We start from the raw sequence: 47,005 nt of genomic DNA, 5'->3' as shown, positions 1-47,005 counted from the left end.
CCCCCCCCCCCCCCCCGCGAAGCGGGGAGGATTGTTGGGGGCTAGCTTCGGGCGTATCCTTCGCTATAGCCTTGGCCCATGCCATCGATCGATCGCTACATGGCCCGGCTGATCGCGGTGCCGCTATTCTCTACGCTGTTGATTTCGGCGATGTTGCTCGTCCTCGACCGGATGCTGCGACTGTTCGATTTCGTCGCGGCCGAAGGCGGTCCGGTCAGCGTCGTGTGGCGGATGCTCGCCAATCTCCTGCCCGAATATCTGGGGCTCGGCATTCCGATCGGGCTGATGCTCGGCATCCTGCTCGCCTTCCGCAAGCTCGCCACCTCGTCGGAGCTGGACGTGATGCTGGGCGTCGGCATGAGCTATTGGCGGCTGCTGCGGGTGCCGTTCCTCTATGCCACGGTGCTGGCCGCGGCGAACCTCGCGATCGTCGGCTTCGTGCAGCCGCTAGCACGCTATAATTACGAAGCGCTGCGCTTCGAGCTGCGCACCGGTGCGCTGGGCGCGTCGATCAAGGTCGGCGAGTTCACCAAGCTGGGCGAGCGGATGACGCTGCGGATCGAAGAGAGCCGCGATTCCGGTGCCGACCTGCGCGGCATCTTCGTGCAGGCGAGCCGCCCGAACGGCCAATGGCTGGGCGTCACCGCCGAGCGCGGCCAGTTCCTGCGCTCGCCCGATCCCGATACGATCATCTTCCGCCTGACCAACGGCACGCTGATCCACAACGCGCCCGATTTCCGCGTTCCCCGCACGCTGACCTTTACCGCCCACGACCTGCCGATCGACCTGCCCAAGTTCGGCAGCTTCCGCCCGCGCGGCGGACGCGACCTCGAACAGACGCTGCCGCAGCTGGCGATCACCGGGCGCAACCCGAATGTCAGCGAAGAGGATCGCGACGGGGCGCGGGCCAACTTCCACTTCCGCCTGGCGGAGGTGGCGACGATGTTCCTGCTGCCGATGCTGGCGCTGGCGCTGGGCGTGCCGCCCAAGCGGTCGTCCTCGGCGCTCGGCGTGTTCCTGTCGATCGTGATCATCGTGACCTATCACAAGGTCAACGAATATGGCGAAGCGGTCGGCGGCCTGGGCCGGATCGACCCGATCATCGCGCTGTGGGGGCCGTTCCTGCTGTTCGCGGCCCTGGTCTTCCGCCTCTATTGGGTGATCGCGCGCGTCCCCGGCGGCGAGCCGATCGGCGGGCTGGAACGCGGCGCGGCGAAGGTGGGCAAGTTCATCGGCCGTTACCTTCCCGGCAAGCGCAAGGCGGCGGCGTGATGCGCGGTTTCTTTCCCTCCTCGACGGTCGCGATCTATATGGCGCGGCTGTTCCTCGTCCGCACCTTCGCCATCCTGTTCGCGCTGGTGCTGGTGTTGCAGGCACTCGACCTGCTGAGCGAGAGCGGCAAGATCCTGGCGGTGCCGGGCAACGGGCAGGCGGAGATCCTGCGGTATGTTTCGCTCCGCACGCCGCAGATCATCGCGCGCTTCCTGCCCTTCTCGGTCCTGCTGGGCACGATCCTGACGCTGACCCAGCTCAACCAGAACAGCGAGATCATCAGCCTGAAGGCCGCCGGCCTGTCGGCGCATCAGGTGCTGGCGCCGCTGATCCTCGCCAGCTTCGGTGTGGCGGCGCTGTCCTTCGCGTTCAACGAGCGGGTCGTCGCCCGGGCGACCGCCACCCTGTCCAGCTGGGACGATGTCGATTACGGGCCGATGCCGGTCGACCGCGGCGAACGGACCAATGTGTGGGTGCGTGACGGCGACAATCTGGTCCAGGTGGCCCGCGTCGCCGGTCGGGGCGAAGCGACCCGGCTGCGCGGGATCACCGTCTACAATCGCGATGGCAGTTCGCTGCGGGAACTGGTCACCGCCAGTCGCGGCTGGCGCGAAGGCGGCGCGTGGCGGATCGACAATGCCGAACGCTTTACCGTCGCGACGGGGGTGCGTGAGCGGCTGGGATCGCTGAAGATCGCCGGCGGGGTGCGGCCCGATCAGTTCACGCTGCAGAATGTCGATCCCGACGGCCTGTCGTTCGCGCAATTGTCGACCGCGATCGATGACCTGACCGAGGCCGGCCGCCCGACCAAGGCACTGGAAGGCGCGCTGTGGCACAAGCTGTCCGGGCCGCTGTCGGCGGTGCTGATGCCGCTGCTGGCCGCGGTCGCGGCGTTCGGCGTTGCCCGTTCGGGCAAGTTGTTTGTCCGCGCGGTCATTGGCATGGCGCTGGGGTTCACCTATTTCGTGGCGGACAATTTCGCTCTCGCGATGGGCAACCTTGGGGCTTATCCGCCGTTCCTTGCGGCATGGGCGCCGTTCCTGCTGTTCTTTCTGATCGGCGAGGCGGTGCTGATCCGGACCGAGGAATAGCCCCAGGATCGTCGCACTTTGGCCGCAAAGCGCGGGCAGAGCGGCAACGATGGGCGAATCGTCCGGTAAAGGAATGGATTGAGGAAGTTAGGCCGATGAACGCGATCACCGAGAAGCAGGGCTTCTGGAAAAAGTCGCACCATCTCGACAAGATGACCTTCAAGGAACTTGTCGTTGCGTATTTTCAGTATCCGGCGATCATCGCCTATATCGCGCTGTCGTTCGTCGCGATCGGCCTGTTCGCGTGGCGTCCCGCGCCGCTGTGGCCGACGCTGGCGTCGGTCGGCATCTCGGTCGTCGCCTATCCGTTCGTATGGTATCTGCTGCACCGCTGGGTGTTGCATTCCAACTGGATGTTCAAGTTCGCGCCGCTCGCCGCGACGTGGAAGCGCATTCATTATGACCATCACCAGGACCCGAACCACCTTGAGGTGCTGTTCGGCGCGCTCCACACCACCCTGCCCGCCATCGCGGTCGCGACGGCACCCATCGGCTATCTGATCGGCGGTTTCGGCGGGGCAATGGCGGCGCTGGCGACCGGTCTGATCACTACCTGCTTCTACGAATTCTGCCATTGCATCCAGCATCTGGCGTACAAGCCGAAGAACAAGCTGCTGGTCGAATGGAAGCGCAAGCACATGGCGCATCACTTCCATGACGAGCATGGCAATTTCGGCATCACCAACTTCTTCTGGGACAAGATTTTCGGCACCCATTACGAGCGTTCGGAACGCCCGGAAAAGAGCCCGACGGTCTTCAACCTCGGCTATACCGAGGAAGTCGCGAAGAAATATCCCAAGGTCGCCGAACTGTCGGGCGGCGTCGCGAAGGGGCATCCGCGCTATCGCGGCTGATCGACCTGCGCGAACGCGGTCTTGATGACCGATTTGTCATTTGAAGTTTGGAACGGGGCGGCGCATTGCCGCCCCGTCGCGTTTTGGGGGAAACCATGTCGATCACTGTCCGTCCGGTCGTTACCGCTGCCGATCGCAAGGCGTTCATCGCCCTGCCCTATCGCCTCTATGCCAACGACCCGCACTGGGTGCCGCCGCTCAAGAGCGAAGTCGCCGGACAGATCGATCCTAGGAAGAATGGCTGGTTCAGCCACGCCGAGGCGCAACTCTATATCGCGGAGCGCGGCGGCAAGGTCGTCGGCCGGGTATCGGCGCATCTCGACACACTGGCGCTGACCATGCCGACCGACAAGGGGTTCGGCCCCGGTGTCGGCTTCTGGGGCATGTTCGAAGCGGAGGATGAAGCCACCGCAAAGGCGCTGATCGCGCAGGCCGAGCAGTGGCTTCGCGACAAGGGTATGACCCGCGCGATCGGCCCGTGCAGCCTGTCGGTCTGGGAAGAGCCGGGCCTGCTGATCCAGGGTTACGACCATAGCCCGACGGTGCTGATGGGCCATCACCTGCCGGCCTATCGCGGCTGGATCGAGGCGGCGGGCTATGCCCCGGTCAAGCAGATGATCACCTACGAGCTCGACATCACCAAGGATTTTCCGCCGATCGTCCAGCGGATCGTCGCGGCGGGGGAAAAGAACGAGCGCATCCGCATCCGGCGCGTGAACAAGGCGAAGTTCGCCGACGAAGCGGCGATCATCCTGAACATCCTGAACGATGCCTGGTCCGATAACTGGGGCTTCGTGCCGCTGACCCAACCCGAGGTCGACGATGTCGGCAAGAAGCTGAAGCCGCTGGTGTTCGAGGATCTGATCCGCATCGCCGAGCTGGACGGCGAGCCGGTTGCATTCATGATTACCCTTCCGGACATGAACGAGCCGCTGAAACCGATGGGCGGGTCGTTGTTGCCGTTCAACTGGCTGAAGCTGCTGTGGTGGCTGCGCGCGCCCAAGGCGCGGACGATGCGCGTGCCGTTGATGGGGGTGGTGAAGCGGTTGCAGGCGTCGCGCATGGCGAGCCAGCTGGCCTTCATGATGATCGAATATATCCGCCGCGACGCGGTCGCGAAGTTCGGCGCGTCGCGCGGCGAGATCGGCTGGGTGCTCGACGACAATCAGGGCATGAACGCGATCGCGACGACCATCGATAGCAAGGTCAATCGCGTCTATCAGATGTACGAACGCACGTTGTAATGACTGCCGCCGGGCGCCCCGCCCGGCGGCACCGGCCAGCGATTAGATCCGCCCCAGCGCGACGAGCGGATCGAACCCGCGTGCCTGCCAATCCTCGCGGGTCCGGCAGATTTTCGGGCGGCGCGGCGCGCCCTCGCGGCGATCGGAGATGCAGTAACGCTTGACCCGGACGGTCGGCGCGGCCGCCGTCTGATCGCCAGCGTTCACGGCCATGGCGGGAACAACGGGCGCATTCTCCGGCTGGGCGGCATGGGCCGCGGTCGCTGCGGCGAGGGTCAGAAGGGTCGAAGCGGCGAAACGAAGAACGGTCATGGATGGCTCCCTGTGCTGTCCGCACCGATCGCGGACTTGGCGGAAGCTTTGCAGCGAGCGTGCCAAATCGGCCGTCTTCGTCTTTTCAGTATGTTAGCGCAGGCCAACCGCAACGGTAGTGGTATGCAACACCAACACACCGAAAATTGTCCGACACGATGGCGTCATCCGCCACATGTCGTTCGACCGATCAGAACCGTCGCGACAGGCCGCTATACAGGCGCAACGCCGGCGTATTGTCGTCCAGCCCGGCAACGCCCCCGGTATCGACGAAGAAGTCGTCCGACACCTGCCACGCCACCGCGAGCGCGAGGCGATGCTCGGTAACACCCTCGGCACGTTGCCATTGCAGTTCGGTCGTGAACTGACAGGCGTCACTCACCAGGACGCCAAGCCCGAGCGTTGCGGTCGCGGCAACCGCGTTTCCGCGCCCTTCGTCGCGCGGCATCCAGGCGAGTTCGGGTGAGAATTGCAGGTTGATCCGCTTGCTCAGGTCATAGGAGACTGGCGCGACCATCGCCACGCCCCAGCCACCACTGCCAATGGGGGAGCGGCCGACCGGCACGGTGACCGACGGCTGCAGACCATAGGACAGGCCCTTACCGTCCGGATTGCGCAGCGCGATCCGCGATCCGATCTCCAGATCGCCGGTTCGCACGACGTTGCGGCCGTTCGGTCGATCGCGGGCGATCCCGAGCGGTGTCCAGTCGATCTGCAATTCGCTGCGATCGGTCAGACCGAGCCGGAACAGCGTATCGCCGAACAGCACCATGTCGCTGTCGCTTGACCGTTCCCAGTCCGACAGCGCGGTTTCTATCGCGTAATGGCCTGCTTCGATGGTGCAGGCCGATTGCCCCAGGCTGGGCCGGGTCGGGCAATAGTCACGCGCCGCAGCAATCGAGGGGGTCGACAGCACCGCGACGAGCGCGGCGAATGCGATCCGCTTCAACGCAGGCGAACCCAGGTCGGCGCATGATCGCTGGCCTTTTCCCGCCCGCGATGGCTTTTGTCGACACCGGCATCGGCGAAGCGATCGGCGGCGATGGGGCTCAGCAACAGGTGATCGATGCGAAAGCCGGCATCGCGCTGCCACGCGCCGGCCTGATAGTCCCAGAAGGTCCAGACCCCGCCCTTGGGAAAGCGCGTGCGGAGCGAATCCGTCCAGCCCTGCGCCAGCAGCGCGCGGTAACCGGCGCGCGATTCAGGCTGCATCAGCGCATCGGACTGCATCGCCCGGACCGAATAGACATCGTCGTCATTGGGGATGACATTGTAATCGCCCGCCAGCACGACCGCGCGCTCCTCCGCCAGCAGTTCGGCGGCGTGCCCGCGCAACCGGTCGATCCAGCGCAGCTTATAGTCGAATTTGGGTCCCGGCAGCGGATTGCCGTTGGGGAGATAGATCGACGCGATCACGACGCCATCGACCTCCGCCTCCAGATACCGGCTGTGTTCGTCCTCCGGCTCGCCGGCCAGACCGCGTTGCCGCTCGATCGGGTCGCTCCCACGTGCCAGCACCGCGACGCCGTTGAACCCCTTTTGCCCATGCCAGATCGCGCCATAGCCGGCGGCGCGAATATCCGCTTCGGGAAAGGTGTCGTCGCTGGCCTTCAGCTCCTGAAGGCAGACGACATCGGGCTGTTCCTCGGTCAGATATTCGATCAACCGGGGAAGGCGTGCCTTGATGCCGTTGACGTTGTAGGAGACGATCCGCACGTCAGATCGCGAAGCTGGTGCCGCAGCCACAGCCCGATGCCGCCTGCGGATTGGTCACGCGAAACGCCGCGCCGCCCAGCGACTCGACGAAATCCACTTCGCTGCCCCGCACCAGATCGAGGCTGACCGAATCGACCACCAGCCTCACGCCGTCCGTTTCGGCGATACTGTCATCCGCCTCGGCCCCGTCGGCCAAGCCGAAACGGTACTGGAAACCCGAGCAACCGCCCCCTTCGACCGACAAGCGCAGGATGGCGGGCTTGCCCTGTTTTTCGGCGATGGCAGCCACCCGCGCGGCGGCGGCGGCGGACAGGGTGACATCGGTCATGGTCGTATCCATCCCGCCCAGATAGGCGCACTGCCGCCTTACGGCAACGGCGCCCACATCACCTTACTCGGCGACGGCGGGGCCACCCATCGCCAGCCGCTGACGCTGTGCCCGGTCGGCGGCCATGGCGAGCTGGCCTGCCTGCAGATAGGGTGCGGGATTGACGGCCGATCCGTCGATGCGGACTTCGTAATGAAGGTGGCTGCCGGTCGAGCGACCGGTCGAGCCCATCAGGCCGATCATCTGGCCGCGCTTCACCCGTTCATGGTCGCGCACGAGAATTTTCGAGAGGTGGCCATAGCGGGTCGCGATACCCTTGCCATGGTTGACCTCGATCAGGTTGCCATAGCCGCCGACGCGCTCGGCCCGCGAAATAATGCCGTCGGCGGTCGCGTAGATCGGCGTGCCGATCGGGCCGGGAATGTCGACCCCGGCATGCATCGCGGCGGTGCCACGGAACGGATCGGAGCGGACGCCGAAGTTGCTGGTGAAGGACAGGCTCTGCACCGGCTGATAGGACGGGATCGAGATCGCCGCCTGTTCGATCGTGTCGAGTTTCTTCCAGCTCATGAACAGAGCGCGGAACTGGGCATCGGCCTGCGCATCGGCGGTGGCCGCTCCGGCGGCAGCGGCCGCGGCGGTGGCCGCATCGACCGGCTCATAGGGTCCGCCCATCGCCGGCATCACGCGGCGCGGGTTCAGCCCCAGCTTGCGCAGCGAACCGGCGGTCTGGGCATAGCGGGCATCGGCGACTGCCTTTGCCTGTGCCGCCATCGCCGCCTGCTGCCGCGCGACGCGGTCGAACGGGCGGGTGACGCTGTTCGACGCGCCGGCCGGCGCCTGATCGAGCGCGGCGAGTGCGAGCGTGTCGGCATTTTCCGAACCGGTCAGCACCGCGGCCAGCGCAGCCTGCCGCTTGTCGAGGCGGGCGGCATGGGCACGGGCATCGGCGTGGAGGCGGGCGACATCGGCGCGCATCGCATCGACCTGCTGCTGCATCGCTGCGACCTTGTCGTCGCCGGCAACCGCACCGGCCATCGCCGTGCCGATCGTCGCCTGTCCCATGCCATAGGCCGAGAAGGCGATGGTAACGGCCGCGAGACCGGCGGCAGCGGCCTGGTTACGGCCGGAAATCGTGTGGCGGCGCAATTGCTTGCCATCGTGCAGGATAAAATGACGGGTCCGAAAGATCGAACGGAACCCCGTGATCGGAGCGACGTTGTTTTTCCATACGGAGGTAATCGACATTATGTCCCGCTTATCCGAGCGTTATGCGCGCCGGGCGAGCCGACACGAACGATGAACCCCAATGTCTTGACGGTATGCCCCACCGCGTTGACCTGAGGCAGCACTTGCCGGAAATTCGCTATGGCACGCAAGCGAACGACCGTCGCTGCGCGTTAAAGTGCCGTACAGGTACGGCGAGCCGTTTAACCATAGGATGCCGGTGGGTAATCCCGTCGTTCTGCGCGACCCTTCGCGGGCGGGTGCAATCGATTCGTTCGGGTCAGGCCGGAACGGCGGCAAGGACCTCCGCCGCGTGGCCGGCGACCTTGACCTTGCGCCACTGACGCAGCAATTTCCCCTGCGCATCGAACAGGAAGGTCGCCCGTTCGATGCCCATATAGCTCCGACCGTACATCTGTTTTTCGACCCATACGCCGAACGCCTCGCACACCGATCCGTCCTCGTCGCTGGCGAGTTCGACGGTGAGGGCGTGCTTTTCGGCGAAGCGCTTGAGCTTCGCGAGCGTATCGCGCGACACGCCGATGACGAGCGCGTTCCGGGCGCGGAATTCGTCGGCCAGCGCGGAGAAATCCTGCGCTTCCCGGGTGCAGCCGGTCGTGTCCGCCTTGGGGTAGAAATACAGCACGATCGGTCGACCGATCCGATCGGACAGTGCAAAGCGCATGCCGTCTGCCGAGGTCAGATGGCCTGTTGGCAGGCTGTCACCGATTTCCATCCTGTTCTCCCGTCGCGATCGCCGCCCATGCCGTCGTGACGCTCTGCCGCACCTCGTCCAGCCGGGCAAGCGCCGCCGGCCAATCGGCACAGCCCAGCGCTGCGGCAAGGATCGGCTGCGTCGCGGCGGAGGGCACCTGCCCATCGGGAGCGACGAGGCGCATCGCGACCAGCAGCCGCGTCAGGAAATCATGCGCCGGCCGAAGATCGGCGGGCAGCAGCCCTTCCCCTGCAAGGGCGCCGATCGCCTCGCCCAGTTGCGGCACCAGACCACGACCGGTCGACAATTGCGTGACATGCACGGCGAACTCGAGGTCGACGAGGCCGCCGGGCGTCAGCTTCGCGTCGAGCGGCCCCGCCGGCGGCTTGTGCCGCGCCATCTCCGCCCGCATCGTCGTCGCCTCGGCCGCGACGTCGCGCTTGGGCCGGTCGCCGCCCAGCACCCGGGCGATGATCGCCGCGGCCTGCGTCTGCCCTTCCGGCGAACCGACGATCGGCCGGGCGCGGGCCAGTGCCATATGCTCCCAGGTCCACGCATCCTCCTTCTGATACCGCTCGAACCCGGCGAGCGAGACGACCAGCGGCCCCTGCGCGCCCGAAGGCCGCAGCCGGGTATCGACCTCATAGAGCGGACCAGAGGCGGTCTGCACCGACAGCGCCGCCGTCAATCGCTGGGCTAGGCGGTTATAATAGAGCACCGCCCCCAGCGGCTTGGCACCGTCCGATTCCGCCGCGAAGTCGCCGGTGAAGCAGTAGATCAGATCGAGGTCCGAGGCATGGGTCAGCGCGCCGCCGCCCAGTCGCCCGAGCGCCAGGACGATCAGTTCACTGCCCGGAACACGCCCGTGGCGCTGGGCGAATTCCTCGACCGTCGCGGCCGCCAACACCCGGACCGCCGCTTCGGCGACCCTGGCATAGCCCGCCGCCACGTCGAGCGGATCGCCGGTCCCGGCCACGACCTGCACGCCCAGCATGAACCGCTTTTCGTTCACGACATCGCGGACATGGTCGAGCAGCCGTTCATAGCCATCGCCGCTGCGCGCCAGCATCTCCGCCGCCAATGCATCGACGGTGCCGACCGGCTCGAGCGCGCGCGCGTCGATCAGCGCGTCCAGCAGCACCGCACGCCGCGCCAATGCCTCGGCCAGCGTCGGCGCGTGGCACAGGATCGTACTGAGCAGCCGGGCGAGCGCGGGTTGCGCCTCCAGCAGGCGGAACAGGTTGATCGCGCTAGGTAATCGCGCAAGCATCGCGTCGAGCCGCAGCAGCGCAGCCTGCGGATCGGACGCGGTGGCCAGCCCGGCGACCAGCCCCGGCAGGCTGTCCTCCAGCGCCGCACGCGCCGCGGGGCTGCGCAGCGCCGGATAGGCGCCGCCGCGCCAGTCGGCGATGCGGCGTGCGCCCTGTTCACCCGATGCGAAGCCCAGCGCCTCCAACCGTTCCGCCAGCGACTGCGGATCGGCCGGCAGGCGCGTGGCCGCCGCGCCGTCGAGCCGGTCGTAGATCGAGCCGACCGCCGCGACATGCGGGGCGAGCAGGTCGAGCAACGCCCGCCCGTCGTCCAGCCCATGCAACCGCGCCACGCGATACAGCGCGTCCTGCTGATCGGGAAGGCTGTGCGTCTGCCGGTCGTCGACCATCTGCAACCGGTGCTCGATCGTCCGGAACAGCGTGTAGGCGGCGTCCATCGTCGCGGCCTCGTCAGTCGAAATGCGACCGCTGGTCGCCAGCGCCGCCAACGCATCGCGGGTCGCTGGCACACGCAACGCCGGATCGCGGCCGCCATGGACCAGTTGATGCACCTGCGCGAAGAACTCGACCTCGCGAATGCCGCCCCGGCCGCGCTTCAAATCATAGCCTGGCCCGAATGCTTGGCCCTGCGCATAATGCTCGCGGATGCGCCTGGTGATCTCGCGAATTTCGCCGATCGCGCCGTAATCCAGCGCGCGGCGCCATACGAACGGTCGGATCGCTTCGAGAAAGCGATTGCCGAGCGCCACGTCGCCGGCGACCGCCCGCGCGCGGATGAACGCCGCCCGCTCCCATGGCAGCGCGGCCGATTCGTAATAGGAAACCGCCGCATCGATCGGCAGCGCGATCGGCGTGGCTTCGGGCGAAGGACGCAGGCGCAGATCGACCCGCAGGACATAGCCGTCGCCATCGCGGGCCTGCAGCAGCTCAACCGCGCGCTTGGCGATCCGCACCGCCGCCTCGGCGGGCGAGTCCTTCTCCCGTCGCGGCAGGATTCCCGGATCGTACAGCAGGATCGGGTCGATATCCGACGAATAGTTGAGCTCATGGCTGCCCTGCTTCCCCAGCGCGATCGCCGCAAACCCGGCCGGCTCCGCCCCCGGCGTCCGGTCTTCGATCGCCTGGACGATCGCGCGGTGCAGCGCATGGTCGGCAAAGTCGCTGAGCGTGCGTGTCACGCGGGTCAGGTCATAGACGCCGGCCAGATCGCCGAGCGCGACCAGCAGCGCGACGCGCCGCCGCTCGATCCGCAGTTGCTGTGCCAGCGGCATATCGCCGCCAGCGGCGACGGCGGCCTGCACGTCGACGTCGAAACCCGCGATACGGTCGAGAAAATCCGCTTCCCGATCGATCAGGGTCGACAGGAACGGCGAACCGGCACGAACGCGCGCCAGCAGATCGGCTGAAAACTGCATCCCTTCCCTCGGCGATCGACGCGACGGACTGCGATACCTATCGGCTAAAAGGATGAAACGAAACGTCTATGCGGTCGTTGGAAACACATGGCACCGCATATCCCCTTGTCCGGCAAACGGCCCTTTGCGGGGCAGGTCGTGCGTCCGCCCAGCCCAACCGATGGTGTCGGCCGCGCGCTGCGCCATGTCTATGGGCAAGACAAACGGATGCCGCGCGCTTGGGAGGATTATCTGCGTTCGCTGGACGACCTGTCCGAACAATAAGCGCGAGTCAGCGTTCGCGGCTGAGATCGTCCACTTCGCCCATGATCGTATCGAGCACCGTCTGGCCGTTATTGTCCGGCTGATCGGCACGCGACGGCAGTTTGCCTTCCGACATCAACGCCTCCAGCGCGACCCGACCGCGCGCGACCCGACTCTTGATCGTGCCGACCGCCACGTTGCAGATTTCGGCGGCTTCCTCATAGGCGAAGCCCCCTGCCCCGACGAGGATCAAGGCTTCACGCTGCGGCTGCGGTAAATGCAGCAACGCACGCTGCATATCCGCCAGTTCGACGTGGCGGTCCTGGCTGGCCGGCGCAGCGAGGATGCGGTCGGCGACGAGATCGTCCCATTCGCCCTTGAACCGCGCCCGGCGCATTTGCGACAGGTACAGGTTGCGCAAAATGATGAAGGTCCAGGCACGCATGTTGGTGCCCGCCTGAAAACGCTGCCGCGCGGCCCACGCCTTCAACAGCGTTTCCTGCACGAGGTCGTCGGCCAGATCGCGACTGCCCGACAGCGACCTGCCAAAGGCGCGCAGATGCGGGATAACCTGCGCCAACTGCTTCTTGAACTCGGGATCGGGCAAGGCGACGTGCTCCCGCACCTCGCCTTCCACGTTCTCGCTGATGTCGGATTCAGTCATTCTTATCCGTTCGATACGCAGTCGGCCCGATAGGGGGCGGACCCGAACATAGGGTTGCGGATGTTCAATTGCCAGTGACGGCGCGGCCGTGGACCGTCACGCGCCGGCCCCGGGTCAGGTCAGCAGGATATAGGCCATGACCGCGATCGCCGCGACCAGGGACACCATGAGCACATAGCGGGTGACCCCGGGCGTTGCGCCGGCACGCGCCTCGGTGGCGGTGACATGGATGCGTTCGTTATCGTCTGCCATCAGTCATCAACCCCCGAAATTCGTTTTGGGTCCGTACCGTTATGCCGCCGCTTCCGGAACGGTCGCTTCGTCGAAGAACAACGCCTGGCTGATCGCCGCCTTCACCGTCGAGCGCTGGAACGGCTTGGTGATCAGGAAGGTCGGCTCGGGCCGCTCGCCGGTCAGCAGGCGTTCCGGGAAGGCGGTGATGAAGATCACCGGTACGTTGAATTCGGACAGGATATCCTTGACCGCATCGATGCCCGAGCTGTCGTCGGCCAGCTGGATATCGGCCAGCACCAGCCCCGGACGATCCTGCATCGCCAGCGCCACCGCCTCGTCGCGCGTAACCGCGACGCCGGTGACGTCGTGGCCCAGATCACGAACGATCTGTTCGAGGTCCATCGCGATCAGCGGCTCGTCCTCGATGATCATCACGCGTGACCGGGTCTGCTGCTCGATCTCGCGCAGCGCTTCGGCGACCAGTTCCTCGACCTCGTCCGGGCTCGCCTCGATCAGATAGGCGGCATCCTCGGTCGTGAAGCCTTCCATCGCGGTCAGCAGCAGCGCCTGGCGCGACAGCGGCGCGATCCGGGCGAGCCGCGCCTGCGCGATCGCTTCGTTTTCGGTGCCCGATGCACTCGCGGCGCCGAACGCCTCGGGCTGCGACGAGGCCCAGATCGCCTGGAACGTGCGGTACAGGCCCAGCCGGGGATCGACCTCACGCGGGAATTCCTCCGGCGCGGCCACGATCGCTTCCAGCGTCGCGCGGACATACTGATCGCCCTCGGTCTGGCTGCCGGTAAGCGCCCGGGCATAACGCCGGAGGAAGGGAAGGTGCGGCGCAAGCTGCTGTCCGAGCGACATGGTCAGGTAATTCTCCTTCGGCGCGACCCCGGAAAGCCGGAGCCGCAAATCTTCAATTCGACGAAACGGCAAGGAGAAGACGCCTCCCCCGAGTTCGCGTCAGGTCATGGAACCAACGAGCGCGTCTTTAGTTTCATGTGCGCTCGCCGCGCTGTCGCAGGGTCGCCTTGCAGCCATCGGCATGTGGTTTTTAGTTTCGTACCGGCGGCTATGGTCCGGGTTTCGGGGGAAGGCATTGCTTCGTGAAGGATGGTGAACAGGCGGCACGGCAGTCGAGCGCGAAAAAAGCGGTGACGCCTTCACCGGACAAGAAGGATACGTCCAACCTCGGCAATGCCCTGCGTGCCGTTTATCAGGACGCCGCGGGTGAGGCGGTTCCCGACGAGATGCTCGACTTGCTCAGCAAGTTGAAATAGTTCGCAGGATGTGACGACACCCTCCACCGGTCGGCGGAAGCCACCAAGCCCCGCCGCCGCGTTGCGCCGCGCCCCCACTGGCGCCAAGTTGATGCTGATCCTCAGCGCGGCGTTGCTTCCGCTCGCGCTGATCGCCTTGTTCGCTACGCTGCAGACATCCCGCGTCGCCGATGTCGACCTGCGCGCCCGCTTGCGCGTCGCAGCGACCGAGGCTTCGCGGGCCGTCGCGATCGAACTGGTCGGCGACATGACCGCGCTGCGCGTCGCGATGACCGCGATGGCGGAGGACCCGGCCGATTCCCCCAGCTGTGCGCGCGTCGAAGGCGTATTTGCGCAGCAGGCATCGGTCGGCGCGCGCTTCGGCATCTATTCCGCCGACGGACGGCTGGTATGCGGTACCGCGATCCCGGTACGCATGGAGGGCGCCCCCGATGCCGGCGGCGTCCGGGCGCAGGTGGTCGCGGATAGCGGGCTGGTACTCGACATTCGCGGCATCAGCTCGGCACGGGTCGTCGCGTTCTTCCCGGTCACCATGCTGCGCGAACTGGCCCAGCCCAGCGGCTTCGCATCGCCGTTCGAAAGCGGCCTGCTGCATGGGAAGGAAGCCGAACTGATCCTGTCGCAATTGCCCGAACAGGGTGGCATCGACCGGATGGAACGCGTCAACATTCCCCTGGGGATCGACGACCTGACCTTCGTCATGGCGGTGCGTCGTGCGCCGTTCACATCGTCGGCGATCATCGCGATGCTGCTGCCGCTGGTCATGTGGGTGGCCGCGACGGGTATCGGTTGGTTCGTGGTCGACCGGCTGCTGATCCGTCCGCTGCGCCGCCTGCGCGACGATATCGAACGCTATCGCCCCGGTCATCCGATGGCCGACGTCAATCTGGGCGCGGTCCCGGCCCAGGAGATCGCCGATCTGGGCGAGACGTTCCAGGAGCTGACCCATACCGTCGAGCGGCACGAGCAATCGATGGCGGACGGGCTGGTGCGACAGACCAAGCTGACCCGCGAAGTGCATCACCGGGTGAAGAACAACCTGCAGGTCATCTCCAGCCTGATCAATTTCCACGCGCGCAGCGCCCATGGCGCCGCCGCTGCCGACGCCTATGCCACCATCCAACGGCGGGTCGACGCGCTGGCGGTCGTCCACCGGCACCATTATGCCGAGATGGAGGAAAATCGCGGGCTGGAGCTGAAATCGGTCATCGGCGAACTGGCGTCGAACATCCGGGCGACCGCGTCCGGTTCGACCAGCAAGCTCGGCATCACGCTGAACGTCGAACCGGTGCTGGTGACGCAGGACGTGGCGGTCGCGGTATCGTTCCTGCTGACCGAGCTGATCGAGCTTGCCGTATCGGTCAATCCCGATGCCCAGATCGGCGTTTCGCTGCGCCATAACGCCGGTACGGATACCGCCGTCCTGCGCGCGACATCGCCGTCGCTGGTTGAGAGCGAGGAACTGGAAGCGCTCGTCGCCAGCCGCTATGGCCGGATCATCCTCGGCCTGTCACGCCAGCTGCGCGCGCCGTTGCACCATGATCCGCTGACCGGTGCCTACGAAATCGTGATCGCCGCCCGCGCGGCCTAACGCAGTCCCAGCAGCTTGTGCGTCTGGAGCGACAGGCGCCATTTGGGCCGGGCCATCGCAAAGTCGACCGCCGCTTCGCGGTGAGCGACTTCCATGCCGATCGCGTCCATCGGCTGCACCAGATGATGCGCGAAGTCCCATTGCTCGACCGCATCGACATCGATGCCATGTTGCGGCCAGACCAGCTTCAGTTCGTCGCCGTGCCGCTGCACGACCTCGCTGCCTGCCTTCGGGCTGATACAGATCCAGTCGATGCCGGGATGCGCCGCGATCGTGCCATTGCTTTCGATCGCGATCATGAAGCCGGCATCGTGCAACGCCGCGACCAGCGCGTCGTCGATCTGCAGCATCGGCTCGCCACCGGTCAGCACGACGAAGCGCCGCATGCGGTCGCTGCCCCACTGATCCTCGACCGCGGCGACCAACGCCGCGGCATCGGCGAACTTGCCGCCGCCGATCCCGTCGGTCCCGACGAAATCGGTGTCGCAGAACCGGCAGACGGCCGTCGCGCGATCCGCCTCGCGCCCGGTCCACAGGTTGCAGCCGGCGAAGCGCACGAACACCGCGCGACGGCCGGCATGGACCCCCTCCCCCTGCAGGGTCAGGAACATTTCCTTGACGGAATAGGTCATCGGCCGGTGTCGGGCTGTTCCGCATAGCGGGTCGGATCGGGCAGCCCCGCCTCGACAAAGCCGCGCGCGCGCAGCCGGCAGCTGTCGCACTTTCCACAATGCAGCTCGCCGACCGGATCGTAGCAGGACCAGCTCATGCCGGCATCGATCCCCAGCCGATGCGCCTCGCGGGCGATGTCAGCCTTGGTCATGTGCTGCAACGGTGCGTGGATGCGGAAGCGCGACCCTTCGACACCGGCGCGGGTCGCCAGTTCGGCCAGCCCTTCGAAACCGGCGATGAATTCCGGGCGGCAATCGGGATAGCCCGAATAGTCGAGCGCGTTGACGCCGATCCACAGGTCGCGCGCGCCCGCCGCCTCCGCCCACCCGAGCGCGAGGCTGAGGAAGATCGTGTTGCGTGCCGGGACATAGGTGACCGGGATCACATCCTCCTCGACCCCGTCCTTCGGCACCGCGATCGACGCATCGGTCAGCGCAGACCCGCCAAAGGCCGACAGGTCGAGCGGCAGCACGACATGGCGTTCGGCGCCCAGCGCCTGGGCGATGCGCCGCGCCGCGGCCAGTTCGACCACATGCCGCTGATTATAGTCGATCGACAGCGCCAGCAGCCGATGTCCCGCCTCGCGCGCCAGCGCAGCCGACACCATCGAGTCCAGTCCACCCGACACCAGCACCACGCTGAGGGGAGTATTCGTCATGCTGCGCCTGCTAAGACTTTCATCGGGTCAGGGCAACCGCCCGACACGAAACGGGCCGCACGATGGCGGCCCGCAGGAGGTTCATGCTTAGGGAGCGCATGCATGCCCGTAAGGACATTCGCGATCCCTACACCCTCCCGGCTAAACATGCGCTTAACGGCCGCGCGCGGCGCAGGTCCCGACGCGCCGAGCCTCGAACGCGTCGGCAAAGGGCATGCCGTCGACGATCCCCTCGCTCTCGATGCGCAACGCGCGCGGCGTGTCGACATGGATCGTGGTGCGGACATGGCCCGACCCCGGACAGGTATAATGCACCGTCGCAATGCGCGGCGTATCCTCGATCACGAAGCGGCTGCACTGTGCCGCGCGCAACCGCAGCCGGAACAGGACGGCGGTATCGGCGACGCAGCTTTCGCGCGCCGCCTCGGGCGATCCGGGACTGCGCAGCGACCAGTTGCCCGGTGCCACCGCGCGCATCGCCTGCAAGGTCGGAGCCGCCGCCGGCTGGGCGACGGCCGCCGAGCCGAAGCCGAGCGCCATCGCCAGCCCCAGACGCATCGCCAATCCCCCCATGCCCAATCCCCCCTTCGATCGCCTCAGGCGGCGATATCGGCCAGCGCGAGCGGAAATTTCGTCGCGCAAAAGGCGCAATCGACGGTGATGACGCCCTGCTCGTCGGCCATCGCGACGCGCTCCTCGGCCGGGAAGCGCGAGATCACGCCTGCAATATACTCCCGGTCGCAACGACAGCCGCGCGACAACGTGGTGCTGGCCAGCACGCGCACTTCGCGCTCCTCGTTGAATAGGCGCCATACGAGCGTTTCGAGCGGCAGCATCGGGTCGGCCAGTTCGTCCGCGCCCATCGTCGCCCCCAGCGCCTCGACATGATGCCATTCGGGATGGTCGAGCCGGGTGTGGAGCCGCTCGCGCCCCTCCTCGCCCTCCGGCAGATGCTGGAGGAAGATGCCGCCCGCGATCCGCTGCCCATTATCGTCGACGCCGATGCCCAGGCGGACCAGCGACGGAATCTGTTCGGACTGGAGGAAATAGCTTTCCGCCGCCTGCGCGATCGATTCCCCGTCCAGCGCCACGATGCCCTGATAGCGCTCGCCCGACGTCACCTGGTCGAAGGTGATCGCCAGATAGCCCTGCCCGAACAGCGCGAACAGCGACGGGTCCTCGCCCAGCTCGGCCAGCCGGTCGGCATCGAAATCGACATAGCCCCGCAGCTCGCCATTCTTGTAGTCGCAGACCATCAGGCGGATGATGCCGCCCTGCGTCTGCGCCTGCAGCGTCAGCTGGCCTTCCGCTTCCTTGAGCGTCGAACCGAGCAATGCGGTCAGCGCCAGCGACTCGGCCAGCAGCTTTTCGATCGGCACGGGATAGGCATGAGCGGCAAGGATCGACTGGGCGACCGGCCCCAGCCGCACGACACGACCGCGCGCGTGATGGTCGGGAAGCGTGAACCCGATCGCACGGTCGAGGTCGGGAAGGCGGACGGTATCGGACAAGCGAAAGCTCCTCTTGCCCGAACGTGCCGGGCAAACTGTGATCGATCACTCACATGGTAGCCCGCGCGCCATTTCGCAAGCGGTTTGACGTCGCCGCCCTTCGCATCTGCAAAAAGCCGGGCGGTCCGCGTCCCGTCATGGAACGCGGACCGCCCGGCCTATACACCGTGCGTCAGCCGCGGGTCAGCCGACCAGGCCGAAGCACCAGCGCAGGATCGCCTTCTGCGCATGCAGGCGGTTCTCCGCCTCCGGCCAGATCAGCGACTGCGGTCCGTCGATGACCTCGGGCGTCACTTCCTCGCCGCGATGGGCGGGCAGGCAGTGGAGGAACACCGCGTCGGGCTTGGCATGGGCCATCAGCGCATCGTCGACCTGATAGGGAGCCATGGCGGCGAGCTTCTGCTCGGCATGGGCCTGCCCCATCGAAATCCACGTATCGGTCACGATCACATCGGCATCGCGCACCGCCGCCACCGGATCGCGCGTGATCGTGGCGCGGCCGCCCGCCGCCTCGATCACTGCCGGCGCCGGATCATAACCTTCGGGACAGGCGGCGACGACGTCGAAGCCCATCAGCGCACCGGCCTCGACGATCGAATGCAGCACATTGTTGCCATCACCCAGCCATGCCCATTTCAGGCCCGGCAACGCCTTGCCCGCTTCGATCACGGTCAGCAGGTCGGCGACGATCTGGCAGGGGTGCGAATGATCGGTCAGGCCGTTGATGACCGGGACCGAGGCATAGCGAGTCATTTCGTCCAGCTTGGCCGGATCGTCGGTGCGCACCATGATGGCGTCGCAATAGCCCGACAGGACGCGCGCGGTGTCGGCGACCGTCTCGCCGCGCCCGAGCTGGGTGGTGCCGGCGTCGAGCACCAGCGCCGATCCGCCGAGCTGGCGCATCGCCATGTCGAACGACACGCGGGTGCGGGTGGACGATTTCTCGAACACGCAGGCGAGCGTGTGGCCGGCGAGCGACGCGTCGGCATCGGCGCGGCCCTTCGGCCAGCCCTTGCGCGCGGCCTTGGCGTCGAGCGCGTCGTTGAGGATGGCGGCGATGCCGTCGGCACCGGCCGAGGCGAGATCGAGGAAATGGCGCATTCTCTTAAAATCCTCCCCATCGCAGATGGGCAGGGGGGACCATGCGAAGCATGGTGGAGGGGTCTCCACCGCCGTGTCGCATGGGGCGTTTTCCCCCTCCACCAGCCTGCGGCTGGTCCCCCTCCCCATCTCCGATGGGGAGGATTTGCTACATCAATCGTCGGCGACCGGCACATAGACCCGTGCCGCCGCCGACAGCTTTTCCACCGCCTCGGCGATATGGCTCTCGTCGATCACCAGCGGCGGCAGGACGCGGACGACATTGTCGCCGGCCGCCACCGTCAGCAGATTGTGATGATCGCGCAGGTGCGCCACGAAGCGGCGGCTGTCCGACTTGAGCTTCAGGCCGAGCATCAGCCCCATGCCCCGCACCTCCTGAAACAGATGGTCGTAGTTCGGGATCATCTGTTCGAGGCTGGAGCGCAGCCGGTCGCCCATCGTCTTCACATGGTCGAAGAAGCCGGGTTCGAGCATCACGTCGAGCACCGCCTGCCCCGCGGCCATCGCCAGCGGGTTGCCGCCATAGGTCGACCCATGGGTGCCGAACACCATGCCCTTGGCCGCTTCGGCCGTGGCGAGGCACGCGCCGAACGGGAAGCCGCCGCCAATGCCCTTGGCCGCCGACACGATGTCGGGCGTCACGCCATATTGTTCGTGCGCGAACAGCGTGCCGGTCCGGCCATAGCCGCACTGGACCTCGTCGAGGACCAGCAACAGCCCGCGCTCGTCGCATGCCTTGCGCAGGCCGGTCAGGAATTCGGGCGTCGCGGTGCGCAGGCCACCCTCGCCCTGTACCGGCTCGACGAGGAAGCCGGCGGTATGGTCGTCGATCAGTGCCAGCGCACCGTCGAGGTCGTTGAACTCGGCATATTTGAAACCGGGTAGCAACGGCTCGAACCCGTCGCGCATCTTGGCCTGATTGGTGGCCGAGATGGTGCCGAGCGTGCGGCCATGGAACGCCTGATTGAAGGTAATCAGCGTGTGGCGTTCGGGATTGCCGTTGGCGAAGTGAAACCGGCGCGCGGTCTTGATCGCGCACTCGACCGCTTCGGCGCCCGAATTGGTGAAGAACACCGTATCGGCAAAGCTGTTGTCGACGATCCGCTGCGCCAACGCCTCGCCTTGGGGGCTGCCATAGAGGTTGCTGACATGGATCAGCGTCGCGGCCTGTTCCTGGATCGCCTTGGTCAGATGCGGATGGCCATGGCCCAGCGCGTTGACGGCGATACCGGCGGCGAAGTCGAGATATTGGGTGCCGTCCTCACCATAAAGATAGCAGCCCTCGCCTCGGACCGGACGCACGCCGCACCGTGGATAGACGGGCATGAGCGCGGGGGTCGTCATCGAACTGCTCCTTCATGAGAAATATCGGCGTTCAAAACGCAAAAGGGCGGCCAACCGGGCCGCCCGGAGCGGCGCTGTACCGCCCCTTGGGGCGTTACGTCAATTCTTGAGCTTCCACCCCGACCGCAGCAACGCGTAGCAGCCGATCGCCATCGCGATATCGACCAGCAGAATGACCGCACCGCCCAGCAGCACCGGCGAATCGGCGCGTTCGAGGAAGCCGTAACGGAAGCCCGAGATGATGTAGAAGAACGGGTTCAGGTGGCTGATCGATCGGAACAGCGGCGTCAGCGCTTCGACCGAATAGAAAGTGCCCGACAGCAGCGTCAGCGGCCCGATGACGAAATTGGTGATAGCGGCGGCATGGTCGAACTTCTCCGCCCAGATCGACGTCATCACCCCGGCCAGCGCCAGGAAGGTCGAACCGAACAGCCCGAACCACAGCACCGCGCCCGGATGGCGCGGCATCACATGGACGCCGGGATAGAGCAGCATCGCCCCCCACAGCACGAACCCGACGAGGAACGCGCGGGTCACCGCACCCCCGACCAGCGCGGCCAGCAATTCGCCGGTCGACAGCGGCGGCATCAGGTAATCGACCACCGTCCCCTGGATCTTGCCGACCAGCAGCGCGAAGCTGGAATTGGCGAACGCGTTGTTCAGCATCGCCATCGCGATCAGCCCAGGCGCCACGAAATCGGGGAACGGCACGCCCAGCACGGTGCGCCCCGCCCCGCCCATCGCGACCGAAAAGATCACGAGGAACAACAACGTCGTGACCGCCGGTGCCCAGATGGTCTGAAGCTGCACCTTGAAGAAACGGCGCACCTCCTTGATATAGAGCGTGCGCAGCCCACCCCAGTTCACGTTCCGGATGACCGGCACGCCGGGGTCGGCGATGATGATTTTCGTGCGCGACGGGGATTGTTCCTGCATGGCTGTGTCGCCTAATCGCTGGCGCGCGCGGCGGCAAGGATCATGGTCGTCTGCGCGATGACGAGTTGAAGGACGAAGACGGGCATGAGCTGGACCGAAGAACGCATCGCGACACTGGCCAAGATGTGGGAATCGGGGATGACCGCAAGCCAGATCGCCGAGGAACTGGGCGGGATCAGCCGCAATGCGGTGATCGGCAAGGCGCATCGCCTGGGCTTGCAGTCGCGCCCCTCGCCGGTGAAGTCGAACGATGCGGCGAAGGCTGCGGCCCCCGCGCCCAAGCCAGCGGCGGCGCCCGAACCCGCTCCGGCCGTCGCGGCCCCGCCGCCCCCTCCGCCCGCGCCGAAGCCGGCGCCTGCGCCCGAACCGAAGCCCGAACCGGTCGCCGCCGCGCCGGTGGAGAACGATCCGTTCACGCCGCTGCCCGAGGACGATCAGGCCGACGAGGTCGAGGACGTGGAGGAAGACGAAGCCCCCGCCGTCGCGCCGCGCCGTGCCGAACCGGTGATGCGCTCGGTCGGTCCGGGCGGCTTCCTGCGTCAGAACCCGGGCGAACAGAGCGCCCCGCTGACCCCCGCCCCGCCCCGCCGCCTGGTGCCGGCGCGGCCGAGCGACGCGATCGCCGGCAAGACGACGCTGCTCGACCTGAACGACCGCATCTGCAAATGGCCGATCGGCCATCCGGGCGAACCGGACTTCCACTTCTGCGGCGAGAAGGTGAATCCGGGCTTCCCCTATTGCGTGGACCATTGCGGCCATGCGTATCAGGCGCAGCTCCCCCGCCGCGACCGCCGTCCGCCGCCGCCGCTACCCTATGGTGGCCCGCGGGTTCGTTAATCGCGCAAGGCCGAGCGAAAGCTCGGCCACGCTCTCAGGCGATCAACCCGGCCGGCGCGGCCCAAAGCCGCGACCGACGGCATGGGCTTTGCCCATGCCGGCCAACCCTCTCAAAACCGAAAATTCGCCCGGACGCGCGCGCTATGCCAGTCGAACCGGCGATCCGCGTTGCCTGTGAACGGCAACCGCTCCACCTGCCCGCGCGACCGTTCGGTAACGCTGGCGAAGGTGTAGAGCACACCGATCGAGAAGCGCTCGGACACCAGCTGATCCACCCCGCCCCCGGCAGTCCATCCCAGGCCATTGCTGCGGTTGCGGTCTGCGGCGAACCCGTCGACCGCGTTTGCGGCCGGTCCGCGATCGATCCGCGCCAGCACCGCGCCGCCCGTCACATAGGGCAGCGTACTGCCGAGCGCATAGCCGGCGCGCAGCCGCCCCTGCGTGTTCCAATCCATGACCTGGCGATACGCTGCTGCATCGTCGCATCGCCGGCGGCACGCCTGCCGATATTGCTCCGCCCCAGTTCCGCGACCGCTCCGACGACGACATCGCCGAATTGTACGTCATAGCCGACATGGCCGCCATAGCCCGACCGCTCGCCATCGCGGTGGCATCCGGTCTGGTCGGACGCGGCACGGTGACTGCACGCGATCGCACCGAACGTCGTGCGGTGCGTATCGGCGAACAGCTTGTCGAGATCATTGTCGCGTAGCGCCGAAACCTCGCGGTCGTCGCGCGGGAAATCCAGCCCCGCGCCGATCCCGGCATAGCCGCCGGTCCAGGGCCGCGGTTCCTGCGCAAGCGCCGGCATCGCCATGGCCGCCGTCGCCAGACCTGTCGTCATCAACCCTGCAAACCGCATCCGAACCCCGTTTTCCGCAGTGCCGATGCGTCGTCGAACGGCTCACACTGCGTCCCGCTCCCGCAGCGCAGCGTAACTTTTCATTGCCAAAAGTTGCCCGACGCGGTGCTTTGCGGATGGCCCCGTTTCGTTCTATACCCCGACCATGGCCGACAATCTGTTCGAAGCGAACATCCCCACCCCGCCCGCCTATGACGCGTCCTCGATCGAGGTGCTGGAAGGGCTGGAGCCGGTACGGCGGCGGCCAGGCATGTATATCGGCGGCACCGACGAACGGGCGCTGCACCATCTGGCCGCCGAGGTGCTCGACAATGCGATGGACGAGGCCGTCGCAGGCCATGCCACCCGGATCGAGGTGCAGCTGGACATCGGCAACCGGCTGACCATCATCGACAATGGCCGCGGCATCCCGGTCGATCCGCACCCGAAATTCCCCGACAAGTCGGCGCTGGAGGTCATTCTCTCCACGCTGCATTCGGGCGGCAAGTTCGCGGGCAAAGCCTATGCGACGTCAGGCGGCCTGCACGGCGTCGGCATCTCGGTCGTCAACGCCCTGTCGGTCGACACGGTGGTCGAGGTCGCGCGCGACCGGCAGCTGTATCGGCAGCGCTTCTCGCAGGGGCAGACGCTCGGCCCGCTCGAACATGTCGGCGCCGCCCCCAACCGGCGCGGTACGCTGGTCGCCTTCACGCCCGATGCCGAGATTTTCGCCGATTTACAGTTCAAGCCCGCGCGGCTGCACAAGCTGGTGCGGTCCAAGGCCTATCTGTTCGCGGGCGTCGAAATCCGCTGGAAATGCGCACCCGAACTGGTCGCCGGGACCGACGTACCGGCCGAAGCGGTGTTCCAGTTCCCCGGCGGTCTTGCCGATCACCTGCGCGAACAGATTGGCGGGCGCGAATGTGCAACCGCCGATTTCTTCACCGGGCGACAGGATTTCCCGGGTGAAGCCGGCCGCGTCGAATGGGCGGTGGCGTGGCCGCTGTGGAGCGACGGCAGCTACAGCTATTATTGCAACACCATCCCGACGCCCGATGGCGGTACCCACGAACAAGGGTTGCGGCAGGCGCTGGTGCGGGGACTGCGCGGCTTTGCCGATCTGGTCGGCAGCAAGCGAGCCAAGGACATGACCGCCGACGACGTGACGGTCGGGTCCGAATTGATGCTGTCGGTGTTCATACGCGACCCGCAGTTTCAGAGCCAGACCAAGGATCGCCTGACCAGCGTCGAGGCCGCCAGCCTCGTCGAAAAGGCGGTGCGCGACCATTTCGACCATTTCCTCAGTCACAACATGGACCGGGGCAAGGCGCTGCTCGGCCTCGTGCTCGACCGGATGGACGAACGCCTGCGCCGCAAGGCGGAGCGCGAGGTCAAGCGCAAGACGGCGACGTCGTCGCGCAAGCTGCGCCTGCCGGGCAAGCTGACCGACTGCGCGTCGGACGATCCCGCCGGCACCGAATTGTTCATCGTCGAGGGCGATTCGGCGGGCGGTTCGGCCAAGCAGGCGCGCGACCGCAAGACGCAGGCGATCCTGCCGATCCGCGGCAAGATCCTGAACGTCGCCTCGGCAACCAGCGCGAAGATCCTCGCCAATCAGGAAATCGCCGACCTGATCCTCGCCATGGGCTGCGGCACGCGCAAGGACTGCCAGCCTGATGCGCTGCGCTACGAACGCATCGTCATCATGACCGACGCCGATGTCGACGGCGCGCATATCGCGACGCTTCTGATGACCTTCTTCTTTCAGGAGATGCCCGATATCGTCCGGCGCGGGCACCTCTATCTGGCGCAGCCGCCGCTGTACCGCCTGACGGTCGGCGCCAAGTCGCTCTATGCCCGCGACGATGCGCATCGCGCCGAACTGGAACGCACCGCATTCAAGGGCAAGAAGGTCGAGGTCGCGCGGTTCAAGGGGCTGGGCGAGATGAACCCGGGCCAGCTGCGCGAGACGACGATGGACCCGGCCAGCCGCAGCCTGATCCGCATTACCCTGCCGCAGGAATATGAGGAACGCGCGGCGGTAAAGGACCTGGTCGACCGGCTGATGGGAACTAACCCGGCGCACCGCTTCGCCTTCATCCAGGAAAATGCCGCGCGGCTGGACGACGAGGTCATCGACGCCTGAACGCATCGATTGACGCCTCTTCCTCGATGCCGCAACCTCCTGACGAACAGGGGTTTTGGGGGAAGATGCGATGGTGCCCATGATGATGCTGGCCGCGATCATGTCGCCGTCGGCGCAGGCGCAGCCGGCCGCCGCGACGATCGAGAGCCGCGCTCGCGAGGTCGTCGCGCTGCTGGGGGGCACCGGCGACTATGATGCGACCTTTGCGCCGTCGTTCCGCACCGCCGTACCCCGCGCGCGGTTCGACGCGATCGCCGCACAGTTGCAGCAGGCGCTCGGCAAGCCGACCGGTGTGGCGGCGATCGAGGCGACCGGCCCATGGGCGGCACAGATCCGCATCGCCTATGACGGCGGTACCCTGAACGCGGACCTGACGCTCGATCCAGGTGGCAGTCATCAGATCATCGGCCTGCTGGCGAAGGGCGCCGAACCGCGCGGTCCGGCGGCGCAGACGCTGGACGCGGTGGTGGAACAGCTGGCCGCCCAGAATGGCACGAGCGTGTTCGCACTCGCCCGGCTGGGCGACGGGTCGCCGCGTCTGGAAAAGGCCCGCAACGCTACTACCCCCATCGCGATCGGATCGGCGTTCAAGCTGGTGATCCTCGCCGAACTGGTCCGCTCGATCGAGGCAGGCGAGCGCAAATGGAGCGACGTCGTCACGCTCGACGGGTCGGCGCTGCCCGGCGGCGGCTATGCGCAGCAGCCAAAGGGCACGCAGATCGCGCTGCGGGAACTCGCGGAACGGATGATTTCGGTCAGCGACAACAGCGCGACCGACATCCTGCTGTTCCACCTTGGCCGGGCAAAGGTGGAGGCGATGTTGCCGGTCGTCGGCTTTACCGATGGCGGCGTGCGCAATGTGCCCTTTCTTGGCGCACTGGAGGTCTTCAAGCTGAAAGGCGTGGACGGTGGCGCGCTGGGCACGCGCTATCTGGCGATGGATGCGAAGGCGCGGCGGGCGTTTCTCGATGGGCCGGTGCGCGACACGCCGATTGCCGCCATTCCGCGCGACCTGTTCCAGAACGGAAAGCCGCTGCGCATCGTCGAACTGGAATGGTTCGCCAGCCCCAACGACCTGATCCGCGCGATGGACTGGCTGCGGCGGCATATGGACGGAACGGCCGGAGCGGAGCTTCGCGCCATATTGTCGAAAAATCCCGGCTTGCCCGATGCGACGAAGCATTGGCGCTATGTCGGGTACAAGGGCGGTTCGGAACCTGGCGTGCTGACCATGACCTTCCTGCTGCAGGCCGGTAATGGTGCATGGTATGCGCTGACGGCCGGGATCAACGATCCCGCGCGCGATGTCGATACGTTGAAATTCACCGGGCTGATGAACCGCGCGCTGGACCTTGCCGCGCCGCGATAAAGGTGGGAGCCGGACGACCCGCTGCGAAATCGTTGCGGCTGCTTCCTTCCGGACCTGACCGGGTTGGCGACGGCATCGTCCGCCCGACTCCCGCGCGCCATATGGGCGAAGCGGAAGCCGGACGCAAGGGGATCAGCTGCGTTTCGGCAATCGCGAATAGGGGACGAAATCACCGAGCGAGATCGAACCGCTCATCATCCGCGAATTGCGGTCGACCAGGTTGACGATATCGATCCGACACAGCTGCGTCCCGATCGTCCGCGTGACGAGGATGTCGTCGCGGTCGAGGATACCGCTCCCCGACGGCCGGTTCACGAACAGCGTGCCGTTGTTCATGCGATAGACGATGGCGGTATTCGGCACGATCTCGCTGGAGCGGATATCGCGCAGGTTGATGCAGTCGACCGGCCGGCCCGCGTCGCGACGCTCGGTAATGCGCGACAGCGCCGCTTCTCCGGCGACATTGTCTCGGTCGCGGGCCGCCAACGGGACCGCGCTGGCGGTGATCAGGGCAATCAACAACAGCTTGAAAACACGCATGATCGTCATCCCGGCTACAGCAATATGCACGGTATAGCATGTCCGGGATGAACCGACACTGACGCGGACCGTTCCACCCGCGCCAGCGCTCCCCCTTACAGGCTGGCTGCCGCCTCGATGATCGGCACGAATTTGTCGGCAGTCAGGCTTGCCCCTCCGACCAGCGCGCCATCGACATCGTCGATCGACAGGATCGCGGCGGCGTTGGCGCCGGTCACCGACCCGCCATAGAGGATGCGGATACCATCGGCGGCGTCGCCGACCATCTGGCGCAGCTTGGCGCGGGCGATGGCGTGGACCTGCGCGATCTCGTCGGGCGACGGAGTCCGCCCGGTCCCGATCGCCCAGCGTGGTTCATAGGCAAGCGTGAACCAGTCGCCGCTGGCCCCTTCCGGCACCGATTTCTCGATCTGCGCCTGCACGACGCGTTCGGCACGCCCGGCATCACGCTCGGCCTCGGTCTCGCCGCAGCACAGGATGACGTTAAGCCCGTGGCGACGGGCGGCCGCGGCCTTGGCCCATGCGTCGTGGCTCGTCTCGTTCTGGTCGGCGCGGCGTTCGCTATGGCCGACGATCACGATCGTCGCACCCGCTTCCACCAGCATCTCCGCCGACACGCAGCCAGTGTGCGCGCCACGGTCGTTGGCATGGACGTCCTGCCCGCCGATCTGCACCGACCTGGCGATCTCCGAGGCGGGATGCACCAGCGTGGCGGGCACGCACAGCGCAACGTCGACGCCCGGTGCAGCGGCAGCGGCGGCATCGATCTTGGCGATCTCAGCCAGCTGCCCGCGAAGCCCGTGCATCTTCCAGTTCCCTGCCACCAGCTTGCGACGACTCATACCCATGGCTCCCCGAGCGTTTTACATGTTCTACAGCCGATAGCGCATGTGGCGATGCGCGCAACCTTGAAGCGGGCGCGACCGCCTTCTAAAGCGGCATCCTTTCATTCCTTTCGATCGGTTGCACGGATGCTCGGTTTCTTCAGGCGCATGACCAAGTCGAAGGTCGGCATCTTTGTCGGCCTGCTGTTGCTGGCGGTCATCGCCATCGGCTTCGCCATGGCCGACCTAAACGGTCTGCGCCCGTCATCGCTGGGCGGCAGCGGTGCGACCGTCGCTACCGTGGGTGACGACACGATCACCGACACCGCGCTGACCGAGCGCATCCGGGGCGACGTGCAGCAGGCGGCGCAACGCCAGCCCGGACTGGATACCGCGCGCTATATCGCAAGCGGCGGGTTCGAAGGGTCGCTCAACCGCGCCATTTCCGACGCGGCGCTGCGCCAGTTCGCGCAGGACCACGGGCTGGTAGTGTCCGACCGCTATGTCGACGGCCAGATCGCCAGCCTGCCGGCGTTCCAGGGGCTGGACGGCAAGTTCGACCAGCGCACCTTTGAACAGGCGTTGGCCCGTGCGCGCATCACGCCGCAGCAGTTGCGCGACGATATCCGCCGCGCGACGCTCACCCGCCTGATGCTCGCCCGCACGCTGCAGGCGAGCTACATGCCGCAGCAGCTGGCGCTGCCCTATGCGTCGCTCGCCAAGGAAGCGCGCAGCGGACAGGTCGCGATCGTGCCGACCGCCGCCTTCCCCGCCCCGGCCGCACCGACCGACCAGCAGTTGCAGGCCTATTACACCGCCAACCGCGCGCGCTACATGATCCCGGAGCGTCGCGTGATCCGTTACGCGATCGTCACCCCGGCCAGCGTGACCGCACAGGCGACGCCGACCGATGCCGAGGTGCAGGCCGCCTATCGCGCCAACGCCGCACGCTTCGCCGCATCGCAGACCCGCAGCGTGTCGCAGGTCGTCGTCGCCGATCAGGCAGCTGCGACCAAGCTGGCGCAGGCGGTACGCGGTGGGCAGGCGCTGAACGCCGCCGCCAGCGCGATCGGCCTCGAAGCCACGAACTTTGCCGGACAGACCAAGGGGCAGCTCGCCGCCAAGACCTCGCCCGCCGTCGCCGAAGCCGCGTTCGGCGCGCAGCAGGGGGCGGTGGTCGGCCCGGTGCAGTCGCCGCTCGGCTTCGTCGTGTTGAAGGTCGATGCAGTGACGCAGGTTCCCGGCAAGACGCTCGAAAAGGCCCGCCCCGAACTGGTCGCCGAACTGACCAAGACCAAGGGCGCGACCGCGCTGGGCGCGATCCAGGAGAAGATCGACGGCGGCATCACCGATGGCGCGACGTTCGACGAGATCGTCAAGGACGCCAACCTGTCGGCGCAGGCGACCGCCCCGGTCACCGCGCAGGGCGTCGATCCGTTGAAGCCGGCGCAGCCCGATCCGGCGCTGGCGCCGATCATCGAAGCGGGCTTTGCCGCGGAGTCGGGCGACGCGCCGCAGATCGTGCAGACCGCGGCCGACGGCACCTTCGCACTGGTATCGACCGGCGACGTAACCCGCGCCGCGCCGCGTCCACTGGGCGAGATTCGTGAGCAGGTCATCGGCCAGTACAAGCAGGATCAGGCGTTGAAGGCCGCCCGTGCGGTCGCCCAGCAGATCCTGACCAAGGTCAATGGCGGGATGCCGCTCGGCACCGCCGTCGCCCAGTCGGGCACGCGCCTGCCCGCGCCGCGCCCGGTCAATGCCTCGCGCGCGCAGCTGTCGCAGATGGGGCCGCAGGTTCCCGCCGCACTGCAGCTGATGTTCTCGATGGCGCCCAAGAAAGCCCGGCTGACCGCTGCACCCAATGGCGAAGGCTGGCTGATCGTCTATCTTGACGGCATCCAGCGTGGCGACGCGACCAACGACAAGGCGGCGATCACCGGCGTCGGACGCGAACTGGGCCAGTTGAGCGGCAACGAATATGCCGAGCAGTTCGTCGAGGCGGTGCGCCGGCAGGTCGGCGTGAAGCGCAACGAGCAGACCATCAACCGCGTCCGTAACGAACTGGTCGGCGGAGCCACCCCCGCGCCCGCGCAATGAACGGGATCGAGGGGGTAGACGCCGCCCGCGCCGCGCTGGCCGAGGGACGGCCGGCGCTGCTGTGGACCACGCGGGTCGCGGATACCGAAACGCCGGTCGCCGCCGCGCTCAAGCTGATCCAGCCGGGGCGGGGCGACTTCCTGCTCGAATCGGTCGAGGGCGGGTCGGTGCGCGGTCGCTACAGCCTGTTGGGGCTGGCCCCCGACCTGGTGTTCCGGGCGCAGGGGCATGGCGCGGCGATCAACGCCGACTGGCTGACCGATCGCGAGGCCTTCGCGCCGTGCGGCGAACCGACGCTCGCCGCCCTGCGGACGCTGGTCGGGCAGTGCCGGATGGACGTTCCGGCCGCCCTGCCCCGCGCACTGGCGTGCCTGGTCGGCTATTTCGGTTACGAGACGGTCGGGCTAGTCGAAACGCTGCCGCAGGCGGCGGAGGACGCGCTGCACCTGCCCGACATGATGTTCGTCCGGCCGACCGTGCTGCTGGTGTTCGACCGGCTGTCGGACACGCTGTTCGTCGTCGCGCCGGTGTGGCCCGGTGCCAGTGTCGAAGCGGCGGCGGAGCGGATCGAGGCGACGGCGGCGGCGCTGGATGCCGCCGCCCTGCCCGTGCCGGCGCGGCTGACCGAGGTGCCCGAACTGGCGCTGGCCCCCACCCTGCCCGCCGGCCGCTATGGCGAGATGGTCGCGGCGGCGAAGGAATATATCGCGGCGGGCGATATCTTTCAGGTCGTGCTGGCGCAGCGTTTCACCACGCCCTTTCCGCTGGAGCCGTTCGAGCTGTACCGGGCGCTGCGGCGGATCAACCCGTCGCCATTCCTCTATCATCTCGACCTGCCGGGCTTTGCGCTGACCGGGTCCAGCCCGGAAATCCTGGTGCGGCTGCGCGATGGCGAGGTCACGATCCGGCCGATCGCCGGTACCCGCCCGCGGGGTGCCACGGCGGCGGAGGACGAGGCGAACCGGACCAGCCTGCTCGCCGATCCCAAGGAACGGGCCGAGCATCTGATGCTGCTCGACCTGGGCCGTAACGATGTCGGTCGGGTCGCGTCGAGCGGCAGCGTCCGGGTGACCGATAGCTATACGGTCGAATTGTACAGCCATGTCATGCACATCGTGTCCAATGTCGTCGGCACGCTGCGGTCGGACGCCGATGCGCTGGACGCGTTGTTCGCCGGTTTCCCGGCCGGCACCGTGTCGGGCGCGCCGAAGGTACGGGCGTGCCAGGTCATCGCCGAGCTGGAGCGCGAACGGCGCGGGGCCTATGCCGGCGGCGTCGGCTATTTCAGCCCGGACGGGTCGATGGATTCGTGCATCGTGCTGCGGACCGCGGTGGTCAAGGACGGGATGATGCACGTCCAGTCGGGCGCGGGCATCGTCGCCGACAGCGACCCCGCCTATGAACAACGCGAGTGCGAGGCGAAGGCAGGCGCGCTGCTGGCGGCGGCGCGCGAAGCGGTGGCCCAAGCGGGCAAGGTTCGTTTCGGACAATAGCGCGGAAGTTTACGAAGTTTGCGCTAGGTTCATGTTGCAGGCGTAGGATGTTTGGCGGCGGTCGGCGGCCAAGCATTTGCAATCGCATGATTCGTCAAAGGTGAATGGTTGTCACGGACGCGCGGAAGTTGGCACCGTCGTCCCGATGCGCGAGGAAAGCCATGGTGCAGATTTGCCGTGCGACATTGCAGCATCTCGACCGGATCGTTCCGTTGTTCGATGCCTATCGCCAATTCTATGGGCAGGACAGTGACCTGGCCGGCGCCCGCGCGTTCCTGGCCGAGCGGATCGCGCGGGAGGAATCGGTGATCCTGCTGGCGGGGGACGGTGCGGGCTTCACGCAACTTTATCCGTGCTTTTCGTCGGTGCGGATGCGGATGACGCTGATCCTGAACGACCTGTTCGTGGCGCCGGAGGCACGGTGCCAGGGCGTCGGTGAGGCGTTGCTGGAGGCGGCGCGGGACCATGCGCGATCGGTCGGCGCGGCGCGGATGACGCTGTCGACGGCGGTCGACAACAGCGCGGCGCACGCGCTGTACGTCCGCACCGGATGGGAACGCGATGCGCAGTTCCACACCTATACCATCGCGGTCGATTGAGGCGGTTTACGGGCGAAAGAGCGGTGGCCGGCTATGGCGGTTGGGCGCTGTAGGAAAGCGGTTCGGGCTGTCGACGCGGAGTAGAAGGAAGAAGCGGGACCCCGGATCAAGTCCGGGGTGACGATGGGATCAACGGCGGAGTGCGATCCAGCCGAGCCACAGCCAGCCGATAATCATCGCGAGACCGCCGAGCGGGGTGATCGGCCCCAGCACCCCGCGCGGACCGCCCAGTGCCATCGCGTAGAGCGAACCGCCGAACAGCAACCCGCCGGCCACGAACAGCCAGCCCGGCCCCCGCGCGCCGAGGTTCAGTGCGACCAGCGTGGCGATGGCGTGGGCGAGCTGATACTGGCCACCGGTCTTGAGCCACTCGGCCGCCGGGCCGGAGGCGCCATGCGCGCCGAACGCGCCGGCAGCGACCGCCATGGCGCCGGACAGCGCGGCGGCGAGGAGAAGCAGGTTCATCGGGTTGGCTCCGTGGTTCGGCGGCGTGACGGGAATGTATCTATCGGGGTTTGCGCTGGTTCGCTTGCGATTTCAGGTCGTCGGCGGGAGGCTTGTGTCCGTCCCTGTCTTCGTCACCCCGGACTTGATCCGGGGTCCCGCTTTCTCACCGACCTGGCAGAAGAAGCGGGACCCCGGATCAAGTCCGGGGGTGACGTTGGAGGCGGGGCGGGCGGGACGTTACCGGGAATGCCCTGCCTTCGCTGGGATGGTGTCCTTGAAGACGATCGTCGCGGCGTGACTGTCACTCATGGCGTACCGCAGATGCGCTGTCACGGCTGTCCACACCACCCCTTCACCCCGCGTCGTCCGGCACCGTGCCCGACGCCGCGCTGACGCGGGCGTGGGTGAAGATCATGTCGCGTCCCTGTCGCAGGTCGCCGGTTTCGGACTGTTGCAGCAACCGCTTGGCGTCGGCCTTGCGATACAGGTCTTCGGTCCGGTCGATCTCGCCATCGTCGACGCCGACGCTGGCCATGGCGGCGCGTGCCATGGTGACGGCGGAGTCGAGCACTTCGCGAAACACGCCCTCGACCGGGGCATTGGCCAGCTTCACCACCGACCGCCGGTCAAAGGCGCGCACGAAGATGCCCGGCCCCGGAAAGGCGTGGTGGATCGCACCGATCATCTCCGCATCGAACGGATCGCCATCGGTGCAGAACAGCAGCAGTTCGGCATCGGCCGCCCCGGCGAGGCGCAACATGTCGATGCGCGTGCCGTCGCCATAATAGACCTTCATCCCGAAGCCGCCCGCGATCTCGATCATCTCCACATCGGTGTCGATGACCGTGACGCTGATCCCCTGCGCCAGCAGCATCTGCGCGACGGTCTGGCCGAAGCGGCCATAGCCGACGACGACCGCGCTGGCGCCGTCGTGGCGCGGGCCTTCGGGGGTCTTGCCGTCCTTTTTTTCCGGCTCGGCGCGGAACTTGCGGGTCGCCATCATCAGGAACGGAGTGGTCGCCATCGACAGGGTGACGATCGCGCCGAAGACGCTCGCCGCCTCGGGCGCGATCAGCAGCGCATTCTGCGCCTGCGCGAACAGGACGAAGCCGAATTCGCCGCCCTGGCTGAGCAACAGCCCCAGCGCCAGCGCGCTGCGCCATGGCATGCCGAACAGCCGGCCGAGACCGAAGATCACCACCCCCTTGGTCGCGATCAGCGCCAGCGCCATGCCGACGACGAACACCGGCCGTTCGACGATCGCCCCCAGATCGAGCATCATGCCGACCGCGAGGAAGAACAGACCGAGCAGGATCGAGCGGAACGGTTCGACGTCCGCCTCCAGCTCGTGGCGATACGGGCTGTCGGCCAGCATCACGCCGGCGATGAACGCGCCCAGAGCGGTCGACAGGCCGAGCGCCTGCATCACCGCCGCGCTGGCGATGACGGTGAACAGCCCGGCGAACACGAACATCTCGCGCTCGCCCATATTGCCGATCAGGCGGAACAGCGGGCGCAGCAGGAAGCGGCCGGCGAGGATCAGCCCGACCACCGCACCGACGGTCCACAGCGCCAGCTGCCACCCCGGCGGTCCGGCGGCATCGGCCGGGTTGCGCGACAGGGCGGCGACGATGGTGATGAGCGGGACGATCGACAGATCCTGAAACAGCAGGATCGCAAAGGCGCGTTCGCCGAACGGGGTCTTCATGCGACCGGCCGATTGCAGCATCGGCAGCACCTGCGCGGTCGAGGACAGCGCCAACGGCAGGCCGAGCGCGATGGCGGCGGCCCAGCTGAAATGGGTGGCGAGCCAGACGACGCCGGTGATGGCGATGCCGCAGAGCGCCACCTGCAACAGGCCCAGGCCAAAAATATCGCGCTTCATCTGCCACAGGCGCGATGGCGACAGTTCGAGCCCGACAAGGAACAGCAGCAGCGTGATGCCGAGTTCGGCGATGGCGAGTTTGGATTCGGCATTGCCGACCAGTCCCAGCACCTGCGGTCCGACGACCGACCCGGCAACGAGATAGCCGAGCGTGGCACCCAGCCCCAGCTTGCGGAAGATCAGCACGAAGACCAGCGCCGCGCCCAGCAGCGGCGCGAAATCATGGAGCAGCGACGCGGTGCCGTGTTCCATCAGGCGGCGGCCCGCTGACCGGCGGCCTGTGCCGCGGCTTCGGCGGCGGCTTCGAAGGCGAGGCGGATCGAGGCGTGGCGCGCGCTGTGCGGGCGCGCCGGTTCGAACAGCGTCAGGCCGGGCCAGTCGGGGGCATCGCCCTCCCCGGCCAGCCAGGCGGTGAGCGTATCGCTGGCGGCGGCGAGCTCGGCCGGCGTCTTGCCGACGACCGCGCGGGCGAGCAACGCCGAGGATGCCTGCCCCAGCGCGCAGGCGCGGACCAGCATGCCGATAGCGGCGACGTGGCCGTCCTCGCCCAACGCGATGTCGACCGTCACCCGGCTGCCACAGATCGGCGAGCGTTTCTCTACCGAAGCATGGGGTTCGGGAAGGCGGACGGCCTGCGCGGTTTCGGCGGCGAGGCGGAGGATTTCGGTGTTGTAGAGCGGTGCGGTCACGCGACCGATGTAGGGCGGGTTCGTGACGCTGGCGAGTCGAAGCCGGCTTTTTCTATTCGCCAAACACCGGTTCGCCCCGGCGGCGGCGTTCGATAAAGTCGACGACGCTGGCGCTGGTGGCGTTGAGCAGCGGATAGGTGCGCGCGTTCTTGATCCAGAGCGGGCGGCGCGTCGGGCCGCCGCCGATGAAGTCGGCCGCCAGCAGCAGGAGGAGAAAGGCGAGGCTGACGAGGATCAGGCCCTTCAAGGCGCCGAAGCCGAAGCCGAGGGCACGGTCGACCGGGCCGAGGACCGACGCGCGGGTCCGCGCGCCGATGCCGTTGGCGACCAGCCGGCCGGCGAAATAGCCGATGCCCGCGATCAACGCGAAGGCCAGCGTCGCCGCGCCGCCCGCCGTGCCGGTGGGTCCGACCAGCGCGGCGGCGACCGGCGTGTGGAACAGCTTGAGCAACAGCACGACCAGCGCCCAGGCGCCGAGCGAGAGGACTTCGGTGACGAAGCCGCGCATGAATCCCAGCACCGCCGCGCCGCCGACGGTGAGGAGGACGGCGATGTCGAGCGAGGTCAGGCCCATGGAAGAGGCTATGCCGGGCGGCGGGGAGATTGTCGAGCGGGGGGTGCGGGGGAGCGGATGGCTCAACCAATTCGTCGTCACCCCGTACTTGATCCGGGGTCCCGCTTTCCCAAGGCGCCGAGAAGAAGAAGCGGGACCCCGGATCAAGTCCGGGGTGACGGGGAGTCATACGCAGATCCTCCCCGGTACGGGGAGGGGGACCGTCGCCGAAGGCGATGGTGGAGGGGTTGGCCGAATACGGGCCGGTAGCGTTGCGGGGCGATCCCCCTCCACCAGCCTGCGGCTGGTCCCCAGCGTCAGGTCGGATCGTCCTCCGGACGATCCTCGGTCATGCAGAGCATGGCCGACCTGACGCTCCGTGCCGGGAAGGATTTTAGCGTCCCAGCATATAATCCACGAACCGCGGCAAATCCTTGAACCCGGACAGTTTCACCGCGCCGCCCTCCGCCTGCGCCGCCGGGGCCAGTGCGCGCGCAAAGCCGAGCTTGCCCGCCTCCTTCAGCCGCAATGCGCCGTGCGCGACGGGGCGGACCTCGCCCGACAGCGCGATCTCGCCGAAGACGATCGCGTCGGACGGTACCGGGCGTTCGGACAGCGCCGAGACCAAAGCGGCCGCGACAGCGAGGTCGGCGGCGGGGTCGGTCACGCGGTAGCCGCCGGCGATGTTGAGATAGACTTCGGCCGTGGCGAAGGCGAGGCCGCAGCGTGCCTCCAGCACGGCGAGGATCATCGCGAGGCGGCCGGAGTCCCAGCCGACGACGGCCCGGCGCGGGGTCGCTCCGGACGCCAAGCGCACGGTCAGCGCCTGTACCTCCACCAGTACCGGGCGGGTCCCCTCCAGCGCGGGGAAGACGACGGTGCCGGTGACATTCTCGTCACGGCTTGTCAGGAATAGCGACGAAGGGTTTGATACTTCGGACAATCCTTCGCTTTCCATCGCGAAGACGCCGATCTCGTCGGTGCCGCCGAAGCGGTTCTTGACCGCGCGCAGGATGCGGTACTGGTGGCTGCGCTCGCCCTCGAACGCCAGCACCGTGTCGACCATATGTTCGAGCACGCGGGGACCGGCGATCGACCCGTCCTTGGTGACATGGCCGACCAGCACGACGGCGGTGCCGCGTTCCTTGGCGAAGCGGATCAGTTCGCCCGACGAGGCGCGGACCTGGCTGACGGTGCCGGGCGCCCCTTCGATCAGGTCGCTGTGCATCGTCTGGATCGAATCGATGATGAGCAGGTCGGGCGCGGCCGATCCGCCGAACGTGGTCAGGATGTCACGGACCGAAGTCGCGGCGGCGAGCTGCACCGGGGCATTGCCCAGCCCCAGGCGGCGGGCGCGGAGACGCACCTGATCGGCGGCCTCTTCGCCCGAGACATAGGCGACGCTCTTGCCCGCCAGTGCCAGCTTCGCGGCGGCCTGTAGCAGCAGGGTCGACTTGCCGATGCCGGGATCGCCGCCGATCAGCGTCGCCGATCCCTCGACGAAGCCGCCGCCCAGCGCCCGATCGAGTTCGGCGATCTCGGTCTTCAGACGGTCGGGCAGCGCGATGTCGGTGTCGAGCCCCGACAACAGGATCGGCCGCCCACCGCTCTGCAGGTTATGCCGCGCCGAAAAGGGGGTGACGACCGCGCCGGCATCCTCGACCAGCGTATTCCAGTCGCCGCAATCGGCGCATTGCCCCGCCCATTTCGAGGATACCGATCCGCATTGCTGGCAGACATAGCGCTTTTGGGGTTTGGCCATGCCGCGGCGTTAGCAGATGCGGAACGAAAGGGGAATATCAGTCCAGTTCGCTGCCGCGTTTCAGGACCTTGGTCCCGTCGTCCTGCTCGATCAGATAGGCGGGATTGTCCTTGGTGCCGTTCTTGGTGATCTTGCTGCCCTTGATCGTGCGCTGGACGCGGCGTTCGAAGCGTTCCTCGACCTTGCCCTCCGCCGTGCCGTTGCCCCACGACCATTTGACCTTCTGGCCCTTCTTGTAGCTCTCGCTCATGCTGTCCGCTCCTTTTGTCGGGCGGGTCAACCCGTTGGAGCGCCCAAGCGTTCCGGTGGCGTACGCGGCGTTCCGGCGCTATGGGCACGCGGATGAAGCCTTCCCAGCTCCGCGTCGCGATGTTCAGCGGAAACTATAATTATGTCCGCGATGGCGCGAACCAGGCGCTCAACCGGCTGGCGCGCCACCTGCTCGACCATGGCGTGACGCTGCGCGTCTATTCGCCGACGACCGACAAGCCGGCCTTTCCGCCGACCGGCGATCTGGTCAGCGTGCCAGCCTATGGCATGCCCGGCGGGCGCGGCGAATATAAGCTGGCGCGGGGGCTGACCGCGAAGACGCGCGCCGATCTGACGGCGTTCGCGCCGAATATCGTCCATGTCTCCGCCCCCGATATCCTCGGCCACCGGGCACTCAGCTGGGGGCGCGACAACGGGATCGCGACGCTCGCCTCGCTGCACACGCGGTTCGAAACCTACCCGCAATATTATGGCATCGGCTTTCTGGAGCCGCTGGCGGTCGCGCTGTCGAAGCGATTCTATAATCGCGCCGATCAAGTGATGGTGCCCGGGCGCGGCATGGCCGATTTGCTGCGCGAATGGGGCGTGACCTCGCCGATCGGCATCTGGTCGCGCGGGGTGGATCATCAGCGCTTCAGTCCCGGCATGCGCGATCTCGACTGGCGGCGGTCGCTGGGGATCGGCGACGACGAGGTCGCGGTCAGCTTTCTCGGGCGGCTGGTGCTGGAAAAGGGGCTGGACGTCTTTTCGGAGGTCGCCACCGAATTGCAGCGGCGCGGGGTCAAGCATCGCATCCTCGTGATCGGCGAAGGGCCCGCGCGCGACTGGTTCGCCGAGCGGGTACCGCATGCCGTGTTCGCCGGGTTCCAGGCGGGCGACGATCTTGGCCGGGCGGTCGCGTCGATGGACGTGTTCTTCAACCCGTCGATCACCGAGACGTTCGGCAACGTCACGCTGGAGGCGATGGCGGCGGGCGTACCGGTGGTGGCGGCACGCGCGACCGGCGCGGTCGGCATGGTCGAGGACCGGACGACCGGGTTCCTCGTCCCGCCTCGCGACATTCCCGCCTATGCCGATGCGATTGCACGGCTGTGCGAGGATGCCGACCTGCGCTGGCGCATGGGGTTGGCGGGGCATGACGCGGCCAAGGGGTATCGCTGGGACAGCGCGAACCAGTCGGTGCTGGATGCGTATTTGCGGATCGTTCGGGGGTAGGTTGGTTCGGAGTAAACGTCGCCCCAGCGAAGGCTGGGGCATTCCGCGGCGAGGAGCGCGTTCCCTTACGGGGAGATCCCAGCCTTCGCTGGGATGACGTTGGCGGCGAGCGACGTTGGCGGTGAGCAGCGACGGGACCACTCCCCTTGGCCCCTGCCCTGCCGATCGCTTAACGTCGCATCAACCCGTGTCCGCTATCGCTGCGGGTGACGTTAGGGGCCCCTCGCCGATGATCGACAATTTCTCGCTGGGGCTGACCCACCTGCTGATGCTGATCGCGGCGTGGCGGTTGTTGCGGCGGCCGGACCTCGACGAGGAACGCGTGCGCGACGACGCCCCGCGCAAGGGCCGGGACCGCTTCGGTGCGTGATCTCGTCTTCGTCGCATTCCTGGGATTGTTGTTCGCGGCGGGGTTTCGCAAGCCGTTCGTGTTCGTGCTGACCTATGTCTATATCGACATCGTCTCGCCGCAGCGGCTGACCTATCTGCTGCTCAACTCGGTGCCGATCTCGCTGATCGCCTGCGGCCTTGCCGTGCTCGCCTGGGCGGTGGTCGACGACAAGCGCGACACGCGGATGGCGCCGCGCCAATTCCTGATGCTCGCGCTCCTGCTCTATTGCCTGTGGACGACCAAGACCGCCGACTTCCCGGTCGAGGCGCAGTTCAAATGGGAATGGGTGTGGAAGGCGCTGGCCTTCGCCATCTTCCTGCCGCTGACACTTCGGACCAAATTGCGCATCGAATCGCTGCTGCTGTTCATGGTGCTGTCGGCCGCGTCGATCATCATCGTCGGCGGGATCAAGACGCTGGGGTCGGGCGGCGGCTATGGCGAATTGAACCTGATGGTGTCGAACAATGCCGGCCTGTACGAGGGGTCGACCATTTCGACCGTGGCGATCGCGATCATCCCGCTGATCCTGTGGTTCAGCCGCTTCGGCACGGTGTTCGCACCCGATTGGCGGGTGCGCGCATTCTGCTATGCCCTCGTCTTCTCCTGCCTGCTGATCCCGGTCGGCACGTCGACGCGGACCGGGCTGCTGTGCATCGGGCTGCTCGGCGTACTGATGCTGCGCGACGTGAAGCGGCGGCTGACCTATCTGGCGATGGCGGGCGCGGCGGGGTTGATGGCGGTGCCGTTCCTGCCGTCGGCCTTCACGCAGCGGATGGAGACGATCGGCACCTATCAGGCCGACGCATCGGCATCGACCCGGCTGGCGGTGTGGATGTGGACGCTCGACTATGTGAAGCAGAACCCGTTCGGCGGGGGCTTCGTCGCCTATCTCCAGAACCGCATCCGTTATGAAAAGGTCGCGGTGGTCGGCGAGGGCGCGAACCGGACGGTCGAACGCAGCCTGGAGGTCGATGCCGGGCGCGCCTATCACTCGGCCTATTTCGAGATGCTGGGCGAACAGGGCTATCCGGGGCTGCTGATCTGGCTGGCGATCAATCTGGGCGGGCTGTTCCGGATGGAGGTGCTCAGGCGGCGCTATGCCAAGGCGGGTGAGGACGAGGCGTGGGTCGTGCCACTGGCCGCCGCACTGCAGAACGGGCATATCGTGTATCTGTTCGGCGCGAATTTCGTCGCCATCGCCTTCCAGCCGTTCGTCTTCATGCTGATCGGCGCGCAGATCGGCCTCGACACCTATCTCGCGCGCAAACGTAGCGAACAGGCTTGGACGCCGATCCAGCGGCGCAAGAAGGGGGCGGTAGCCGCATGAACGAATTGAAGGCGCTGACCGGCGCGCGCGGCCTTGCCGCATGGTGGGTCGTGCTGTTCCACTTGCGCGGATCGATGGCGGAAATGCATCCGGCGATCGAATCCGCCATCGCCAAGGGCTATCTGGCGGTCGATTTCTTCTTCCTGCTGTCGGGCTTCGTCATCTGGCTGTCGTGGGGGCGGCGGTTCGGCGAAGGCGGGCTGCCGGTTGCCGGGCGGTTCCTGTGGAAGCGGATGGCACGGATCTGGCCGCTGCACCTGTTCGTGCTGGCCTGTGCGGTCGCGCTGGCCGTCGTGCTGGCGGCGACCGGGCGCAATATCGATCGCTTTCCCTTTGCCGAACTGCCGCTGCATGTCGTGCTGCTGCAAAGCTGGGGGTTCGTCGATCCGCTGAAATGGAACGATCCGGCCTGGTCGATCTCGGCCGAATCCGCCGCCTATCTGTTGTTTCCGCTGCTGGCGGTGGCGGTCGACTGGCGCCGCGTGCCGAGCGTGGTGCTGGTCGCCTTCGTCGCATTGCTGTTGTTCGGGCTGCTGCCGCTATGCGGGCAGGACGGCTTGGGCAGCGAGTTGCAACGCTTTGCCGTGGCGCGCTGCGTGATCCAGTTTGCCGCCGGGACCGCGATCGGCGCTTTGTGGCTGCGCTGGCAGGGGCGTGACCTTGTCGCGGTATCGGCGGGCATCCTCGCGCTGGGGCTGGCGGCGGCGTGGGGGACGAAGCTGCTGTCGGAGGCGCATTCGCTGCCCGCCGCACTCGCGTGCCTGTTGCTGGCGGCGGGGATCACGTCGAACCGGCGCGGCAACCCGCTGGAATGGTGGCCGATCTACCGGCTGGGCGAGATCAGCTATGCGACCTATCTCGGCCATTTCCTGCTGTGGTTCGTGTTCAAGCTGGTGCTGGTCGAGGATGCGACCGACGCGCCGCTATGGGTGCTGGCGCTGTATATCGTGGCGGTGATCGCGTCGTCGGAAGTGCTGTATCGCGGCGTAGAGCGGCCGGCGCAGAACTGGTTGAACCGGGTCGGGGATCGGCGGCGGCTGGCGGTGGCTTAGCGTTTCCGCTTACGTCACCCCGGACTTGATCCGGGGTCCCGCTTTCTTTGCCGCGCGTAGAGGAAGAAGAAGCGGGACCCCGGGTCAAGCCCGGGGTGACGTTTGGGGCGGATGGTGAGGATCACCACCCGCCTCCTCGCCTCACGCCTCGGCCAGTTCGCTTTGCAGTGCCTCGATCACCGCCTTCGAAAAGGCGGGAATGTCGTCGGGCTTGCGGCTGGTGATCAGGTTGCCGTCGATCACGACCTGTTCGTCGACCACCTCGGCACCGGCATTTTCGAGGTCGGTGCGGACCGATGGCCAGCTGGTCACGCGGCGGCCGTCGACCACGTCGGCCTCCACCAGCAGCCACGGCGCATGGCAGATGGCGGCGACGATCTTGTCGTCGTCCATGAATTCGCTGACGATCTCGACCGCGCGTTCCTGCATGCGCAGCTTGTCGGGATTGCCGACGCCGCCGGGCAGCAGCAGCATGTCGAATTCCTCGGTATCCACCGCGTCGAGCGTCAGGTCGGGGGTGATCGTCCGCGCCTTTTCGCTGTCGTTGACGACGCCCTGGATCGGATCGGTCTTGATCGAGGCGAGCGTCACGTTCGCGCCTGCGTCCAGCAGCGCCTGACGCGGGTCGAACAGTTCGGATTCCTCGAACCCGTCGGTGGCGAGGATCAGCACGCGGGCATTGGCGAGGTCGGCCATGGGAAGTCTCCTGTGCAGGGTGGTCCGCCCCCAACCGGCTGACTCCGCGTCGGTTCCCGCCCACGCGGCGGATGCCGGAACGAAGCGACGAGCCGAACATTGATCGGGATATTCGCAGGGACAGCCCGATGGAACCAGCCGAAGACGACGACCTCCCCTGCCCCGCCGGCTGCGTCTTTTCCGATTGCGAGGCGCCGGGCATCACCCGCAAGAAGCTGACGCGCGGCTGGGGCTATTACGACCCGGACGGCGACCGGATCACCGATCGGAACGAGATCGACCGGCTGAACGCCATCGGCCTGCCCCCCGCCTATCGCGACGCATGGTTCTGCCCCGATCCCACCGGTCATATCCAGGCGATCGGCTGGGACGAGAAGGGTCGCAAGCAATATCGCTATCACGCCGATTTCCGCGCGGCGCAGGAGAGCGCCAAATATGATCGCTGCGCGTCGTTCGGGCACAAGCTGCCGAAGCTGCGCGCGCAGGTGGAGCGGGACCTTGCCAAGCGCGCGCTGTCACGCGACCGGGCGGTGGCGGCGGTGGTGCGGCTGCTCGATCTCGGGCGGGTGCGCGTCGGCAACGAAGGCTATGCGCGGGTGAACAAGAGCTTCGGCGCGACGACGCTGCGCAAGCGGCATGCGAAGCTGAGCGGGACCAGGCTGAAGCTCCAATATCGCGCCAAGTCGGGCAAGATGCGGGTGCTGACGATCACCGACCGCTCGCTCGCCAGTTTCGTGCGCAAGTGCCAGGACCTGCCGGGACAGCACCTGTTCCGCTGGGTCGATGCCGAGGGGGAGACGCATCCGGTCACGTCGAGCGACGTCAACGCCTATATCCGCGCGGCGATGGGCGATGACTTCACCGCCAAGCATTTCCGGACGTGGGGTGCGAGCGTGCTGGCGTTCGCGACGCTCGCCGATGCCGATCAGGATATCAGCCTGAAGACGATGCTGGGCCCGGTGGTCGATGCGCTGGGCAATACGCCGGCCATCGCCCGCAAATCCTATGTCCACCCGCTGCTGATCGATCTGGTCAAGGACGGGCAGAGCGCGTTTCGCGAGACCCTGCGCCTGCCACGGGCCGCGAAACATCTCAGCCGCCACGAACGCGGGCTGATCGCGCTGCTCGAAGCGCAGGACCGCGTCGCCGTCGCCGCTTGAAGGAACCGCATGAGTACCAATACCACGTCGCCGGCCGCGACCGTCGAGAAGAGCTTCAACGCCGATCAGGCCCAGGCACAGGCCCGGCTGTTGCTGCAGGACAGTGCCCGGTGGATTTCGGACAACTGGCTGCAGGTGCTGGTGGCGCTGGGCGCCGGTGCGCTGATCGTCATCGTCCTGCTGCTGGTCCGCCGCTGGGGCATGAAGCTGGCGGGTGAGGACCGCACCGGATGGGGCAGCGTCGCAGGCCGCGCGATCGGGCGGACCGGGCTGTTCTTCATGGTGATGCTGGCCGCCAAGCTGGTCGACGGCTATGCCAGCGCGCCGCCGATGGTCACCGCGACGATCGAGTTCCTGTTCACCGTCGCCGCCGTGTTCCAGGCCGCGATCTGGGCGCGCGAGGTCATATTGGGTGCGGTCGAGCGGCGGACGGCGAGCGACCATTATCATGGCGAGGCGCTGGCATCGGCGATGGGGCTGATCCGGTTGCTGGTCACCTTCGCGCTGTTCGCCATCGCGCTGATCGTCGTGCTCGACAATCTGGGGGTGAACGTCACGGGTTTGGTCGCCGGCCTCGGCGTCGGCGGCATCGCCATCGGTCTGGCGGCGCAGGGCATCTTCGCCGACCTGTTCGCCGCGCTGTCGATCATCTTCGACAAGCCGTTTCGGCGCGGCGACAATGTCCATTACGACCAGACCGACGGGTCGATCGCCGAGATCGGGCTGAAATCCACCCGCATCCGTTCGGTCACCGGCGAAGAGCGGATCATTTCCAACAAGAACCTGCTCGACAAGGAAATCACCAACAACACCCGCCGCGCCCATCGCCGGGCGTCGTTCGTGATCGGCGTCACCTATCAGACCGATGCCGAGACCTGCGCGCGCATCCCGGCGATGCTGCGCGAGGTGGTGGAGGCGGAGGAGCGCGTGTTCGTCCGTTGCGGGCTGATCGGCTTCGGCGCGTCGAGCATCGATTTCGAGCTGCTCTTCGATTCGGCCGGCGCCGATTATGCAGCGTTTTACGACGGGCGGACGGCGGTCGGCATCGCGATCCTGCGCCGCTTCGCCGCCGAGGGGATCGAGATCGCCTATCCGACCCAGGTCAATCTGAATGCCCGCGCGGACGGCACGATCGTCGATCCCAGCCCGGCACATCCGTAGCGTTTTTCGAACATCGGGTCTGCCCTCCCGTCATAGCGCATTTGCCCTTTCGGAAAATTCGGTGCGTCGACGCTTGCAGCGGCGCCGGCCGACGCTATGATCGCCCTAACGTGCGGGAGAGGATCGCAATGGCCGAAATTGCGGCAGAGGAACTGGCGGCGCAGGTCGGCGCAACATGGCGGTCCGAATGGATCGTCGTCGATCAGGCGATGATCGATGCCTTTGCCGATGCGACCGGCGACCGGCAATTCATCCATGTCGACCCGCAGGCCGCCGCCGCGACTCCGTTCGGCGGAACCATCGCCCATGGGTTCCTGCTGCTGTCGCTCATGCCGAGACTGGCGGAGGCGACCGATCTGCCCCGGATCGCCGGCGTGCGGATGGAAGTCAATTATGGCGGCAACCGCACCCGCTTTCTGGCGCCCGTCCGGTCCGGCTCCCGCATCCGCGGCCGTTTCACGCTGCTGGCGCTGGAGCAGAAACACCCCGGCCAATGGCAGCGGACCAGCGAATATGCCGTCGAGGTCGACGGCGCCGACTCCCCCGCGCTGATCGCCGAATGGATCAGCCAGTATTTCACCTGAACACCCGAGGAAATTCCATGCGCTCTGCCGTCATCGTATCGACCGCCCGCACGCCCATCGGCCGCGCCTATCGCGGGGCTTTCAACAACCTGCCCGCGCCGACGCTGGCCGCCCATTCGATCCGAGCTGCGGTCGAGCGCGCCGGGATCGACGGGGCGGAGGTCGACGACGTGCTGTTGGGCGCGGCGATGCAGCAGGGGCATCAGGCAAACAATATCGCCCGCAACGCCGCGCTGCGCGCCGGCCTGCCGATCAGCGTTTCGGGCATGTCGATCGACCGGCAATGCGCCAGCGGCCTGATGGCGATCGCCACCGCCGCCAAGCAGATCGTGCACGACCGGATGGATATCTGCGTCGCGGGCGGCGTCGAATCGATCAGCCTGGTGCAGACGCCGCAGATGCGCCTTGCACCCGACCCCGAACTGCTCGCGATGCATGGCGATATCTACATGCCGATGCTCCAGACCGCCGAGATCGTGGCTGCGCGTTACGGCATCTCGCGCGAGCGGCAGGACGCCTATGCGCTCCAATCGCAGCAGCGCACCGCCGCCGCGCAGACGGCGGGCCTGTTCGACGCCGAACTCATTCCCGTGACCGCCACGATGAACGTCGTCGACAAGGCGACGAAGGAAGTGTCGAGCCATGAAGTCACGCTGACCAAGGACGAGGGCAACCGCGCAGATACGACGATCGAGGGGCTGCAGGCGCTCAAGCCCGTGCTGGGCGAACAGGCGGTCATCACCGCCGGCAATGCCAGCCAGTTGTCGGACGGATCGTCGGCCTGCGTGGTGATGGAGGAATCGGTGGCGGCGGCCCGCGGGCTGCAGCCGCTCGGCCGCTATGTCGGGATGGCGGTGGCGGGCACCAAGCCGGACGAGATGGGGATCGGCCCGGTCTATGCGGTGCCGAAGCTGCTCGAACGCTTCGGGCTGAAAACGGACGATATCGGGCTGTGGGAGCTGAACGAGGCGTTCGCGGTGCAGGTGCTGCATTGCCAGGACGTGCTGGGCATTCCCAACGACCGGCTGAACGTCAATGGCGGCGCGATTGCGATTGGCCATCCGTATGGCATGTCGGGCGCGCGGATGACCGGCCATGCGCTGATCGAAGGCAAGCGGCGTGGCGTGAAATATGTCGTCATTACGATGTGCGTCGGCGGCGGCATGGGCGCCGCGGGGTTGTTCGAGGTGCTTTGAGAGGGCTCGCGGCATCCGACACGGTAGGGAGCCATTGTGTCGGGTGCTGGCGATGGAACCGCGACGGTGCCGCGTCCATGGATCCCGGCCTGCGCCGGGATGACGGTTTTGGTGAGACGGACGTCGTCTAAAACGTCGTAGAACGAACTACCCTCCCCCACCCCGTTCGGTTCGAGCAGCTTCGAGCTT

The 47,005-nt window shown here is 66.9% G+C and carries 48 protein-coding genes, 1 other RNA gene and 1 pseudogene; 21 read left to right on the top strand and 29 right to left on the bottom strand.

Going from position 1 to position 47,005, the window contains the following annotated elements:
- Positions 1-78 precede the first annotated feature (78 nt).
- The 4 genes from lptF to AVT10_RS04185 all read left to right on the top strand — a co-directional run bounded on the left by lptF (position 79) and on the right by AVT10_RS04185 (position 4,461).
- A complete protein-coding gene (gene lptF / locus AVT10_RS04200; RefSeq protein ID WP_198158494.1) occupies positions 79-1,272 on the top strand; it encodes an LPS export ABC transporter permease LptF in 1,194 nt (397 codons plus the stop codon).
- Complete coding sequence (lptG, locus tag AVT10_RS04195) at positions 1,272-2,363, top strand: LPS export ABC transporter permease LptG (protein WP_066688681.1); 1,092 nt, start codon at positions 1,272-1,274, stop codon at positions 2,361-2,363. Before lptF ends, lptG begins: the two co-directional genes overlap by 1 nt.
- Before the next feature lie 95 nt (positions 2,364-2,458).
- Positions 2,459-3,217: a sterol desaturase family protein gene (locus AVT10_RS04190; RefSeq protein ID WP_084401326.1), complete on the top strand. Its 759-nt coding sequence runs from the start codon at positions 2,459-2,461 to the stop codon at positions 3,215-3,217.
- Between the two features lie 95 nt (positions 3,218-3,312).
- Entirely contained in the window at positions 3,313-4,461 is a 1,149-nt protein-coding gene (locus AVT10_RS04185; protein WP_066688679.1) for a hypothetical protein, read from the top strand.
- Positions 4,462-4,503: 42 nt separating this feature from the next.
- Here the strand turns inward: AVT10_RS04185 and AVT10_RS04180 are convergent, their stop codons facing one another.
- The 7 genes from AVT10_RS04180 to AVT10_RS04150 all read right to left on the bottom strand — a co-directional run bounded on the left by AVT10_RS04180 (position 4,504) and on the right by AVT10_RS04150 (position 11,445).
- Positions 4,504-4,773 carry a hypothetical protein gene (locus AVT10_RS04180; RefSeq protein WP_066688677.1) on the bottom strand — a complete coding sequence of 90 codons (270 nt, stop codon included), beginning with the start codon at positions 4,771-4,773 and terminating at the stop codon, positions 4,504-4,506.
- Between the two features lie 190 nt (positions 4,774-4,963).
- Positions 4,964-5,722, bottom strand: a complete 759-nt coding sequence (locus AVT10_RS04175) for a transporter (RefSeq protein WP_066688671.1) — start codon at positions 5,720-5,722, stop codon at positions 4,964-4,966.
- Entirely contained in the window at positions 5,719-6,489 is a 771-nt protein-coding gene (gene xth, locus AVT10_RS04170; RefSeq protein WP_066688669.1) for an exodeoxyribonuclease III, read from the bottom strand. The genes AVT10_RS04175 and xth overlap by 4 nt, the downstream gene beginning before the upstream one ends.
- Before the next feature lies 1 nt (position 6,490).
- Complete coding sequence (locus tag AVT10_RS04165) at positions 6,491-6,817, bottom strand: HesB/IscA family protein (RefSeq protein ID WP_066688689.1); 327 nt, start codon at positions 6,815-6,817, stop codon at positions 6,491-6,493.
- A 63-nt stretch (positions 6,818-6,880) separates the two neighbouring features.
- A complete protein-coding gene (locus AVT10_RS04160; RefSeq protein ID WP_232307868.1) occupies positions 6,881-7,966 on the bottom strand; it encodes a M23 family metallopeptidase in 1,086 nt (361 codons plus the stop codon).
- A 358-nt stretch (positions 7,967-8,324) separates the two neighbouring features.
- Entirely contained in the window at positions 8,325-8,780 is a 456-nt protein-coding gene (locus AVT10_RS04155; RefSeq protein WP_066688659.1) for a peroxiredoxin, read from the bottom strand.
- Positions 8,767-11,445: a bifunctional [glutamine synthetase] adenylyltransferase/[glutamine synthetase]-adenylyl-L-tyrosine phosphorylase gene (locus AVT10_RS04150; protein WP_066688658.1), complete on the bottom strand. Its 2,679-nt coding sequence runs from the start codon at positions 11,443-11,445 to the stop codon at positions 8,767-8,769. Before AVT10_RS04150 ends, AVT10_RS04155 begins: the two co-directional genes overlap by 14 nt.
- 87 nt (positions 11,446-11,532) lie before the next feature.
- Here AVT10_RS04150 and AVT10_RS18085 point away from each other — a divergent pair, with 87 nt between their 5' ends.
- Complete coding sequence (locus AVT10_RS18085; protein ID WP_157092681.1) at positions 11,533-11,709, top strand: hypothetical protein; 177 nt, start codon at positions 11,533-11,535, stop codon at positions 11,707-11,709.
- A gap of 7 nt (positions 11,710-11,716) precedes the next feature.
- Here AVT10_RS18085 and AVT10_RS04145 read toward each other — a convergent pair whose 3' ends face one another.
- The 3 genes from AVT10_RS04145 to AVT10_RS04140 all read right to left on the bottom strand — a co-directional run bounded on the left by AVT10_RS04145 (position 11,717) and on the right by AVT10_RS04140 (position 13,450).
- On the bottom strand, positions 11,717-12,352 hold the full coding sequence (locus AVT10_RS04145; RefSeq protein WP_066688657.1) for a sigma-70 family RNA polymerase sigma factor: 636 nt from the start codon (positions 12,350-12,352) through the stop codon (positions 11,717-11,719).
- Between the two features lie 114 nt (positions 12,353-12,466).
- A complete protein-coding gene (locus AVT10_RS18490; protein ID WP_164523845.1) occupies positions 12,467-12,604 on the bottom strand; it encodes a hypothetical protein in 138 nt (45 codons plus the stop codon).
- 39 nt (positions 12,605-12,643) lie between these two features.
- Entirely contained in the window at positions 12,644-13,450 is an 807-nt protein-coding gene (locus AVT10_RS04140) for a response regulator (RefSeq protein WP_066688688.1), read from the bottom strand.
- A 242-nt stretch (positions 13,451-13,692) separates the two neighbouring features.
- Here AVT10_RS04140 and AVT10_RS18080 point away from each other — a divergent pair, with 242 nt between their 5' ends.
- Together AVT10_RS18080 and AVT10_RS04135 are read left to right on the top strand one after the other, a co-directional pair.
- A complete protein-coding gene (locus tag AVT10_RS18080; protein WP_157092680.1) occupies positions 13,693-13,866 on the top strand; it encodes a NepR family anti-sigma factor in 174 nt (57 codons plus the stop codon).
- 91 nt (positions 13,867-13,957) lie between these two features.
- Positions 13,958-15,457, top strand: a complete 1,500-nt coding sequence (locus AVT10_RS04135; RefSeq protein ID WP_084401324.1) for a sensor histidine kinase — start codon at positions 13,958-13,960, stop codon at positions 15,455-15,457.
- On the opposite strand, the gene queE is transcribed toward AVT10_RS04135, so the two are convergent.
- The 7 genes and pseudogenes from queE to AVT10_RS04100 all read right to left on the bottom strand — a co-directional run bounded on the left by queE (position 15,454) and on the right by AVT10_RS04100 (position 21,679).
- Positions 15,454-16,089 (bottom strand): 7-carboxy-7-deazaguanine synthase, encoded by a 636-nt coding sequence (gene queE / locus AVT10_RS04130; RefSeq protein ID WP_066688655.1) that lies wholly within the window; start codon positions 16,087-16,089, stop codon positions 15,454-15,456. The genes AVT10_RS04135 and queE overlap by 4 nt on opposite strands.
- Positions 16,086-16,796, bottom strand: a pseudogene (gene queC / locus AVT10_RS04125) (7-cyano-7-deazaguanine synthase QueC); the annotation flags it as partial. The gene queE and the pseudogene queC, both read right to left, overlap by 4 nt.
- A gap of 144 nt (positions 16,797-16,940) precedes the next feature.
- Entirely contained in the window at positions 16,941-17,360 is a 420-nt protein-coding gene (locus tag AVT10_RS04120; protein WP_157092679.1) for a hypothetical protein, read from the bottom strand.
- A 23-nt stretch (positions 17,361-17,383) separates the two neighbouring features.
- Positions 17,384-18,298, bottom strand: a complete 915-nt coding sequence (hslO, locus tag AVT10_RS04115; protein ID WP_066688651.1) for an Hsp33 family molecular chaperone HslO — start codon at positions 18,296-18,298, stop codon at positions 17,384-17,386.
- A 183-nt stretch (positions 18,299-18,481) separates the two neighbouring features.
- Positions 18,482-19,399 carry an ornithine carbamoyltransferase gene (argF, locus tag AVT10_RS04110; RefSeq protein WP_066688650.1) on the bottom strand — a complete coding sequence of 306 codons (918 nt, stop codon included), beginning with the start codon at positions 19,397-19,399 and terminating at the stop codon, positions 18,482-18,484.
- Positions 19,400-19,552: 153 nt separating this feature from the next.
- Positions 19,553-20,743 (bottom strand): aspartate aminotransferase family protein, encoded by a 1,191-nt coding sequence (locus AVT10_RS04105; protein ID WP_066688649.1) that lies wholly within the window; start codon positions 20,741-20,743, stop codon positions 19,553-19,555.
- A gap of 99 nt (positions 20,744-20,842) precedes the next feature.
- Positions 20,843-21,679 carry an ABC transporter permease gene (locus AVT10_RS04100; RefSeq protein ID WP_066688648.1) on the bottom strand — a complete coding sequence of 279 codons (837 nt, stop codon included), beginning with the start codon at positions 21,677-21,679 and terminating at the stop codon, positions 20,843-20,845.
- An 84-nt stretch (positions 21,680-21,763) separates the two neighbouring features.
- Here AVT10_RS04100 and AVT10_RS04095 point away from each other — a divergent pair, with 84 nt between their 5' ends.
- Positions 21,764-22,516, top strand: coding sequence for a GcrA family cell cycle regulator (locus AVT10_RS04095; RefSeq protein ID WP_066688647.1), 753 nt, complete (start codon positions 21,764-21,766; stop codon positions 22,514-22,516).
- A 110-nt stretch (positions 22,517-22,626) separates the two neighbouring features.
- Here AVT10_RS04095 and AVT10_RS04090 read toward each other — a convergent pair whose 3' ends face one another.
- Both AVT10_RS04090 and AVT10_RS04085 read right to left on the bottom strand, forming a co-directional pair.
- The gene (locus tag AVT10_RS04090; RefSeq protein WP_066688644.1) at positions 22,627-22,971 is read right to left on the bottom strand and encodes an outer membrane protein; all 345 of its coding nucleotides are present in this window, start codon (positions 22,969-22,971) and stop codon (positions 22,627-22,629) included.
- Positions 22,905-23,360, bottom strand: a complete 456-nt coding sequence (locus tag AVT10_RS04085; protein ID WP_126013659.1) for a hypothetical protein — start codon at positions 23,358-23,360, stop codon at positions 22,905-22,907. The genes AVT10_RS04090 and AVT10_RS04085 overlap by 67 nt, the downstream gene beginning before the upstream one ends.
- 163 nt (positions 23,361-23,523) lie before the next feature.
- On the opposite strand from AVT10_RS04085, the gene parE reads away from it, so the two are divergent.
- Both parE and AVT10_RS04075 read left to right on the top strand, forming a co-directional pair.
- Positions 23,524-25,503: a DNA topoisomerase IV subunit B gene (gene parE, locus AVT10_RS04080; protein ID WP_066688641.1), complete on the top strand. Its 1,980-nt coding sequence runs from the start codon at positions 23,524-23,526 to the stop codon at positions 25,501-25,503.
- A 70-nt stretch (positions 25,504-25,573) separates the two neighbouring features.
- Complete coding sequence (locus AVT10_RS04075) at positions 25,574-26,872, top strand: serine hydrolase (RefSeq protein ID WP_066688687.1); 1,299 nt, start codon at positions 25,574-25,576, stop codon at positions 26,870-26,872.
- Here AVT10_RS04075 and ffs read toward each other — a convergent pair.
- From ffs to tpiA, 3 genes are all read right to left on the bottom strand, one after another.
- An RNA gene (ffs, locus tag AVT10_RS04070) (signal recognition particle sRNA small type) lies at positions 26,871-26,967 on the bottom strand. The genes AVT10_RS04075 and ffs overlap by 2 nt on opposite strands.
- A 37-nt stretch (positions 26,968-27,004) precedes the next feature.
- Positions 27,005-27,412, bottom strand: a complete 408-nt coding sequence (locus AVT10_RS04065; protein WP_066688685.1) for a hypothetical protein — start codon at positions 27,410-27,412, stop codon at positions 27,005-27,007.
- A gap of 95 nt (positions 27,413-27,507) precedes the next feature.
- The gene (gene tpiA, locus AVT10_RS04060; protein ID WP_066688639.1) at positions 27,508-28,254 is read right to left on the bottom strand and encodes a triose-phosphate isomerase; all 747 of its coding nucleotides are present in this window, start codon (positions 28,252-28,254) and stop codon (positions 27,508-27,510) included.
- A 54-nt stretch (positions 28,255-28,308) separates the two neighbouring features.
- On the opposite strand from tpiA, the gene AVT10_RS04055 reads away from it, so the two are divergent.
- The 3 genes from AVT10_RS04055 to AVT10_RS04045 all read left to right on the top strand — a co-directional run bounded on the left by AVT10_RS04055 (position 28,309) and on the right by AVT10_RS04045 (position 32,428).
- A complete protein-coding gene (locus tag AVT10_RS04055) occupies positions 28,309-30,336 on the top strand; it encodes a peptidylprolyl isomerase (protein ID WP_084401323.1) in 2,028 nt (675 codons plus the stop codon).
- Complete coding sequence (trpE, locus tag AVT10_RS04050; RefSeq protein ID WP_066688635.1) at positions 30,333-31,829, top strand: anthranilate synthase component I; 1,497 nt, start codon at positions 30,333-30,335, stop codon at positions 31,827-31,829. The genes AVT10_RS04055 and trpE overlap by 4 nt, the downstream gene beginning before the upstream one ends.
- Positions 31,830-31,990: 161 nt before the next feature.
- On the top strand, positions 31,991-32,428 hold the full coding sequence (locus AVT10_RS04045) for a GNAT family N-acetyltransferase (protein ID WP_066688634.1): 438 nt from the start codon (positions 31,991-31,993) through the stop codon (positions 32,426-32,428).
- A 129-nt stretch (positions 32,429-32,557) separates the two neighbouring features.
- Here the strand turns inward: AVT10_RS04045 and AVT10_RS04040 are convergent, their stop codons facing one another.
- The 6 genes from AVT10_RS04040 to AVT10_RS04010 form a co-directional block, all read right to left on the bottom strand.
- Complete coding sequence (locus AVT10_RS04040; protein ID WP_066688633.1) at positions 32,558-32,893, bottom strand: DUF423 domain-containing protein; 336 nt, start codon at positions 32,891-32,893, stop codon at positions 32,558-32,560.
- Positions 32,894-33,227: 334 nt separating this feature from the next.
- The gene (locus tag AVT10_RS04030; protein WP_066688631.1) at positions 33,228-35,012 is read right to left on the bottom strand and encodes a cation:proton antiporter domain-containing protein; all 1,785 of its coding nucleotides are present in this window, start codon (positions 35,010-35,012) and stop codon (positions 33,228-33,230) included.
- A complete protein-coding gene (locus AVT10_RS04025) occupies positions 35,012-35,449 on the bottom strand; it encodes an iron-sulfur cluster assembly scaffold protein (RefSeq protein ID WP_066688630.1) in 438 nt (145 codons plus the stop codon). Before AVT10_RS04025 ends, AVT10_RS04030 begins: the two co-directional genes overlap by 1 nt.
- Before the next feature lie 52 nt (positions 35,450-35,501).
- Positions 35,502-36,023: a CvpA family protein gene (locus AVT10_RS04020; RefSeq protein ID WP_066688629.1), complete on the bottom strand. Its 522-nt coding sequence runs from the start codon at positions 36,021-36,023 to the stop codon at positions 35,502-35,504.
- Positions 36,024-36,396: 373 nt separating this feature from the next.
- The gene (gene radA / locus AVT10_RS04015; protein WP_066688628.1) at positions 36,397-37,764 is read right to left on the bottom strand and encodes a DNA repair protein RadA; all 1,368 of its coding nucleotides are present in this window, start codon (positions 37,762-37,764) and stop codon (positions 36,397-36,399) included.
- A gap of 37 nt (positions 37,765-37,801) precedes the next feature.
- Positions 37,802-38,014, bottom strand: a complete 213-nt coding sequence (locus AVT10_RS04010) for a DUF2945 domain-containing protein (protein ID WP_066688626.1) — start codon at positions 38,012-38,014, stop codon at positions 37,802-37,804.
- A gap of 92 nt (positions 38,015-38,106) precedes the next feature.
- On the opposite strand from AVT10_RS04010, the gene AVT10_RS04005 reads away from it, so the two are divergent.
- The 4 genes from AVT10_RS04005 to AVT10_RS03995 all read left to right on the top strand — a co-directional run bounded on the left by AVT10_RS04005 (position 38,107) and on the right by AVT10_RS03995 (position 42,019).
- Positions 38,107-39,249 carry a glycosyltransferase family 4 protein gene (locus tag AVT10_RS04005; RefSeq protein WP_066688683.1) on the top strand — a complete coding sequence of 381 codons (1,143 nt, stop codon included), beginning with the start codon at positions 38,107-38,109 and terminating at the stop codon, positions 39,247-39,249.
- Positions 39,250-39,478: 229 nt separating this feature from the next.
- The gene (locus AVT10_RS18485; RefSeq protein WP_164523846.1) at positions 39,479-39,619 is read left to right on the top strand and encodes a hypothetical protein; all 141 of its coding nucleotides are present in this window, start codon (positions 39,479-39,481) and stop codon (positions 39,617-39,619) included.
- Entirely contained in the window at positions 39,612-40,967 is a 1,356-nt protein-coding gene (locus AVT10_RS04000) for a DUF5935 domain-containing protein (RefSeq protein WP_066688624.1), read from the top strand. The genes AVT10_RS18485 and AVT10_RS04000 overlap by 8 nt, the downstream gene beginning before the upstream one ends.
- The gene (locus AVT10_RS03995; RefSeq protein WP_066688622.1) at positions 40,964-42,019 is read left to right on the top strand and encodes an acyltransferase family protein; all 1,056 of its coding nucleotides are present in this window, start codon (positions 40,964-40,966) and stop codon (positions 42,017-42,019) included. The genes AVT10_RS04000 and AVT10_RS03995 overlap by 4 nt, the downstream gene beginning before the upstream one ends.
- A 141-nt stretch (positions 42,020-42,160) precedes the next feature.
- On the opposite strand, the gene AVT10_RS03990 is transcribed toward AVT10_RS03995, so the two are convergent.
- Positions 42,161-42,715: a type 1 glutamine amidotransferase domain-containing protein gene (locus tag AVT10_RS03990; RefSeq protein WP_066688617.1), complete on the bottom strand. Its 555-nt coding sequence runs from the start codon at positions 42,713-42,715 to the stop codon at positions 42,161-42,163.
- 128 nt (positions 42,716-42,843) lie between these two features.
- Between AVT10_RS03990 and AVT10_RS03985 the strand changes: the two genes are divergently transcribed.
- The 4 genes from AVT10_RS03985 to AVT10_RS03970 all read left to right on the top strand — a co-directional run bounded on the left by AVT10_RS03985 (position 42,844) and on the right by AVT10_RS03970 (position 46,816).
- Positions 42,844-43,875: a DNA topoisomerase IB gene (locus AVT10_RS03985; RefSeq protein WP_066688616.1), complete on the top strand. Its 1,032-nt coding sequence runs from the start codon at positions 42,844-42,846 to the stop codon at positions 43,873-43,875.
- A 9-nt stretch (positions 43,876-43,884) separates the two neighbouring features.
- Complete coding sequence (locus AVT10_RS03980; RefSeq protein WP_066688615.1) at positions 43,885-45,036, top strand: mechanosensitive ion channel family protein; 1,152 nt, start codon at positions 43,885-43,887, stop codon at positions 45,034-45,036.
- Between the two features lie 128 nt (positions 45,037-45,164).
- Entirely contained in the window at positions 45,165-45,620 is a 456-nt protein-coding gene (locus AVT10_RS03975) for a MaoC family dehydratase (protein ID WP_066688614.1), read from the top strand.
- 17 nt (positions 45,621-45,637) lie between these two features.
- A complete protein-coding gene (locus tag AVT10_RS03970; RefSeq protein ID WP_066688612.1) occupies positions 45,638-46,816 on the top strand; it encodes an acetyl-CoA C-acyltransferase in 1,179 nt (392 codons plus the stop codon).
- Positions 46,817-47,005: the final 189 nt, after the last annotated feature.

The organism is Sphingomonas hankookensis, from assembly GCF_001619955.1.
Lineage (GTDB): Bacteria > Pseudomonadota > Alphaproteobacteria > Sphingomonadales > Sphingomonadaceae > Sphingomonas > Sphingomonas hankookensis_A.
Note: the sequence above shows the minus strand (reverse complement) of the source record. Positions and strands in the feature narration are given on the sequence as shown.

What these genes read in the sequence shown, in the direction of transcription:
- AVT10_RS03980 (WP_066688615.1), top strand. Translation starts at nt 43,885, where the DNA reads ATGAGTACCAATACCACGTCGCCGGCCGCGACCGTCGAGAAGAGCTTC.
- AVT10_RS04030 (WP_066688631.1), bottom strand. Translation starts at nt 35,012, where the DNA reads ATGGAACACGGCACCGCGTCGCTGCTCCATGATTTCGCGCCGCTGCTG.
- tpiA (WP_066688639.1), bottom strand. Translation starts at nt 28,254, where the DNA reads ATGAGTCGTCGCAAGCTGGTGGCAGGGAACTGGAAGATGCACGGGCTT.
- lptG (WP_066688681.1), top strand. Translation starts at nt 1,272, where the DNA reads ATGCGCGGTTTCTTTCCCTCCTCGACGGTCGCGATCTATATGGCGCGG.
- AVT10_RS04185 (WP_066688679.1), top strand. Translation starts at nt 3,313, where the DNA reads ATGTCGATCACTGTCCGTCCGGTCGTTACCGCTGCCGATCGCAAGGCG.
- AVT10_RS04090 (WP_066688644.1), bottom strand. Translation starts at nt 22,971, where the DNA reads ATGGATTGGAACACGCAGGGGCGGCTGCGCGCCGGCTATGCGCTCGGC.
- AVT10_RS03970 (WP_066688612.1), top strand. Translation starts at nt 45,638, where the DNA reads ATGCGCTCTGCCGTCATCGTATCGACCGCCCGCACGCCCATCGGCCGC.
- AVT10_RS04065 (WP_066688685.1), bottom strand. Translation starts at nt 27,412, where the DNA reads ATGCGTGTTTTCAAGCTGTTGTTGATTGCCCTGATCACCGCCAGCGCG.
- AVT10_RS18485 (WP_164523846.1), top strand. Translation starts at nt 39,479, where the DNA reads ATGATCGACAATTTCTCGCTGGGGCTGACCCACCTGCTGATGCTGATC.
- argF (WP_066688650.1), bottom strand. Translation starts at nt 19,399, where the DNA reads ATGCGCCATTTCCTCGATCTCGCCTCGGCCGGTGCCGACGGCATCGCC.
- parE (WP_066688641.1), top strand. Translation starts at nt 23,524, where the DNA reads ATGGCCGACAATCTGTTCGAAGCGAACATCCCCACCCCGCCCGCCTAT.
- AVT10_RS03990 (WP_066688617.1), bottom strand. Translation starts at nt 42,715, where the DNA reads ATGGCCGACCTCGCCAATGCCCGCGTGCTGATCCTCGCCACCGACGGG.
- AVT10_RS03985 (WP_066688616.1), top strand. Translation starts at nt 42,844, where the DNA reads ATGGAACCAGCCGAAGACGACGACCTCCCCTGCCCCGCCGGCTGCGTC.
- AVT10_RS04055 (WP_084401323.1), top strand. Translation starts at nt 28,309, where the DNA reads ATGCGCGCAACCTTGAAGCGGGCGCGACCGCCTTCTAAAGCGGCATCC.
- AVT10_RS04150 (WP_066688658.1), bottom strand. Translation starts at nt 11,445, where the DNA reads ATGCAGTTTTCAGCCGATCTGCTGGCGCGCGTTCGTGCCGGTTCGCCG.
- AVT10_RS04105 (WP_066688649.1), bottom strand. Translation starts at nt 20,743, where the DNA reads ATGACGACCCCCGCGCTCATGCCCGTCTATCCACGGTGCGGCGTGCGT.
- AVT10_RS18490 (WP_164523845.1), bottom strand. Translation starts at nt 12,604, where the DNA reads ATGGCAGACGATAACGAACGCATCCATGTCACCGCCACCGAGGCGCGT.
- lptF (WP_198158494.1), top strand. Translation starts at nt 79, where the DNA reads ATGCCATCGATCGATCGCTACATGGCCCGGCTGATCGCGGTGCCGCTA.
- AVT10_RS04075 (WP_066688687.1), top strand. Translation starts at nt 25,574, where the DNA reads ATGGTGCCCATGATGATGCTGGCCGCGATCATGTCGCCGTCGGCGCAG.
- AVT10_RS04165 (WP_066688689.1), bottom strand. Translation starts at nt 6,817, where the DNA reads ATGACCGATGTCACCCTGTCCGCCGCCGCCGCCGCGCGGGTGGCTGCC.
- AVT10_RS04020 (WP_066688629.1), bottom strand. Translation starts at nt 36,023, where the DNA reads ATGGGCCTGACCTCGCTCGACATCGCCGTCCTCCTCACCGTCGGCGGC.
- AVT10_RS04100 (WP_066688648.1), bottom strand. Translation starts at nt 21,679, where the DNA reads ATGCAGGAACAATCCCCGTCGCGCACGAAAATCATCATCGCCGACCCC.
- trpE (WP_066688635.1), top strand. Translation starts at nt 30,333, where the DNA reads ATGAACGGGATCGAGGGGGTAGACGCCGCCCGCGCCGCGCTGGCCGAG.
- AVT10_RS04145 (WP_066688657.1), bottom strand. Translation starts at nt 12,352, where the DNA reads ATGACTGAATCCGACATCAGCGAGAACGTGGAAGGCGAGGTGCGGGAG.
- radA (WP_066688628.1), bottom strand. Translation starts at nt 37,764, where the DNA reads ATGGCCAAACCCCAAAAGCGCTATGTCTGCCAGCAATGCGGATCGGTA.
- AVT10_RS04095 (WP_066688647.1), top strand. Translation starts at nt 21,764, where the DNA reads ATGAGCTGGACCGAAGAACGCATCGCGACACTGGCCAAGATGTGGGAA.
- AVT10_RS04135 (WP_084401324.1), top strand. Translation starts at nt 13,958, where the DNA reads ATGCTGATCCTCAGCGCGGCGTTGCTTCCGCTCGCGCTGATCGCCTTG.
- AVT10_RS03975 (WP_066688614.1), top strand. Translation starts at nt 45,165, where the DNA reads ATGGCCGAAATTGCGGCAGAGGAACTGGCGGCGCAGGTCGGCGCAACA.
- AVT10_RS04085 (WP_126013659.1), bottom strand. Translation starts at nt 23,360, where the DNA reads ATGACGACAGGTCTGGCGACGGCGGCCATGGCGATGCCGGCGCTTGCG.
- AVT10_RS04180 (WP_066688677.1), bottom strand. Translation starts at nt 4,773, where the DNA reads ATGACCGTTCTTCGTTTCGCCGCTTCGACCCTTCTGACCCTCGCCGCA.
- AVT10_RS04190 (WP_084401326.1), top strand. Translation starts at nt 2,459, where the DNA reads ATGAACGCGATCACCGAGAAGCAGGGCTTCTGGAAAAAGTCGCACCAT.
- AVT10_RS03995 (WP_066688622.1), top strand. Translation starts at nt 40,964, where the DNA reads ATGAACGAATTGAAGGCGCTGACCGGCGCGCGCGGCCTTGCCGCATGG.
- AVT10_RS04040 (WP_066688633.1), bottom strand. Translation starts at nt 32,893, where the DNA reads ATGAACCTGCTTCTCCTCGCCGCCGCGCTGTCCGGCGCCATGGCGGTC.
- AVT10_RS04010 (WP_066688626.1), bottom strand. Translation starts at nt 38,014, where the DNA reads ATGAGCGAGAGCTACAAGAAGGGCCAGAAGGTCAAATGGTCGTGGGGC.
- queE (WP_066688655.1), bottom strand. Translation starts at nt 16,089, where the DNA reads ATGACCTATTCCGTCAAGGAAATGTTCCTGACCCTGCAGGGGGAGGGG.
- AVT10_RS04120 (WP_157092679.1), bottom strand. Translation starts at nt 17,360, where the DNA reads ATGGGGGGATTGGCGATGCGTCTGGGGCTGGCGATGGCGCTCGGCTTC.
- AVT10_RS18085 (WP_157092681.1), top strand. Translation starts at nt 11,533, where the DNA reads ATGGCACCGCATATCCCCTTGTCCGGCAAACGGCCCTTTGCGGGGCAG.
- AVT10_RS04045 (WP_066688634.1), top strand. Translation starts at nt 31,991, where the DNA reads ATGGTGCAGATTTGCCGTGCGACATTGCAGCATCTCGACCGGATCGTT.
- AVT10_RS04140 (WP_066688688.1), bottom strand. Translation starts at nt 13,450, where the DNA reads ATGTCGCTCGGACAGCAGCTTGCGCCGCACCTTCCCTTCCTCCGGCGT.
- AVT10_RS04005 (WP_066688683.1), top strand. Translation starts at nt 38,107, where the DNA reads ATGAAGCCTTCCCAGCTCCGCGTCGCGATGTTCAGCGGAAACTATAAT.
- AVT10_RS04155 (WP_066688659.1), bottom strand. Translation starts at nt 8,780, where the DNA reads ATGGAAATCGGTGACAGCCTGCCAACAGGCCATCTGACCTCGGCAGAC.